Source organism: Streptomyces vastus, from assembly GCF_039532825.1.
GTDB classification, from domain to species: Bacteria; Actinomycetota; Actinomycetes; order Streptomycetales; family Streptomycetaceae; genus Streptomyces; species Streptomyces vastus.
In genome coordinates this window covers 1-56,669 of sequence record NZ_BAAASJ010000119.1, presented here as the reverse complement: position 1 = coordinate 56,669, position 56,669 = coordinate 1, and the positions used below count along the sequence as shown (strand labels likewise).

Genomic DNA, 56,669 nt, shown 5'->3' with positions numbered 1-56,669 from the left:
CGACGCCGTGGCCCAACTAGCGCCGGGCGAGGCCCGGTTGAGCGCGGACGCGGCCCGCGAGCGGCTGGTCGCCCTCGGCTACGCGGACCCGGCGTCCGCACTGCGCCACCTGGAGGCGCTGGCGTCCGGCGTCACCCGCAAGGCGGCGATCCAGCGGACGCTGCTGCCCGTGCTCCTCGGCTGGTTCGCGGACTCCGCCGACCCGGACGCGGGACTGCTCAACTTCCGCAAGGTGTCGGACGCCCTGGGCAAAACGCCCTGGTACCTACGGCTGCTCCGGGACGAGGGAGCCGCCGCCGAGAACCTGGCCCGGGTCCTGTCCGCCGGGCGGCTGGCCCCCGACCTGCTGATGCGGGCCCCGGAGGCGGTGGCGCTGCTCGGCGACGGCAACGGCGACGGGGGCGGGGGCGGCCTCGGCCCTCGCGACCGTGCCCACCTGGAGCAGGAGATCCTCTCCGCCGTGGGGCGCGCCGACGGGGGAGAGGCCGCGGTCACCGCCGCGCGCGGGGTGCGTCGGCGCGAGCTGTTCCGTACGGCCGCCGCCGACATCGTCCGTTCGTACGGCACGGAGGAGTCGCCCGCCGCCGCCGCCGATCAGGGCGCGCTCGTCGACATGGTCGGCGGCGCGGTGTCCGACCTGACGGCCGCGACGCTCGCCGGGACGCTGCGTGCCGTCGTACGGCAGGGCTGGGGGGACACGCTGCCGACCCGCTTCGCGGTGATCGGGATGGGGCGGTTCGGCGGGCACGAGCTGGGTTACGGCTCTGACGCGGACGTGTTGTTCGTGCACGAACCACGCGAGGGCGTGCCCGAGCAGGAGGCCTCGCAGGCCGCCCACGCCGTGGTCGCGGAAATGCGGCGGCTGCTGCAGATCCCGAGTTCCGACCCGCCGTTGCTGATCGACGCCGATCTGCGGCCGGAGGGGAAGTCGGGGCCGCTGGTACGGACGCTGAACTCGTACGAGGCGTACTACCGGCGCTGGTCCCTGGTCTGGGAGTCCCAGGCCCTGCTGCGAGCCGTACCCGTCGCCGGGGACGCGGACCTGGGGCAGCGGTTCATCGAATTGATCGACCCCCTGCGGTATCCCGCGGAAGGACTCGGCGACGACGCCATACGCGAGATCCGCCGCCTGAAGGCCCGTATGGAATCCGAGCGCCTGCCGCGCGCCGCCGATCCCACCCTCCACACCAAGCTCGGCCGCGGCGGACTGTCCGACGTGGAGTGGACGGTGCAGCTTCTCCAGCTCCAGCACGGCTGGGCGGAGCCGGGCCTGCGCACGACGCGTACGCGCGAGGCCCTGTCCGCCGCGTGCGCCGCCGGACTGATCTCCGCCGAGGACGCCTCGATACTGGACGAGGCGTGGGTGCTGGCCACGCGGGTGCGGAACGCGGTGATGCTGGTGCGGGGGCGGGCCGGCGACACGTTCCCGTCGGGCGGGCGCGAGCTGGCGGCGGTGGGCCGGTATCTGGGGTTCGGGCCGGGGCATGTGGGCGACATGCTGGACGCGTATCGGCGTACGACGCGGCGGGCTCGGGGCGTGGTGGAGGAGTTGTTCTACGGGGGGTAGGGGGCTTGGGGGTTGTCTCGCCCCCGCCGCCCTTACCCGTCCCATCCCGGGGCCAGGCCCCGGAGCCCGCTGGGGGCTGCGCCCCAGACCGCTTTCGGGGCTCCGCCCCTGGACCTGCTGGGGGCTTCGCCCCTGGACCTGCTGGGGGCTTCGCCCCCGGACCCCCTTCGGGGCTTCGCCCCCGGACCTGCTCGGGGCTTCGCCCCCGGACCTGCTCGGGGCTTCGCCCCCGGACCCCGGTGGGGGCTTCGCCCCCGGACCCCGCTGGGGGCTTCGCCCCCGGACCCCCTTCGGGGCTCCGCCCCTGGACCCCGCTGGGGGCTTCGCCCCCGGACCCCGCTGGGGGCTTCGCCCCGGACCCCGCTGGGGGCTTCGCCCCGGACCCCGCTGGGGGCTCCGCCCCTGGACCCGCTCGGGGCTTCGCCCCGTACCCGGTTTAGGGGGCCAGCCCCCGGACCCCCGGCTCCTCAATCGCCGGAGGGGCTGATTTTGCGCAGCCCCGGGCTGAATTCCGCAGCTGAGATTCCGTTGCCCAGGCGGAACTTTGCAGGCCACGCCCGCATCAATCAGCCCGTCTGGGGGCACCTCCCAGCGGTAGCTGGGGGAGTTTGAGGACGAGGCCGTTCAGGCCGATGGGGGTCTGGGGGCGCAGCCCTCGGCGGGGTCCAGGGGCGGAGCCCCTTGGTATGGGACGGGTAGGGGCGGCGGGGGCGAAAACCCCCGGCTCCGCCCCCTCTGCACCGGTACCAGCCGCGGCAACCCGTACGGCAGTACCCCGTACCAGACCCACGCCACCGCGAAGCCGAACCCCAGGCACAGCACACCCCCCACCGCGTCCAGCCAGAAGTGGTTGGCCGTGGCGACGATGACCACCAGCGTGGCCGTGGGGTAGAGGAGGCCGAGGACCCGGACCCAGGGGACGGAGGCGAGGGCGAAGATCGTCAGGCCGGACCAGACGGACCAGCCGATGTGCATGGAGGGCATCGCGGCGTACTGGTTCGACATGCTCTTCAGGTCACCGGACGCCATGGAGCCCCAGGTCTGGTGGACGACGACCGTGTCGACGAAGTCGCTGCCGTTCATCAGGCGGGGTGGCGCGAGCGGATACAGGTAGTAGCCGACGAGGGCGACACCCGTGGTCGCGAACAGCACCATACGGGTCGCCGCGTAGCGGCCGGGATGGCTACGGAAGAGCCATACCAGGACACCGAGCGTGACGATGAAGTGCAGTGTCGCGTAGTAGTAGTTCATGCCGACGATCAGCCACGTCACCGAGTTCACGGCGTGGTTGACGGTCTCCTCGACGGCGATCCCGAGGTGGTGCTCCACCTTCCAGATCCAGTCGGCGTTCCGCAGCGCCTCGGCCTTCTGCTCCGGAACGGCGTTGCGGATGAGCGAGTACGTCCAGTAACTCACCGCGATCAGCAGGATCTCGAACCAGAGGCGGGGACGACGGGGTGCCCGCAGCCGGCGCAGGAAGTCCTGGCCCGCGCGGTAGCGGCCGTCGACCTCGTCCGCGACGGGCGTCGGACCGGCCTGCTGACGGCCTTCCGTAGTCGTCACCGTCGTCTCACCCATAAGGAAAGAGTCTGCCAGAGAATCCGTCCCCCACCGATCATCCGTCGGTCGGGTCCTGGGCGCACGTTCTAAGCCTGAGGGACCTATAGGCGCGGCGTTTTCTACTGCCTAGGGACGATTCCGTTCCCCAGGGGACGAAGCGGTCGAACCCCGCACCACCAGCTCCGGCATGAACACGAACTCACTGTGGGGAGCCGGTGTTCCCCCGATCTCCTCCAGCAACGTGCGCACGGCCGCCTGTCCCATGGCCGGCACCGGCTTGCGGATCGTCGTGAGCGGCGGGTCGGTGAACGCTATGAGCGGGGAGTCGTCGAAGCCGACCACCGAGACGTCCCGCGGAACCTCCAGGCCACGCTGCCGAGCCGCCCGGATCGCACCGAGCGGCATCATGTCGCTCGCGCAGACGACGGCCGTGCACGCGCGGTCGATCAGAGCGGTGGCCGCGGCCTGGCCGCCTTCCAGGGTGTGGAGCGAGTGCTGCACCAGGCGCTGCTCGACGTCGTCCGTACTCAGGCCCAGCAGGTCCTGCATCGTCCGCACGAAGCCCTCGATCTTCCGCTGTACGGGCACGAACCGCTTCGGGCCGAGCGCGAGCCCGATGTTCGTATGACCCAGCGAGACGAGGTGGGTGACGGCGAGAGCCATCGCCGCGCGGTCGTCCGGCGAGATGAAAGGGGCCTGGACCTTCGGCGAGAAACCGTCCACGAGGACGTAGGGGACGCCCTGGCCGCGCAGCCGCTCGTAGCGCTGCATGTCCGCGGAGGTGTCGGCGTGCAGCCCCGAGACGAAGATGATCCCGGCGACACCCCGGTCGACGAGCATCTCCGTCAGTTCGTCCTCGGTGGAGCCGCCCGGAGTCTGCGTCGCGAGGACCGGCGTGTAGCCCTGGCGGGTCAGGGCCTGGCCGATGACCTGGGCCAGCGCCGGGAATATCGGGTTCTCCAGCTCCGGCGTGATCAGGCCGACCAGACCCTCGCTGCGCTGCCGCAGCCGTACCGGGCGTTCGTAGCCGAGGACGTCCAGTGCGGCCAGTACGGACTGGCGGGTGGTGGCGGCGACGCCCGGCTTCCCGTTCAGGACGCGGCTGACGGTCGCTTCGCTCACCCCCGCCTGGGCTGCGATGTCGGCAAGCCGTGTGGTCACAGGGGTGGACTGTACCGGCCGGGTGCCGCCTTGCACACCGATCCGGCGTGGTGGGCGACCTGGTGACCGGCCCGGTCCGGGCTGCTGGGTCATCGCGCTCCCTGATGAAAGTGGCGGCAAAGGCTTGCAGAGTCTTGCATAGGCGGCAGGGCGGCTCTACGTCCGTAAACAAGCGTCTCACGCCGGTCGCTCCTGGGTCACGTCCGGATAACATCGAAGATCACTTGCACTTTTTTGCTGCAAGCTCTTTCGTAACGCTTGCAGCGCTGTTACGTTCAGCGTCGCCCGGCGGCGGCAGCGACGCAGTCCGCGAGTCGGCGGCGAGCGGCGGACGGGGCCGCTCTCAAACCACACGGGCTTTCACCCTCAAGGAGAACTCATGCGGCGTGGCATAGCGGCCACCGCGCTGGTGGCGTCCCTCGCCCTCACGGCGACGGCCTGCGGCGGCAGTGACAGCGGCAGCGACGAGTCGGACGGCCCCCTCACCATCACCTGGTGGGACACCTCCAACGCCACCAATGAGGCACCCACGTACCAGGCCCTGGTCAAGGAATTCGAGAAGGCCAACCCTGACATCAAGGTCGACTACGTCAACGTGCCCTTCGACCAGGCGCAGAACAAGTTCGACACCGCCGCCGGAGCCAAGGGCGCCCCGGACGTCCTGCGCTCCGAGGTCGGCTGGACCCCCGCCTTCGCCAAGAAGGGCTTCTTCCTGCCGCTTGACGGCACCGAGGCCCTCGCGGACCAGGGCAAGTTCCAGTCCAGCCTGATCGAGCAGGCCAAGTACGACGGCAAGACGTACGGCGTCCCCCTGGTCACCGACACGCTCGCGCTGGTCTACAACAAGGACCTCTTCAAGCAGGCCGGCATCAGTGAGCCGCCCGCCACCTGGGACGACCTGAAGAAGGCCGCCGCCACCATCAAGGACAAGACCGGCGTCGACGGCTACTGGGGCTCCACCCAGGCCTACTACGCGCAGTCCTTCCTCTACGGCGAGGGCGCCGACACCGTCGACGCCGACGCCAAGAAGATCACCGTCAAGTCGCCCGCCGCGGTCAAGGGCTACGAGACCTGGGAGAGCCTCTTCGACGGCAAGGGCCTGCACAAGGCCGACACCACCGCCGACGCGTACGCCCATATCCAGGAGGCGTTCGTCAGCGGCAAGGTCGCCTCGATCATCCAGGGCCCCTGGGAGATCACGAACTTCTACAAGGGCTCGGCCTTCAAGGACAAGGCCAACCTCGGCATCGCCACCGTCCCGGCCGGCTCCACCGGCAAGGCGGGCGCCCCGACCGGCGGCCACAACCTCTCCGTGTACGCCGGTTCGGACCAGGCGCACCAGGAGGCCTCGCTGAAGTTCCTGAAGTTCATGTCCTCGGCGAAGTCCCAGGAGACGATCGCCCTCAAGAACTCCACGCTGCCGACCCGCGACGACGCCTACACCGCCGAGGTCAAGGCCGACCCGGGCATCGCCGGCTACCAGGACGTGCTCCCCGCCGCCCAGCCGCGTCCGGCGCTGCCCGAGTACAGCTCCCTGTGGACCCCGCTCGACACCGAACTGAACGAGGTCGCCGGCGGCAAGAAGTCCCTCGACGAGGGCCTGAGCAGCGCTCAGACCGCGATCGCCAAGCTGGTCCCGGACTTCAGCAAGTGACTCCGCGTGGCCGTCGGGTCCCCCTGATCCCGGGGGAGGGACCCGACGGCCACCGGCCTGCCGCCACCCGGCTCACCCCTGATCCGCAGATCTCCCCGAAGGTTGTCGACCATGACAGTCGCCATCGACCGCGCGACCGGCAAGCGCCGCGGTGAGCGAGCCCCGCGCCCCGGGCCGCTGAGGCGCCTCAGGCACAGCTACCAGAAGTACTGGTACGCGTACGCGATGATCACTCCCGTGGTCGTCGTGCTCGGTGTCCTCGTGCTCTACCCCCTGGGGTACGGCCTCTACCTGTCGCTCACCGACGCCAACAGCCTCAACACGGCCCGCACTATCGGCGTCAACGAGATCGAGGCGACGTACAAGTTCATCGGTCTCGACAACTACGCCGACCTCCTGTGGGGCGAGACCGCCTACGACCGCTTCTGGTCGCACTTCATCTGGACGATCGTCTGGACGGCCGCCTGCGTCGTCCTGCACTACTCCATCGGTCTCGGCCTCGCGCTGCTGCTCAACCAGAAGCTGCGCGGACGGACGCTCTACCGCCTGATCCTGGTCCTGCCGTGGGCCGTGCCCACCTTCGTCACCGTCTTCGGCTGGCGCTTCATGCTCGCCGACAGCGGCGTCATCAATGCGGCTCTCGACGCGATGCACCTGCCGACGCCGCTGTGGCTGGAGGACACCTTCTGGCAGCGGTTCGCCGCGATCATGGTCAACACCTGGTGCGGTGTGCCGTTCATGATGGTCTCGCTGCTCGGCGGACTGCAGTCGATCGACTCGGCGCTGTACGAGGCCGCCGAGATGGACGGCGCCAGCGCCTGGCAGCGGTTCCGGTACGTCACCCTGCCGGGCCTGAGGTCCGTCAGCTCCACCGTCGTACTCCTCGGCGTCATCTGGACCTTCAACCAGTTCGCCATCATCTTCCTGCTGTTCGGCAACACCGCCCCGGACGTCGACATCCTCGTGACCTGGGCGTACTACCTGGGCTTCGGCCAGCAGCCACGCGACTACGCGCAGTCGGCGGCCTACGGCATCCTGCTCCTCTCCATCCTGATCGTCTTCACCTCCGTCTACCGCCGCTGGCTGAACCGCAACGATCCGCAGCTCGCGATCTGAGGCAGGAGTCCCCATGAGCACCACGACGCTTCCGACCACCTCAGCGACGGATCAGGCCCCGGGCGCGGTCCGGCCGCGCAAGACCCGCCGCCGCGGCGAGCGCGGCCTCGGCGCCTCCCTCGCCTCACACGGCATCCTGATCGTCGCGAGCCTGATCGCGCTGTTCCCGATCGCCTGGCTGGTCTTCCTGTCCCTCGGCCCGGACAAGGACGACTACCTCCACCCCGGGCGCATCTTCGGGAAGATGACCTTCGACAACTACGTCTTCGTGCTCCAGGAGACGAAGTTCTTCGACTGGCTGACGAGCACGCTCCTCGTCTCACTCGGTACGACGCTCATCGGCGTGCTGGTCGCGGCGACGACCGGTTACGCGGTCTCGCGAATGCGCTTCCCGGGCTACAAGAAGTTCATGTGGGTGCTGCTGGTGACCCAGATGTTCCCGATCGCCGTACTGATCGTGCCCATGTACCAGATTCTGTCGGAACTCCAGCTCATCGACAGTTACCTTGGCCTGGTCCTCGTCTACTGCTCGACGGCCGTGCCGTACTGCGCCTGGCTGCTCAAGGGCTACTTCGACACGATCCCGTTCGAGATCGACGAGGCCGGGCGCGTCGACGGGCTGACCCCCTTCGGCACGTTCGCGCGGCTGATCCTGCCGCTGGCCAAACCGGGCCTGGCGGTCGCCGCGTTCTACAGCTTCATCACCGCGTTCGGCGAGGTCGCGTTCGCCTCGACGTTCATGCTGTCCGACACGAAGTACACCTTCGCGGTCGGGCTGCAGAGCTTCGTCAGCGAGCACGACGCACAACGGCATTACATGGCCGCGACGGCCGTGCTGATCGCCGTGCCGGTCTCCGCGTTCTTCTATCTTGTGCAGAAGAACCTGGTGACCGGGCTCACGGCGGGCGGCACGAAAGGCTGACGCCTGGCTGCGGCGCCGTCGTGGCTGGTCGCGCCCGCGCGGCGGAGCCGCAAGCTGAATACAGCCCCGCGCCCCTAAAGGGGCGCCCCTGGCGCCCCCGGAAGACGGAGGCGGTCGCGGTGTCCATCCGACCCCGCCGGCATCGCGGCCGCCTCACATCCGAGACCCGGCAGTTTCCGGGATTTCCGTAAAACGCCGAAAACCTGCAAGCGCCACAATCGCGTAGAGCCTGTAATTCGTAGAGTCAGCAGTTCCGTAGACCCCGAAGACCTCTGTGAACCGAACCCCGTTACGTACCAAGGACGCCATGAGCCAGCACTCCACTGACCCGGCCCCGGCCCCCGCTTCGACGTCGGCTCTCGCCACTGTCGCCAGACACCGCGACTGGTGGCGGGAAGCGGTGATCTACCAGGTCTATCCGCGCAGCTTCGCCGACAGTAACGGCGACGGCATGGGCGACCTGGAGGGCGTACGTTCCCGACTCCCGTATCTGCGAGACCTCGGTGTCGACGCCGTGTGGCTCAGCCCCTTCTACGCCTCGCCGCAGGCCGACGCCGGCTACGACGTCGCGGACTACCGGGCCGTCGACCCCATGTTCGGCAACCTGCTCGACGCGGACGCGCTGATCCGCGACGCCCATGAGCTGGGCCTGAGGATCATCGTCGACCTGGTGCCCAATCACTCCTCCGACCAGCACGAGTGGTTCAAGCGCGCACTCGCCGAAGGGCCGGGCTCCCCCCTGCGGGACCGCTACCACTTCCGCCCCGGCAAGGGCGCGAGCGGTGAACTCCCGCCCAACGACTGGGAGTCCATCTTCGGCGGGCCCGCCTGGACGCGGGTCACCGAGCCGGACGGCACACCCGGCGAGTGGTACCTGCACCTCTTCGCGCCCGAGCAGCCCGACTTCAACTGGGACCACCCGGCCGTCGGCGACGAGTTCCGCTCGATCCTGCGGTTCTGGCTGGACATGGGCGTCGACGGCTTCCGTATCGACGTCGCCCATGGACTGGTGAAGGCCGAGGGGCTGCCCGACCTGGGCTCGCACGAGCAGGTGAAGCTGCTGGGCAACGATGTCATGCCGTTCTTCGACCAGGACGGCGTGCATGCCATCTACCGGCAGTGGCGCACGGTGCTCGACGAGTACGCGGGCGCCCGCATCTTCGTCGCCGAGGCCTGGACGCCGACCATCGAGCGCACCGCCAACTACGTACGCTCCGACGAACTGCACCAGGCTTTCAACTTCCAGTATCTGAGCACCCATTGGGACGCGGCCGAGCTGCGCGCGTGCATCGACCGCACCCTCGACGCGATGCGCCCGGTGGGCGCCCCGGCCACCTGGGTGCTGTCCAACCACGACGTGACCCGGCACGCGACCCGGTTCGCCAACCCGGCCGGGCTCGGCACCCAGATCCGTACCGCCGGGGACCGCGACCTGGGCCTGCGCCGGGCGCGGGCGGCGACCCTGTTGATGCTGGCGCTGCCCGGATCGGCGTACATCTACCAGGGGGAGGAGCTGGGCCTGCCGGACGTCGTCGACCTGGCGGACGAGGTGCGCCAGGACCCCGCGTACTTCCGGGGCGAGGGCCAGGACGGCTTCCGTGACGGCTGCCGGGTGCCGATTCCCTGGACCCGTACGGGATCGTCGTACGGCTTCGGCGCCGGCGGCAGTTGGCTGCCGCAGCCCGCCGAGTGGGCCGAGCTGAGCATCGAGGCACAGACCGGGGCCGAGGGCTCCACACTGGAGCTGTACCGCTCCGCGCTCGCCGTACGGTGCGAGCAGCCCGACCTCGGGGCCGGTGACCGCGTCGAGTGGCTGAAGGCCCCCGAGGGCGTCCTCGCCTTCCGCCGCGGGGAGTTCGCCTGTACGGCGAACACCGGGAGCGACGCGGTGACCGTACCGGCGTACGGCCGAGTGCTGCTCACCAGCGGCGAGGTGACCGTCACGGACGAGGGCGAGGCGAAGCTGCCGGCGGACACGACGGTGTGGTGGACGACGGGCTGACGGTCCGCTTCGTTCGTCAAGGGCCGGCTGTTCCGGCAGCCGCCTGCAGTCGGCTTTCAGGGCCCGCCGCCCCGGTTCGGGGCGGCGGCGCCCGGCCCGGTCCGTGTGGGCTGTCAGCCGGGTTGCCGGATGCTCTCGAAGACGCGCCGGCCGGCGGGGGACGTGGTCGCCGGCAAGTGGAAATCACTGATCCTCTGGGAGTTGCACCACCACGGGACCCGCCGGTTCGCCGAACTGCGCCGCGGCCTGCCGGGCGTCAGCGAGAAGATGCTGGTTCAGCATCTGCGCGAGATGGAAGAAGACGGGCTCGTGCATCGTGAGGTGTACCGCGAGGTGCCACCGAAGGTCGAGTACTCCCTGACAGAGCACGGCATCTCCCTCAACGCCGCCCTGGCCCCCCTGGGGAGTTGGGGCACCGAACGCATCCGACGGATCGGGGCCGGCAAAGTCTCGGTCGACGACGACGCGACAGTTCGGCGGTAGGAACACGGCCTGATCACCCCGGAACCGCGCACGGGGCCCTGAGCGACTTCACCAGTGCATCGGACGGCCGAGACATGGGGGACGCACAGGTGAGCGAGGCCGTGTACGCGGAACAGTCCTGGAATCCGCTGGCGAGGACGGTCGAACTGACCGAGGGCGGGCTGAAGGTGGGGAGCAGGACGACCCAGCTGGCCGAGCTGCACGTGGTGGCCATGGCGGACGCGTACCTGCGGGGGCAGTGGCTCGGCGGTGGTGGCTCCGAGCGGCCGTTCGCGTATTTCGCCTCCGGTACTGGGATGGTGCCGGTCACGCGTATCACCGGGTCCACGAAGCCGGTGAAGGCACGCCGGGCCGCTGAATTCGCCCAGGCCCTTGGGGATATGGCGGTACGTCATGCCGGTGGCCCGGCGGCGGTCAGCGCGCTCGCCGACCGGGCGCGGGCGGAGGGTGTGCCCCTGTGGATGGCACGCCGTGTCGCCGACGGTCCGGGTGGGCCGGTCGCGGTGGCGGTGGACCGGCGGTCCGTACGCGTCGACGTCTGGTCGCAGTCCGCCCCAGCGGTACGGATCCGGGCACCGCACGGAGTGTCGGCCGACCGCAGGGATCTCAGCCGGGGGCTGCTGCTGACCGTGGGCGGGGCGCCTGCCGTGCTGGCCGTCACCTTCGCCATGCGGAAGTCGAAGCGCCGCGTGGTCGTCGAAATCTCGCAGCGCCGCTGGGAGCTGACGCGCGAGAACGCGCGGTCCTCCCGTCTGACCTGCAACGACCGTCCCGTGGCCCTCCTCACCCGCCCCCTGCCCGGCGCGGTCATGCCGGGCACGGTGCTTCTTCCTCTCGCGGACGTATGGCACGACAGCCCCGACCCGCTGGATGCAGTCATGGCCCACACCTTCGCGGTCGCCTTCGGCCTCGGCGACGCGACGGGCACGGTCCGCTTCCGCGCCCGCCGTGACCTGTCCGCCGACGAGCCCGTCTGGGACGAGCACTGGTTCACCAACCTCGGCTCCGGCAGCGACGACAACGGCTCCGGCGGCGGGTCCGGAGACGGCTGGGATGCAGGCAGTGGCGGCGACGGCGGCGGTGGGGGCGACGGCGGCGGTGGGGGCGACGGCGGCGGTGGAGGTGATGGCGGCGGGGACTGACAGTGACCGTCGAATGGCGGCCCAGTGCCGGTCATCCGTGCAGCCAGATCCGCAGCGGACCGACCGGCTCGAAGCCGTGGCGCACAGCGACCGCAAGGTCTTCGCCGTGCTCATAGCCGACCACCGGCAGAGTGGGGAACAGCCAGTGCACCGCACCCAGTACGACCGGCCAGGCCGTATCAGGGCCGCCGTCCGGCGAGAAGACGTTGGAGATTCCGACCACCTGATCGCTGCGGGTCGCCATCGCTCCGGCGACCACCCCGCCGTCTGCGGAGTACCCGGCGAGCACGAACGTGGCCGGGTCATCGAGCAGTTCGGGCCGGAAGAGGCCCGCAGTACCGTCCCTGCCGGCCCAGGCGAGCGCCCATGCGCGCAGCGTGCGCGGGTTGTCCGCCACGTCCCAGGCGAGACCTGACGCGGTAGCCGGCGCACCCGCCGGGCGGTGGATCCACTGCGCCTCGAACAGCACCTGGAAGCCGGCCTCGGTCAGCTCGAGGTCGGCGAAGCTGTCCTTGACGGAGGCGCCAGGCGCTGTGGTGTCGATCCGGGCCACGAGCACAGCCGGGTCGGCGCCCGACACCAGAGTCACCGCGGCGGGGTAGTGCAGCGGCGTGCGGACCTGGGACGTCCACGCCTCATCCCCGAACTCGCCTGCCAAACCGTGCGATCGGCTCATTGCCGCGCACCACTCGGCGTTGTTGCGCGCGGCGGCCTGGACGAGGAACTGCTTCGGCGTCGTCACGAGTGCGGATCATGGCCCGTCCCGCCCCGGCTGGTCGAACCGTTTTCCGGTGCCCGTGGTCAACCACCTTGAGCGTGAAGGGATTTCGTGCGGGTGACGAAGCCGTGACCGGAGGGTTGACCCTTGAACAAGGGCCTCGTACCGTCAGCTCCGCTGAAAGATTTCAGCTGTCTTGCAGCAAGAACCTTCAACGCCACACCCCATGGCGCCTTCGAAGAAGAAGGACCCCCACATGGCCAACAGAACCCTTTCCGGCGCCCTCACGCTCGTGGCCGCCGCCGCTCTTGTCATGACCCCGACCGCGGCCCAGGCCTCCCCGCCCGGCACCAAGGACGTCACCGCCGTCCTCTTCGAGTGGAACTTCGACTCGGTCGCCAAGGAGTGCACCAGCACGCTCGGCCCGGCCGGGTACGGCTACGTCCAGGTCTCCCCGCCTGCCGAGCACATTCAGGGGGTGCAGTGGTGGACCTCGTACCAGCCGGTCGGCTACGCGATCGCCGGACGGCTCGGCAACACCGCCGACTTCACCGACATGGTCACCGCCTGCCACAACGCGGGCGTGAAGGTCGTCGTCGACACCGTCATCAACCACATGTCGGCGGGCAACGGCACCGGCACCGGTGGCTCCTCCTACAGCAAGTACGACTACCCGGGCCTGTACTCGTCGAACGACCTCAACGACTGCACCTCGACCATCAACGACTACACCAACCGCGCCAACGTCCAGAACTGCGAACTCGTCGGACTCGCCGACCTGGACACGGGCGAGGAGTACGTCCGCTCCGCCATCGCGGGCTACATGAACAAGTTGCTCGGCTACGGCGTCGACGGCTTCCGTATCGACGCGGCCAAGCACATCCCGGCGGGCGACCTCGCCGCCATCAAGTCGCGGCTGAGCAATCCGGACGCGTACTGGAAGCAGGAGGTCATCTACGGCTCCGGCGAGGCCGTCCAGCCCACCGAGTACACGGGCAACGGGGACGTCCAGGAGTTCCGGTACGCGTACGACCTCAAGCGGGTCTTCAACAGCGAGAACCTCGCCTACCTCAAGAACTACGGCGAGGGCTGGGGCTATATGAGCAGTGGCGTCTCCGGCGTCTTCGTGGACAACCACGACACCGAGCGCAACGGCTCCACCTTGAACTACAAGCAGGGCGCCAACTACACCCTGGCCAACGTCTTCATGTTGGCCTGGCCCTACGGTGCCCCGGACATCAACTCCGGCTACGAGTTCACCGACACGGACGCGGGACCGCCCAACGACGGCCAGGTCAGCGCCTGTTGGCAGGACGGCTGGAAGTGCCAGCACAACTGGCCCGAGATCAAGTCCATGGTCGCATTCCGCAACGCCACCCGCGGTGAGTCCGTCACCAACTGGTGGGACAACGGGGGCGACGCGATCGCCTTCGGGCGCGGCGGCAAGGGCTACGTCGCCATCAACCACGAGTCGAGCGCCCTGACCCGCACCTACCAGACCTCGCTGTCTGCGGGCACGTACTGCGACGTGCAGAGCAACACGACCGTCACCGTGAACAGTTCGGGACAGTTCACGGCGGCCCTCGGCTCGAATACGGCCCTGGCGATCCACGCGCGCAAGTCCAGCTGCTGAAGACCAAGTTGGGGAGCGGCCGACGCCGGCCGTCCCTCCCGGGCCCGTGGGGTGCGGTGCCAGGGCCGCTCCCCACGGGCTGCTGGGGGGTGCCGCCTACGGGGCAGTGATGCGGTCGACGGCCCGTCGCGTCAGTGCGCGGTCGTGGGGCGAGCCGGCCAGGGCGCGGTGCAGGGTCAGACCCTCGATCAGCGCGTCCAGTTGGCGGGCTGTGTCCGCGTCGAAATGCTGTTCCAGCAGGTGGCGGCTGCGGTCCATCCACTCCTGGGTCAGCTGACGGTATTCCGGCCGGCGGGCGGCAAGGGTGTAGAGCTCGTGGGCGAGGACGAGATCGCGGCGAGGTACCTCGGAGAGCGTGTGGATGAGGTCGATGACGGCTTCCCTGGCCTGTTCGGGGCTGCCTGCTCGGCTGAGGTGTTGCTCGAAGACGGCCGCGATCTGGTCGGCGAAGCGTGTGAAGGCCTGGCGCAGCAGGTCGTCGATGCCGGTGAAGTGGTAGGTCATCGACCCGAGGGGCACCTGCGACCGGGTGGCGATCTTGCGGTGGGAGACGCCGGCGACTCCCTCGTCGGCGATCAGGTCGAGGGTGGCGGCGAGGATCCGTTCGCGCCGCTGTGGATCGGTGTGTCCGGTGGCCATGAGGGATGTGCGGTCAGAAGTTGCGGACAGGGCGGGCGGGGTTGCCGACGGCGACGACGTTGGCGGGTATGTCCCTGGTGACGACTGCGCCGGCGCCGATGACGGCGTTGTCGCCGATGGTCACTCCCGGGCACACGATGGCTCCACCACCGAGCCATACGTTGTCACCGATGGTGATGGGGCGCGCGGCTTCGAGCTTGTCGCGCCGGGGTTCCGGCTCCACCGGGTGGGTGGGAGTCAGGAGTTGGACGTTCGGTCCGATCTGGCAGTCCTCGCCGATGGTGATCCGTGCTACGTCCAGAGCCGTCAGGTTGTAGTTGACGAAGGTGCGGGCCCCGATGGTGATGTTGCTGCCGTAATCGACGTACAGCGGCGGCCGTACGTCGACGCCCTCGCCCACCGACCCGAGCAGCTCTGCCAGGAGGGGCCTGGCACCGTCGGCGTCCTCGATGTAGGCGTCCTGGTAGCGGGCGGCCAGTCGCATCGCGCGCTGCTGTCGCCGTGCGATCTCCGGGTCGTCAGCGATGTAGGGGTCGCCCGCGAGCATGCGTTCCAGGTTCGTGCGCGGGTCGTCAGCGAAGTAGTCCGTCGACATGCGTACGATCGTACACTCCGGAATGTACGGACGTACACTCCGCTGTTGAAAGTTCTTGCTCCGACTTTCAAGGCTCTTGCTGTAAGGCTTTCGTCAGCGATACGGTCGCGCCGGCGCCCGGCGCCCGGGCCGTGCCGCGGCGCATCAAGGGCTCCGAGGTCGACTACAACGGAGCACCCGCCGGTTACGCGGACGCGCCCGGCGATGCCCTCGCCTACGCCGACGCGCACGACAACGAGTCGCTGTTCGACGCCCTCGCCTTCAAGCTGCCGTCCTCGACGAGTGCGGCCGACCGCGCCCGTATGCAGGTCCTCGCCATGGCCACGGCGACTCTCTCGCAGGGCCCGGCGCTCTCCCAGGCCGGCACCGACCTGCTGCGCTCCAAGTCCCTCGACCGTAACTCCTACGACAGCGGCGACTGGTTCAACGCCATCCACTGGAACTGCGCCGACGGCAACGGCTTCGGGCGCGGGCTGCCGATGGCGGCCGACAACGCGTCCAAGTGGCCGTACGCCAAGCCCCCGCTCGGCAGCGTCAAGGTCGGCTGCGAGCAGATCGAAGGCGCCTCGGCGGCGTACCGGGACCTGCTCAGGATCCGTACGACGGAGAGTGCCTTCTCCCTCGACACGGCGGACCAGGTCCAGTCGAAGCTGTCCTTCCCGCTGTCCGGGAAGGAGGAGACGCCCGGTGTGATCACCATGCGGCTCGGCGAGCTGGTCGTCGTCTTCAACGCGACGCCCGACTGGCAGACACAGCGGGTCGCGGCGCTCACGGGGAGGGCATACGCGCTGCATCCGGTGCAGGCCGCGGGCGCGGACCCGGTCGTCAGGGCTTCGTCGTACGAGCCGGAGTCGGGCACCTTCGCTGTTCCAGGACGCAGCGTCGCGGTCTTCTCGCAGGCCACCGGCTAGGCTGGCCGCAAGAGCCGTAGAACAGGAGTGCCCATGCCGCAGATCACCGTCGACTACTCGGTGCCGCTTGGCGACGCCTTCGACCGGAAGGGCTTCGCGCTCGCGCTGCACACGATGGTGGTGGAGACGGCCGCCGCGAAGCCCGAGGCGTGCAAGACGCGGTTCCGGCCGACCGAGGATCTTGTGATCGGCGCGGAGGCGGACGGGCACGCTCTGGTGCATGTCGCGGTCGCGTTGCTGCCCGGCCGTACGGAGGAGACGAAGGCGGCGCTGACCGAGCGGACGCTGGAGCTGCTGCGGGCCCATGTGAAGCCCGCCGGCGGGATCACGCTGCACGCCTCCGCGGAGGTGCGGGACCTCGACGCCTCGTACAACAAGTTCGAGGAATAAGGCCAGAGACCTACGACGCGAGGGCGATCAGCCGGCCGACGAGGTCCGTGAACGGGCCCTCGGCCGGCTCGTCCTTGAGCATGCGGCGCAGCAACGTGGCCATTTCGTCGTCGTACGCCGCGCTCACCGCCGTCAGCGCCGCGAAGTCGTGGACGAGCTGCGCTTCCAGTTCGGCACGGGGGATACGGCGGCCGTCCAGCCAGATCAGGGCCGTCGACTCGGCGAGTGAGATCCAGGAGCGGACGACCAGTTCCAGCCGGGCGGGCGGCCGGTCGATGTCCAGATGCGCCAGTATCTGGATGTATGCGGCCTGCCGTACGCCGTCCACGAGGGCGTTGGTGGCGGAGGAGCCCACCGCCGGGCCGCCCCGCATCAACGCCGAGAATCCGGGCCCGTGCTCGTCGACGAAGTCGAAGTACCGCCGCATCACCCGCAGCAGCCGCGCGCCCAGCGGACCTTCCTGCGGCTCCACCAACCGGGAGGCCAGATCGTCCGCCGCCCGCTTCAACGCCGCCTCGTACAGGCTGAGTTTGCCGGGAAAGTAGTGGTAGACCAGGGGCCGGGAGATACCGGCGGCCGACGCTATCTCGTCGATGGAGACCTCATCGGGCGAGCGTCGGCTGAACAGTTCGAGCGCGACACCGATCAACTGCTGCCGCCGCTCCTCGACACCCATTCTGCGGCGTACCTGTACCCCGGTTGTCATGCGAACACCTTACCGATCGGATCCGGCCTCCAACGGGACGGTGCCGCAAGGGTGTTCACATGTCCAGCGTCTCACTCCGTGAGTCTGTGGGCGTCTGGTGGGCGGCCGGTGCGTCTCTGTGGGTGATGTCCGGCGGGGCCCGGTGTGTGGTTCGGTAGGAGCGCGATTGAGTGTGGGACCTGTGGGAGCCGTATCGAGGGGTAGGGCCCTGCCGGGGCTCTCTGCGGCGTGGAGTTCATGTCGCCGGAAGGGAGTGGAGGAACAGATGAGGTTGACAAGGGCGGCTCTCACGCTGACCGGCGCGGTGGCGGTACTGGCCCTGACGGGCTGCGGATCCGGTGAGGGCGAAGCGCAGGCTGTACCGAAGGAGGCCACCGGCAGCCTCGAACACCTGGCCGCCCAGGTGAAGTGCAAGCCGAACCTGCAGATCGACGCCGACACCATCCGTCAGGCCATCTGCAAGGACGGCACAAAGAAGTACATCCTCGCCACCTTCGCCACCGACCGCGGCCACCGCGAGTGGATCAACATGGCCAAGCACCACGGCGGTCACTACGTCGTCGGCCGCAAGTGGGTCTGCGTCGGCCACAAGGACGTGGTGGAGGAACTGCAGGGCACGCTCGGCGGGACGCTGGAGGTGGGGGGCCACGGCTCCGGCGGCCACTGAGTGGTCACCGAGCATCGGGCGGGCATACGAGGAAGCCGGCGGTGGGATTCCCACCGCCGGCTTCCTCTTGGGGACACCCCCTATCGGGTCACTGGCATTCCTGCCCGGTGTTGATGCAGTCGACCACCTGGTTCATCAGGTTCTCGTCCATGACGTTGATGAAGTCGTTGTGGTCGGTGATCGCCTTGTGCAGCTCCGACTGGAAACCGTCCACCGCGATCGGGTTCTGAATCTGTCCGTTCTCGATGACCGGGGCCGGGGCGTCGTACACCAGCCGGATCTGCAGCTGGGGGATCGCCTGGAAACCGTTTTCGCAGCTGCCGTCCGCCTGGACGAAGTCCACGTGGTCACGGTGGTTGGCGCTGTCGATGTTCTGACCGTCCCAGCAGCTCTGGAAGTTGGCCGTACGGACCACCTGGCTGCCCTCGGGGCAGATCGGGTACTTGTCCGTCAGCTGCCTGTCCTCGAAGCCGGTGCAGCTCAGTGAGGCGTTGGCGTTCGCGTCGCCGTTGCTCAGGGCCTTCGCGTCACCGGTGATGATGCGCAGGAACTTCGGCATCGCGACGACGTCGCTCTGCTTGTTGCCGACGAACTTGATCTCGGCCTGCTGGGCCTCCAGGATCGTGCCGACGTTGCCCTGGGCGCCACCACCCTGCTCGTTGGCGTCGAACTCGTCGTTGCCGTCCTGGAGCCGGAGCACCGGCCAGTAGTAGGTGGACTTGTCACCCTGGTTCTGGCACGTGGTGTCCGCGTTGTCCAGGTCCTCGTCGCTGGCGAAGGCGTCGTTGCCCTGGTTGCCGACGTAGTCGTGCGTGTGCTCCGCGCCGTTGTCGACACCGGGCGCCACGATCAGGTTGTCGGTGTTGAACAGGTTGTTCGCGTTGGTACCGCACTCCGTGGTGAAGGTGCCGGTCGAACCGCTGTCACCGTTCGCCTTCAGCCCGTTGCCGTTCGGCGGGGGAGTGTTGGGCTGGACCTGGGTGATGTCGACGAAGTCGTCGGCCACCGGGCCGTTGGCACCGTTGCCGTTGTCGCCGACCTGCTCCTGGCCGCCCTGGTCCTGGCCTTCGCCACCCTGGTCCTGGCCTTCGCCACCCTGGTCCTGGCCGTCGCCCTGGTCCTGACCGTCGTTGTTCTGGTCCTGACCTTCACCGGCGTTCGGTTGTTCGACCTGCATGCCCTGGCATTGGGCGAGCTGGTCGAGGTTCGGAGCCTCACCGCCCGCGCGCCGGATGTTGATCCCGATCCGGTCGATGGTCGCGGTCCGCTTGGCCTTCAGCGGCCCGAGAATCGCGTTGTCGACGTAGCTCGAGTCGCCCGCCTGCGCCTGGCGCGTAGAAGCGAGCCGGGTGTACGCCTCGCTGACCTGCTTGTTGAGATTCGCCAGCTCCTCTGCGACACCAGCGCGCGCACCGTCCGGCACGTCTTTCAGCTGGTTACCGACGTCCGGGCACTGGATGGTGGCCGTCTGGCCGGCTGTCGTCTGCGCGTTCTGCTGTGAGTTCTCCTCACCCGCCGATGCGTAGATATTCGCCGCCAGCAAGCCGCCGCCACCCAGCGCGAGAGCCGCCGATGCGGCTATCGCCCGGTTGGCGAGCGTGGAGCGGCGTTTTCGGTTCGTGCGTCCCATGGAACTCCTCTGGCTTCCTTGCGGGGCATTGAGGCGCCCGACAGGAGGTGAAGCGGCGCCGTTCAGTACGCAAGGGGCTCATGGGGTGTTCAGCGGCATCAGAAATTGGTGAGAGATTGGTGGAGCAATTCCGGCTCAAGGGGCCCAGAACCCCCTGTTTCAACGGCAGTTGAGGGGGGAACGCTGACTCTGATTCAGTGAATCTTCGGTGCGGGCCAATTCTTATACCGGGTCGCTATGTCAGTCTTGTGCCGGTCCTCCGCAGGCCCTCCGTGAGCCCTCTCCGGACCTCCGCCCATTCCTTTTCAGCGGCCCTGGTCCAAATAGGCGAGAACAGCCAGAACACGGCGATTGTCATCGTCCGACACCTCGAGGTCCAGCTTCGCGAAGATGTTGGAGGTGTGCTTCGCTATGGCCCGTTCTGTCACCACCAGCCGCTCCGCGATCGCCGCGTTCGAGCGGCCCTGTGCCATCAGCTCCAGCACCTCCCGCTCGCGCGGCGTCAGCCGCCCCAGCGGCCGGCTCTCCGCCTGACGCCGCGACAACAGCTACTGGATCACTTGCGGATCCATCGCGGTGCCGCCCGCGGCGACCCTGCGTACGGCGTCGATGAACTGCTCGGCGTCGAAGACCCGGTCCTTCAGCAGATAGCCGACCCCGCCGGTCCCGTCGGCGAGCAACTCCCGCGCGTACAACTGCTCCACGTGCTGCGACAGCACCAGCACCGGCAGCCCGGGTCTCGCCCGGCGCGCGTGAAGCGCGCACTGCAGGCCTTCGTCCGTGTGCGAAGGCGGCAGCCGGACGTCGACGACGGCGACGTCCGGCTTCAACTCGGCGAGCGCCCGCGTGAGTTCGGGCCCGCTCTCCACCGCCGCCGCGATCTCGAAGTCGTACGCCTCGAGCATCCGTACCAGTCCGTCGCGCAGCAGGAAGAGATCTTCGGCTAGGACAACTCGCAAGGGATCTCCATGGTCACCATGGTGGGACCGCCCGCGGGGCTGCTGACGGCCAGGACGCCGTCGAATGTACCCAGTCGCCTCTCGACTCCGGAGAGTCCCGAACCCGCCCCGGTCACGGCACCGCCCTTGCCGTTGTCGGTGACGGTGATCCGCAGCATCCCGTCGGGTTCGCGGATGTGGTGCACATCGATCCAGATCCGGTCGGCCACCGCGTGCTTCACCGCATTGGTGAGGACCTCGCTGACGGCGAAGTACGCGGCCGACTCGACCGGAGCGTCCACACGTCCCCGGAGGTCCACGTCCACCTCGGTTCCGACGGGCAGCCGCAGCGCCAACGCCCGTACGGCGTCGCCCAGTCCACGCTCGGCGAGTACGGGCGGGTGGATGCCCCGGACGAGGTCGCGCAGCTCGGTGAGCGCGTCGGCGGAGGACTTACGGGCCTGTGCGAGGAGGTGCTTTGCTTTCTCTCGTCTCGATGGTCGTCATGGCGTCAGTCTGGCCGAGGGGGCGGTGCGCGGCACGGGGGTTGGGCGCCGGATCAGGGGGTGTTGCCAGGTACACCTCCGCCGCTCGCCAGCACCTTCGCCTCCACGTCCGGGTCGAGTCCCTTTGCCGGACGGTCGGGGCGCTGGGGCGCTGTCCCGCCGAGGGCCTGCAGCCACGCCCACGTGTCGGTCACCGTCTCCTCGACGGGGCGGCAGCGCAGCCCCGCCGCCACGGCTCGTGACACGTCCGCGCTGTGGAGCGCGCCGTGCAGTTCGCTCTCCGGGGGCACCCAGACCGGCAGTTGAGTCCAGGGCTCGATGCCGGCATCGAGGATCAACTTGGGGTCGGTCCAGCGGAGTTCGGCGTTGCTGCCGGTGACCTGGACGCAGGCGTCGAGGAGTGCCCCCATCGTCGTATGCCCCTGTGGGCTGATGAGGTTGTACGGTCCGCTCAACTCCCGCTCCGCCGCCCCGAGTACCCACTCGGCGAGGTCGCGGACGTCGACGTACTGGAGCGGCAGCTCCCGGGGGCCGGGTGCGAGGACGGGGCCGCCGCGGGCGATGCGGGTCAGCCACCACGGCAGGCGCCCGACGTTCTCGTACGGGCCGAGGATCAGCCCTGCCCGTACGAGCACGGAGCGCTCCTCGCCGAAGGCGTCGACGGCGGCGAGCTCACCGCCGCGCTTGTCCTGCGCGTAGTCGGTCTGCTCCGCGTCCGCCGAGGCGCCCTCCACCAGGGGCGCGTCCTCGGTGTAACCGGCGGCCGGCGGCCACGCGTACACGGAGCAGCTGGACACATAGACGTACCGGCCGGCCCGGTCCTTGAGCAGCCGCGCCGCGTCCCGTACCGCACGCGGCGCATCCGACCAGGTGTCGACGACGACATCCCAGTCATCCTCCGCCCCGGCGAGCGCCGCGAGCCCGTCGGGCGCGGTGCGGTCGCCCTGCAGCGACCGCACCCCGGCGGGAGGCTCGTGACGTCCCCGGTTGAGGACGGTCACGTCCCAGCCGCGGGCGAGCGCGGCCTCGACGACGGCCCGCCCCGCGAACTCCGTTCCACCCAGCGTCAGAAGTCTCATGTCTTCGACTCTGCACGGTCGCCGCCCGCCGCGGAACGGCATTCTGCTGACAGAAGAGTGGTCGGCCGGAACGCTCAACGCCCGTTCGGCGGCACGTACTTGTACCCCACGCGCCGTACCGTCCGGATCACCCCTCGGTGCTCGGCACCGAGCTTGCGCCGCAGCCGGGCGATGTGGACGTCCACGGTCCGGCCGTCGCCCACATGCCCGTAGCCCCAGACCGTGGACACCAACTGGTCGCGGGTGTGCACCCGGTGCGGATGCGTCACGAGATGCGCGAGCAACTCGAACTCCAGGTAGGTGAGATCGAGCGGACGCCCGTCGACCTCGGCGGTACGCCGCGCGGTGTCGACGCGTACGAGAGAGGCGTCGCCCTCGGGTCCTTCATGGTGCTCCCGGTCCGCGTCCAGCGCGTCGGGGGTGTCCGGGGCGGTGAACGGTGGCGGGGCGGGCTGCTGGTCGGCCGGTACGAGCACCAGGTAGCCGACCATGGGCGGCCGGCCCGGCAGCTTGGGCAGGGTGTGCGGGGGAGCGGGCAGCAGGGTGGTGCCCGGCGGCAGGAGGTCCGTGACATCCGCAGACGGGAAGTAACGAGTGTTTGCCATGAGAAGTCAGCTCTTTCGCGCGAGAGGTCGTCGATGCGTCGATGGACGTACGTCATGCGCGCCGGCCGAAGGCCGAGGAGTGTACGGCTTCGGGGTGTACGGCTTTAGAGGGCCGGCGCGTTCGTCGCGCGACAACACACCCGGTCGAAGACGTGGTGCTGACGGGAGGGCCAGAAGGGCTCGAGGTCATGGCGACCTGTCGCGGGGTGCTTCTGGGGGCTGGCCATGGGCCCATTGAAGCAGACGAAGCGGACAACGGTGAGGGGGCGTCCACCGTTTGTGATGGACGCCCCCTCACGGAGTCGTACGGAGCTGCGTTGTACGGGTACGGGTCAGACCTGGCCGGCCTTGTCCAGGGCCGTGCAGCAGGTGTCGACGATCAGGCGCGTCACGACGTACGGGTCGACGTTCGCGTTCGGGCGGCGGTCCTCGATGTAGCCCTTGCCGTCCTTCTCGACCTGCCACGGGATACGGACCGAGGCGCCACGGTTGGAGACGCCGTAGCTGTACTCGTTCCACGGGGCCGTCTCGTGCAGACCGGTCAGACGGTCGTCGATGCCGGCGCCGTAGTTCTTGACGTGGTCGAGCGGCTTCGAGCCCTCGCCCAGCGACTCGCACGCGGTGATGATCGCGTCGTAGCCCTCGCGCATCGCCTTCGTGGAGAAGTTGGTGTGCGCACCGGCGCCGTTCCAGTCGCCCTTCACCGGCTTCGGGTCCAGCGTCGCGGAGACGCCGAAGTCCTCGGCGGTTCGGTAGAGCAGCCAGCGGGCCAGCCACAGCTGGTCGGCGACCTCCAGCGGGGAGAGCGGGCCGACCTGGAACTCCCACTGGCCCGGCATGACCTCGGCGTTGATGCCGGAGATGCCCAGACCCGCCTTGAGGCAGTTCTCGAGGTGCGCCTCGACGATGTCACGGCCGAAGATCTCGTCCGAGCCGACGCCGCAGTAGTAGCCACCCTGCGCGGCCGGGAAGCCGCCCTCGGGGAAGCCGAGCGGGCGCGAGCCCTTGAAGAAGGTGTACTCCTGCTCGATGCCGAAGATCGGCTCCTGAGCGGCGAACTTCTCCGCGACCTCGGTGAGCGCGGCACGGGTGTTGGACTCGTGCGGCGTCATGTCGATGTTGAGGACCTCGCACATGACGAGCACGTCGTCGCCGCCGCGGATCGGGTCCGGGAAGGTCGCGACCGGCTTCAGAACGCGGTCGGAGGCGTGGCCCTCGGCCTGGTTCGTGGAGGACCCGTCGAAGCCCCAGATCGGCAGCGCTTCGCCCTTGGCGTCATCGGCCAGGATCTTCGTCTTGGATCGCAGCTTGGCCGTCGGCTCGGTGCCGTCGATCCAGATGTACTCAGCCTTGAAGGTCACGGGCCACATCCTTCGGGGTGGGTCTTCTTGCGCTCGGTCGTCACGGGCGCGCGGCGCTGCGGCACTGGGGCGCCGCGGGGTGCGGCACAGGGGTGCCGCGGGGATGACTGCAGCCTGTCAACAGGGCATTTCCCGATCATTGCCTGGCTGTGAAGGCCGTGTTACCGGGACTCTTGCAGATAGCCCCCGGCGTTCACGCCGGGGAATGATCTCAGGACTGCTCTGACCCTGAACTCTAGATCGGGCGTTTTTGCTGTTCGATGTACTGACGGACGATCGCCAACGGTGCTCCGCCGCAGGATGCCGAGAAGTATGAAGGCGACCACAGGTTCCCGTGCATGATGGTGCGGTTGATGCCGCCGGTGAACTCCTGGCGTATCCGGTGGGCGGAGACACCCTTGAGGCTGTTGACCAGCTTGGAGACGGCCACCTTGGGCGGGTAGTTGATCAGCGTCCTCTCAGGTCTGCTCTGCCTGCGGATTCCGGGACGGCCCAAAACCCCTGCACGTCCGGCAGTGGACATGCGGCGTGTGCGGCACCGTGCACGACCGCGACCACAACGCAGCACGCAACGTCTTCTTCGAAGGACGCCGTATCGTCGCCGCCGGACGGGCGGAGACGCTAAACGCCTCGTGGAGCGCCGGTAAGACCAGGCCGAAAGCGGCACAGCGCGTTGAAGCAGGAAGCCCCCGGAAGGGTCAGCCGACCCAGGCCGGAATCCCTGGACTCTAGGCCAGATCCCTGGACTCTAGGCCAGGGAGCGCGTCAACTGGTGCTTGTGGGCTGGGCGGGCGCCCGCCTTGAGAGCGGGTGGGCTCCGCCGTATACAAGGGGCTTTTGCGTACGGGGCAAAGCGAAGGCGGTGCGAGGACGTCACTCGCTCCCGGCCGCGGCCTCCCGTACCCCCTCCAGGAAGCCCCGGATCGCTTCCCGCTCCCGCTCGTCACAGCCTTGGAGAAACTCCACCGCCTTCCCGATGAGCGGCCCGAAGAAGGACCACCCCAGTTCGACGGCCCGCTCGTCCACCTCGACGACCACTATGCGCCGGTCCTGTCGGCCCCGCACCCGTCGCACATACCCGGCCCGCTCCAGCCGATCGAGCAACGAGGTGGTCCCGGCCGAATTGAGCCCGAGCGCGGCACCGAGCCGCCCGGCCGTCATTTCCCCGTCGGCCCGGGAGGCATCCATGAGTTCGATCAGGGCGCGTACGTCCGTCGGGTGCATGCCGTTGTGGTTCGCGAACCGGGCGCTGTGCAGGCCGAGTTCGACCGTCACCGCTCGCAGGAGATGGACGATCTCCATCTCGGGGCCCTGGTTCCGCATGTGCCGCCTCCGGCTATCATCTCGCTCGTCGAATATCTCGCTCGGCGAGATAATACGGGAGGGCTACATGAGCACGTACGACAGCGACGCCTTTCAGTCGGCCTACGACAAGGTCATGGCCAAGTGGCCCGCGGAACGGGAGGCGGTCCGCGTCCCGACGCCGTTCGATACGACGTACGTCAACGCCTGCGGGCCGCGTGACGCGCCCCCGCTCCTCCTCCTGCCGGGCGGCGGAGGAGCGACCTCTGCCTCCTGGTACGCCCAGGCCGCCGACCTCGCCCGCACCCACCGCGTCCTCGCCGTCGACCTGATCGGCGCCCCCGGCCGCAGCGAACCGGCCGGCGACCGTCACCCCCGTACGGTCGCCGACCTGTCCGCCTGGCTGGACGCGCTCCTGGATGGCCTCGGTGTGGAGACGGCGGACATGGGCGGGCACTCGTATGGCGGCTGGATCGCCCTGCAGTACGCGCTGATGGCCCCTGCCCGGGTGCGCCGCCTGTTCCTCCTGGACCCGACCCAGTGCTTCGCCGGGTATAAGGCGGCGTACCTGCTGCATGCCCTGCCGGGGTTGCTGCGCCCCGCGCCCCACCGCGTCCGCGCCTTCCTGGAGTGGGAGACCGGGGGAGTTCCCCTCGACCCCGACTGGCTCCATCTCCAGGGGGCGGCCGCCGGCTTCCCCTCCGCGAAGCCGGTGACCGGGCCCCGCCCCACGCCGGAGGCGCTGCGGGGCTTGGAGGTGCCGGTCCTGCTGTGCCTGGCCGGGAACAACAGGACTCATGACGCGCGCGCCGTGGCGGCGCGGGCAGACGGGCTGTTGCCGCGCGTGGAGACGGACGTACTGCCCGGCGTCTCGCATCACGCGTTGCCGCAGGCCGCACCCGCCGAACTGGGCCGCCGCCTCACCGATTTCCTCGGTGGCTGACTCCTCGGCGGCCTGGCCTCAGCCCACCTTCTCGATCAGCGCCCGACGGATCAGGAACTTGCCGGGCTCGCGGACCTGCTCGAAAGCCGCGTTGTTGAGGAGGGCGCAACTGCCGGAGGTTGAGGTGACCTCCACTGTCGTGGACTTGTTGTTGTCCAGGTTCGTGACCTTCAGTTGCGTACCGGGCGGAAACTGGTTGCTGGACGCGGCCGGGGCGCCCTCCTCGCCGGAGAGTGTGACGGTCGAACCCGCGCAGACCTGCTCACCTCCGGAGACCCCCGTCGCATCGCCGGAGGTGTCTGCGGGAGCCGATGCCGGCTGCTCGGCCGGGGTGTCCTGAGCCGACTCCCCGGGCGTGCAGCCGGAGGCTTCCTGCTTGCGCTCGATCTCCGCGATGACCGCTTCCCGGTTGGCGATCCGGGCCTCGGACTGCGCGTCGGGATTGGCGCGTTGCCCCTCGATGAACTTCTCGTTGTTCCCGAGCGCCGTGGCCAGACCCTCGCAGACCGTGGAGGACTGCGCCTGACCGGTCGGTGCGGCGTTCGAGGTGGCCGCCAGAGCGAAGGCCCCGCCTCCGGCGACCGCCGCGGCGCTCACCAACAACGCGAGCTTCTTCTTGGGGCTGATCGTTCTCCTGCGGGACGTACGCGGCACAGCGGGCCTCCTGTCTCCGGCCGCCCTGGCGGCGACCTGTTGTGAGCGGGGAGTACGCCGCTAGGTACGAGATGTCGAACAGAGTTACTCGACAGCTCACACGAGTCACCCAAGTGGCTTAGATCACAAAGGAAGTTGAGTAATTCCTCGCCTGGCCGAGCGTGGTCCGGGCGAGGGGCGCCGCCTGGGTGCCGCCCTCCGGGCGTGCGCCCGCCGATGGCCTTGTTCGAATTTGATGCCGCCTCATTCACACCTCGCGGACCTAGGGTGACGTCACGTCAATTCCCTATCTCACCTGGCCTTTTTGTGGACTTGACGGACTGTCTCGATGTCAGTGGTGGGCGGTAAACTATGAGTAGTGTTCGAGGGCGCCGACGGACGGCTCCCTGACCGCGACAGGAGGATGCCCGTGCCCGCTGCCGCACTCTTCCCGCTGCCCACGCAGTCCACAGCCAAGAGGCCGGTTCCGCTGGACCTGCCGTACGAGCCCGTCGAAAAGCGGCCGCTCCCGCCGGGGCGTCCGCGCGACTGGTACATCACGCACAACCGGCGCCTCAAGGCGATGCGGCTCGCCATCGCCTTGCTGGACTCCGGCGTCTACATGCCCAACCAGGCCCGTAACGAGAAGATCCGCAGCACGGCCGAACTCATCGGCGTCCACCCGCCGTCGGACACGACATGCCACATGGTGCGGGCGTACATGCGCTACTCGCGCTGAGCTGCCTGACCTGAGCGCCGGGTGCCCTTCTTCGGGGTGCCCGGCGCTCGTGTTTGCCGTCACCCGCACCAGCCACCGTCTCTCAGGCGTACCGCTCCAGCAGGCCCACCACATACGCCTCCAACTGCCCGCCCAGCACCTCCGGCGTCAGATCGGTCCGGCCCAGCTCCCGCCACGGGCCCGCCAGCTTCGCCGCGTCGGGGAGCCGCTCCTTGCTGCCGTTGCCCGCGCCGTGCAGCAGTACGGCGGTCGCCTTGGCCGGCTCACCCGGCTCGGTGCCGCTGGACAGCCCGCTGAGTCGTTCACCGCCGACGGTATGTGTGAAGGGGATCAGCTCACTCATGCGGCCATTCACTCACGCGGCCGGGCCTCGTGACGGGCGATCACGCAGGGGCGATCACAGACCCGGCGCTCCCCACACCGGGAACCAGCGGTTCAGATCCTGCTCCAGCCGCAAGTCGTTCACGAGTACGGCCCTGATCTGCAACTCCAAGGCGTTGTCGCGCCGTTCCCCGCCTCCGGGGAGCGGCGCGAACGGGTAGAAAGCAGCGCGCTTGTAGAGGTACACGAGCCCGAGCGGCCGCCGCTCATCACCACCGCCACGAAAGCCGACGACGGAGCACAGCAACTGCGGCCCGAACCCGCTGCCTTCCAGCGCACTGTTCACCGCGTGCAGATCAGCGACGAGCGCGGGCAGGTCCTCCGGCGACCGCCGCGAGACCAGCCACGTGTACCCGTACGAGTCCCGGCTCACCTCCACCGGCGGCCCAGTCCGCTCGGCATCCGCGTCCAACAGCGCCCGCACTTCCTGTCGTACGTCGTCGAAGGCCGCCCCTTCGACCGTCGCGAAGCACACCGAGCCGTGGCCGGTCGGCGTGAACCCGGCCGCCGCCTCCAGGGTGACCGCGGCCGACGGCAGTGCGAAGAGCTGGTCGAGGTCGGGGGCCACCGGCTTGCTGCGGCCCAGCAGGATGTCCAGGAGCCCCATACTCGTCAGCCTGCCTCTCCGGAGGCCGGCGACTCGCCCAGCTCGCCGGAGATCCGGCCCAGTTGATCGAGCCGTTCCTCCAGGCTCGGGTGGGTCGAGAAGAGCCGCTGGATGCCCGGGGTCCTGCCGAGCGCGGGCGTGAAGTAGAACGCGTTGAACGCCTGCGCGGTCCGTAGATCACGGGTGGGGATCTTGGCGATGTCGCCGGTGAGCTTGGTCAGCGCGGAGGCGAGTGCCGAGGGGCGGCCGGTGAGCATGGCTCCGGCGCGGTCGGCGGCCAGTTCCCGGTACCGGCACAGCGCCCGGATGAGCAGGAAACTGAGCGCGTAGACGGCCGCGGACACACCCATCACCGTCATGAACACGACGGCTGTGTTCTGGTCCCTCCGTCCCCCGCCGAACAACTGCGAGTAGAACACGAACCGCACGATCAGCCCCGCGAGCACCCCGAGGAACGAGGCCACCGTGATCACCGCGACATCGCGGTGCGCCACATGCGACAGCTCGTGCGCGAGCACACCCTCCAGCTCGGCGGGCTCGAGCCGCCGCAGCAGCCCGGTCGTCACGCACACGACGGCGTGATCGGCGTTGCGCCCGGTGGCGAAGGCGTTCGGCATCTCCATGCCGGACACGGCGACGGCGGGCTTCGGCATGTCCGCGGTGGCGCACAGCCGGTCGATCACGCCGTGCAGCTGCGGATACTCCTCGCGCTCCACGATCCGCCCGCGCATCGCGAACAGCGCGATCCGGTCCGAGAACCAGTACTGCGCACCGAGCAGCGCCGCCGCGATCACCACGACCAGCACCCACGACTTCAGCAGCACGATCAGGGCGGCGACGAACGCCACGTACAGCAGCCCCAGCAGGAACAGCGTGACCCCCATCCGCGTGTTCAGCCGCCGGTCGGGCTGGAATCGGCTCCGCATCACGATCACCCCACACATCGGGCACTCGTCCCGATTCCAGTGTGCATCGGGCATCTCCATGACCGGATCCCGATCTTCCCCCTACGGGGCAAAGGAACGGCGCGGTCAAGGCAAAGGGCTCAGGGGCTCCGGGAAAGAACGAACGACGGAGCCCCGCCACCGGGGCAGTGACGGGGCTCTGAAGCCGCAGGCCTACGCGTCGATCACACGTCGAAGTAGAGCTCGAACTCGTGCGGGTGCGGACGCAGCTGGAGCGGAGCGATCTCGTTCGTGCGCTTGTAGTCGATCCACGTCTCGATCAGGTCGGACGTGAAGACGTCGCCCTGGAGGAGGAACTCGTGGTCGGACTCGAGGGAGTCGAGGACGGCCGGGAGCGAGGTCGGGACCTGCGCGACGTTCGCGTGCTCCTCGGGAGCCAGCTCGTAGAGGTCCTTGTCGATCGGCTCGGCCGGCTCGACCTTGTTCTTGATGCCGTCCAGGCCGGCCAGCATCAGGGCCGCGAAGGTGAGGTACGGGTTGCCGGAGGAGTCCGGCGCCCGGAACTCGACGCGCTTGGCCTTCGGGTTCGAGCCCGTGATCGGGATACGCATGGCCGCGGAGCGGTTGCGCTGCGAGTAGACCAGGTTGATCGGGGCCTCGAAGCCGGGGACCAGGCGGTGGTACGAGTTCACCGTCGGGTTGGTGAAGGCCAGCAGCGACGGGGCGTGCTTGAGGATGCCGCCGATGTAGTAGCGGGCGGTGTCCGACAGGCCCGCGTAACCGGCCTCGTCGTAGAACAGCGGGTCGCCGTTGGCCCACAGCGACTGGTGGACGTGCATGCCCGAGCCGTTGTCGCCGAAGATCGGCTTCGGCATGAAGGTGGCCGTCTTGCCGTTGCGCCAGGCGACGTTCTTCACGATGTACTTGAAGAGCTGCAGGTCGTCGGCCGCGGCGAGCAGCGTGTTGAACTTGTAGTTGATCTCGGCCTGGCCGGCGGTGCCCACCTCGTGGTGCTGGCGCTCGACCTGGAGGCCGGCCTTGTTCAGCTCCAGGGAGATCTCGGCACGCAGGTCGGCGAAGTGGTCGACCGGCGGGGTCGGGAAGTAACCGCCCTTGTAGCGGACCTTGTAGCCGCGGTTGTCCTCCAGCGCACCGGTGTTCCAGGCGCCCGCCTCGGAGTCGATGTGGTAGAAGGCCTCGTTCGACTTGGTCTCGAAGCGGACACTGTCGAAGATGTAGAACTCGGCCTCGGGGCCGAAGTACGCGGTGTCGGCGATACCGGTCGAGGCGAGGTACGCCTCCGCCTTCTTGGCCACGTTGCGCGGGTCACGGGAGTACTGCTCGCCCGTGATCGGGTCGTGGATGAAGAAGTTGATGTTGACCGTCTTGTCGCGGCGGAAGGGGTCCACGCGCGCGGTGGACAGGTCGGCCCGAAGCGCCATGTCCGACTCGTGGATGGCCTGGAAGCCGCGGATCGAGGAGCCGTCGAAGGCCAGTTCCTCGCTCGGGTCGAAGGCCTCTGCCGGCACCGTGAAGTGCTGCATCACGCCAGGCAGGTCGCAGAAGCGGACGTCGATGAACTTGACGTCCTCGTCCGCGATGAACTTCTTGGCCTCGTCGGCGTTCTGGAACATCCAGCTCCTCCTACTCCCGACCGTCCGTGCCGGGGTGGTAGTTCGTTCGTGCGGCCAGTGCGGTGGCACACGCTGAGACCCGACAATAGGGACGGGTGATTTCTCAAGCGTGACCCATTTGTTTCGCCCAAGTTAACCGACCCCGGCCCGGCTGACCCCACCTGTCCGCATATCAAAACCGGCGCAGTACCTTGGACGCGTGGACAACAGGCAAGCAATCGGATCGTGGCTCTCCGGACCGCGCGCGGCCGCGGAGGAAGCCGGTGCCGACTTCGGATACCGGGGCGAGCAGCTCGGCCTGCCGGAGTCGGGCCCCGGCTCGATCGCCCGCCCCGGACGACGTCTCGGCGCCCTCGCGGTCGACTGGGGGCTGTGCCTCCTGATCGCATACGGGCTGCTCACCGACGGCTACAACCAGGCGACGGGCAACTGGGCGCTGCTGATCTTCTTCGTCATGAGCGTCCTGACGGTCGGCACGATCGGCTTCACCCCCGGCAAGCGCCTGTTCGGCCTGCGAGTCCTCACCCTGGAAACCGGCACGGTCAACCCCCTGCGCGCCCTCCTGCGCACGGCCCTGCTGTGCGTAGCCATCCCCGCCCTGATCTGGGACCGCGACGGCAGGGGCCTGCACGACCGCTTGGCCCGCACGGTCGAGGTACGGAATTGAGAACGCGCCGCTGACCGCTCCTTCGGAGGCGGCTCAATCCGGGGCTCGGGGAGGCGCAGTCTTTCAGGGGCGCGGGCTGTGCCGATATGCGGCTCCGCCGCGCTGGAGGTCCCCCCGCTCATGGGGGTCCCCGCTCATGGGCCACGAACCCATTCGCGCGAACCCAGCGGAGCGCCCCCGTGCGCCCGTGCCCTGCCCATGCGCGACTCCCGCGGAGCGGCCGGCGCCCTACCTTCGTCGAGGAACACCGGAATTCCGGAAGCGTGTCGGGGGCATGACGTCCCCAGGAGCCGCGCGACCTCGAGGAGGGGCACGTGCTTGAGCCCGCTTATCAGGCGGACGTCGTCATCGTGGGGGCCGGAGTCGCGGGACTCTCGGCTGCCCACCGGCTGACCAGCGCAGGAGTAAGGACCGTAGTCCTGGAGGCCGCCCCTTACGTCGGCGGCCGTATGTCGACCGAGAAGGTCGACGGTTTCCGGCTCGACCGGAGCGGCCGGCTGTTGTCCACCGCGTACCCGGAATTACGCCTCACTCCGGGTCTCGACGCCCTGACCCTGCGCCCGTTCGCACCGGGCGTCCTCGTCCACGCCGACGGACGTACGCACCGGGCGGGCGAACCCGGGAGCGCGGCGAGCGCCGGGGGCGCAAGGGGCGCACTCGGCGCGGCACGCGCCTTTGTGGCCGCCCCCCGGAGGCCACGCGCCGCCCGGCGGGCAGGACCGTCGCCCGACGGAGCCGTGGCCCGGGCGGCGCCACCGGCCGCCGTTCCTCCCCTGCCGCGGACGTTCCCGCCGCTCGGCGGTGCCGTCGACCAGGCACGGCTCGCCGCCGCGCTCGGCCGGATCGCCGCCGCCCCGGTGGAGCGCCTGCTGGCGCGACCCGACCGGCCGGCCGGTCACGCGCTGGCGGCGCGCGGCATGCCCGCTCGTACCGTCGAGGGTTTCCTGCGGCCGTTGCTGGCCGCGCTGCTCTGCGACCCGGACCTGACGACGTCCAGCCGGTGCGCGGACCTTGCGCTGCGCGCCTTCGCCGCCGGCCGGCTGTGCGTGCCGGAGGGCGGCGCCGACACCCTGCCGGAGCTGCTCGCCGGTGCCCTGCCGCCCGGCACGGTCCGCACCGGCGTGCATGTCACGTCCGTGTCCACGACGTCCGTACGCACCGCGGAACACGGCGAACTCCGTTGCCGGGCCGTCCTGGTGGCGACCGGCGCCCGCGCCGCCGCCGAGTTGCTGCCCGGACTGCGGGTGCCGCCGTTCCACTCGGTGACGGTGGTGCACCACACGCCCGACGAGGTGCCCCCTGCCGGAGCGGGGCTGCTCCTCGACGCGGACCGTCGCGGCCCGGTGGCCCACACCACGGTGCTCAGCGAGGTCGACCCGTCCCGCGCCCCCGCGGGCCGCGCCCTGGTCTCGTCCACGATCCTCGGTGCACCGCCTCCGGACGCCGACCGGGTCGTACGAGCCCACCTCGCCGACCTCTACGGCACGTCCACGCACCGCTGGGAACTCCTCGCCGTCCACCACACCCCGGACGCCGTTCCTGCGATGCCGCCCCCGCACGACCTGCGCCGCCCCGTCCGCCTCCTCGACGGCCTGTACGTCTGCGGCGACCACCGGGACACCAGCACGGTCCAGGGCGCCCTGCACTCGGGCCACCGCGCGGCAACGGCCCTGCTGACGGACTTCGGCGCGGACTCGGCACACACGGCGGCCCCGTTACCCAGGGCCGCGTGACCAGGCAGGGGGGAGGCTCGTCGCGGGGCGGGACCTCCCCCCTTCTTCCCACAGCACTTCCGCGCCCTCTCAAGGGCGCGGAAGTGCTGTGGGATTTGCGGCTCCGCCGCGATGGGGGGCCCTGCTCATGGGCCCCGCTCGTTGCCGCGGACCGGGCGGTCAGCGGAGTGTCGCGACCTTGTCGCGATAGCCCCGCACGGGCCCCGCGTCCCGGTACGGCTCCAGCCGCCGCTCGAAGTCCCGTACGTACTCCACCGCCCGCACCGAGCGCATCTCGGCCGCCTGGGCGGCCGCCTCCGCGCCCAGCTGGCAGGCCTGGTCGAGTTCGCCGAGGCCGAGGCGGGCGGTGGCGAGGACGACCCGGCAGAAGAGGCGGCTGCGGGCATAGCCGGGAGCCCTCAGCTGAAGGGACCGTTCGGCGTGCTGGGCGGCGGCCCGGTACTGCTGGAGGTCCCGGTGACAGTGCCCGAACTCGTCCGCGAGCTGCGCCTCGTCGAAGAAGCGCGCCCAGTACGGGACGTCGTCGGTGGGCCGCGCCGCCTCCAGCGCCCGCTCGGCGCGAACGAGGGACGCCGTGCAGGCCCGTACCTCGCCGAGCACCCCGTGCCCGCGCGCCTCGGCCGCGTGCAGCAGCGCCTGCACGACGGGCGGCCCGGACGAGCCCACGCCCTGCTGGGCGACCCGCGCCAGCTGCACGGCCTCCCGGCCGTGGCCCAGGTACACGGCCTGCCGGCTCATCGTCACGAGGACGTACGACCCGTACGCCCGGTCCCCCGCCGCCTGCGCAAGCCGCAGCGCCTGCACGAAGTACCGCTGGGCGAGTCCGTGCGCGGCGATGTCGTACGAGGTCCAGCCGGCGAGCCGGGTGAGATCGGCCGCGGCGGCGAACAGATGGCGCCCCGTCTGCTCCCCGTACGTGCCGCGCAGCATCGGCTCCGCCTCGTGCTCCAGGTAGCGCACGAGGGCCTGCCGGGCGTGGCCGCCGCCGTAGGCGTGGTCCAGCGCCCGGAACAGCTCCCCGACCTTCCGCAGTGCCGCGATGTCGCCGGCGGTCACCCGCTGCCCGGCCTCGCGCTCGGTCTGCGCACGCTGCCGGGGCAGGGCGCCCGGGCGGCCCTGCGCGGGCACCCGTACGACCGTGGGGTCCCCGGTGCGGGCCACCCGGTCGTCGGGCCGCCCGATCAGCCAGTCCCGGCTCGGCACGACGAGCCCCGCCGGGGTGAACGCGATCTTGCGCAGTTCCGCGTGGCTCCCGGAGTCCTTGCGCCACAGTCCGCTGACGATGTCGACGGCCTCCTCCGGCGTGGCCGCGAACTCGAGCCCCGCGTACACGGGGGCGCAGGCGTCGAGGCCCAGGTCCTGCGCCGTGAGCCGGCGCCCGAGCCGGCGTGTGAACACCTCGGCGATCAGTGCGGGGGTAGTGCCGCGCGGCTGCTGGCCGCGTAGCCAGCGGGTCACCGACGTCTTGTCGTATCTCAGATCAAGCCCGTGCTCGAGACCGAGCTGGTCCACGCGACGGGCTAGTCCCGCGTTGGAAAACCCCGCTTCTGCGATCAGTGCGGCGAGCTGACGGTTGGGGGTGCGCTGCGCGGGTCGTTCCGTCATCTGCGGTGCGAACTCCTGCCTTCCAGGCCTCGGGGGAATGGCCTCGTGAACGGCGTGAATGTAGCGGTCTGTAAGCGCACGGTTGCAGGCTTCGATGCGTATTCATCCGATCGTGTGAGGATTGACCATGGGTTGCCTCCGGCGCGGAGCGGCGCCGGGCGGGACAGGGCCGGACAGGGCGGGATCGTGGCCGGACGTACAGTGGCGTGGGGCGCGTACGCGCCTTACGGGTTTTTCCAGGGAGGCGTTTGCCGTGGGTGAGTTGCGGTTCGTCCGGATGGGTTTCGGAGCGGACTCCGTCGAGTACCAGCAGGCCTGGGACGAGCAGCGCCGCGTGCACGCCGCCCGCTTCCAGGACGAGATCCCCGACACCTGTCTGCTTCTGGAGCATCCGCCGGTCTACACGGCAGGCCGGCGCACCGCCCCCGAGGAGCGCCCTCTCGACGGCACCCCGGTCGTGGACGTGGACCGCGGAGGCAAGATCACCTGGCACGGCCCCGGCCAGCTCGTCGGCTACCCGATCCAGAAGCTGCCGCGGCCCGTCGACGTCGTCGCCCATCTGCGCCGCCTCGAGGACGCGATGATCCGCGTATGCGCCGACTTCGGCCTCGAGACCTCGCGGGTCGAGGGCCGCGCGGGCGTGTGGGTGCTCGGTGACCCGGTGGAACAGCGCCCCGCCCTCGGAGGGCTCTCCCTGGACTTCGACCCGCGCCTCACGGACGACGAGTTCGACCCGCGGCTCAACGGTCCCGAGTACGCCCCCTCGAACGCCGGTCAGCGCCGCGAGGACCGCAAGATCTGCGCGATGGGCATCCGCGTGGCCAAGGGCGTCACGATGCACGGCTTCGCCCTGAACGTGAACCCGGACACCTCCAGCTTCGACAAGATCATCCCGTGCGGCATCCGTGACGCGGGCGTCACGTCACTGGCGTACGAGCTGCGGCGCGAGGTCACGATCGCCGAGGTCCTGCCCGTGGCCGAGAAGCATTTGCGGGACGTACTGGAGGACGCGGACCTGAAGCCGCGGGAGATCGAGAAGGCGACCGCCTGACGCAAGGAATGGACCCTGGGGCCCACAGGTTGGCCTCACGGAAGGGCCCATCAAACACGGGCGTACGCTGGTGTGCGCCGAGGAATCGAATGCACAGGGAGCCGGTCGTGTCCGCAGTCACCCCCGACGGACGCAAGATGCTGCGCCTGGAGGTCCGCAACAGCCAGACCCCCATCGAGCGCAAGCCCGAGTGGATCAAGACCCGGGCGAAAATGGGCCCCGAGTACACCAAGATGCAGAACCTCGTGAAGAGCGAGGGCCTGCACACGGTCTGCCAGGAGGCGGGCTGCCCCAACATCTACGAGTGCTGGGAGGACCGCGAGGCCACCTTCCTCATCGGTGGCGACCAGTGCACCAGGCGCTGCGACTTCTGCCAGATCGACACGGGCAAGCCGGAAGCGCTGGACCGCGACGAGCCCCGGCGCGTGGGCGAGTCCGTGGTCACGATGGACCTCAACTACGCCACGATCACCGGCGTCGCCCGCGACGACCTGGAGGACGGCGGCGCCTGGCTGTACGCCGAGACCGTGCGCCAGATCCACGCCCAGACCGCGAACCGCGAGGCGGGCCGCACCAAGGTCGAGCTGCTGGCTCCCGACTTCAACGCCGAGCCGGCCCAGCTCGCCGAGGTCTTCTCCTCCCGCCCGGAGGTCTTCGCGCACAACGTCGAGACGGTCCCGCGCATCTTCAAGCGCATCCGTCCCGGCTTCCGCTACGAGCGCTCCCTGAAGGTCATCACCGAGGCCCGCGACTACGGCCTGGTCACCAAGTCGAACCTCATCCTCGGCATGGGTGAGACCCGCGAGGAGATCAGCGAGGCGCTCAAGCAGCTGCACGACGCCGGCTGCGAGCTGGTCACCATCACGCAGTACCTGCGCCCGACCGTGCGCCACCACCCCGTGGAGCGCTGGGTCAAGCCGCAGGAGTTCGTGGAGCTGAAGGAGGAAGCCGACCAGATCGGCTTCTCGGGCGTGATGTCCGGACCGCTGGTGCGCTCCTCGTACCGTGCCGGACGCCTGTACCAGATGGCCGTGGAGAAGCGGGGCTCGTACGTCGCCTCGCAAGCCGTCTGAGATCTCGTACGACCTGCGCCATGGCACGGAGTGCCACCCAAGCGTGTGAATCTGCACACAAGACATTACTCGCGAGTAGTGTCCGATACGACGCGGTTCTGACCGTTCCCGCAGATGGGAGCCACCGTCAGGGCCGCGTCGGCGTTTTCGGGCCTCGCATCAAGCCTTCATTGGCGTTTGACCGCCCGGTCACGCCCTGGTAACACCAATCAGTGACTCTGTTCTCACGCCACGTACAGACTCATCCCAGAGCCGTCATCCGAGGGGGGACCTCCACTATGCAGGCCGCGCCCGTACGCGCCACAGCGATTCCGTCTTTCACCGATGCACTCCGTGCCGTCGAGTCGATCCTCATGAGCAGCGGACAGCGCACCGCGCGCCGCAACGCATGGACCTCTGTCCTGGAGGACCGCCGCAGGGCCAAGGACAGGGTCGAGGCGCAGCGCGTCCTGGAAGCGTCGTTCGCACCTCGCCCGTGACCGCCCGGCGACGCGGCACCGCCGTCGTCGGCACTTCCCACGGCACGTAGACTTCACGGCATGGCGAGGAAGGACAACGCAGCGGACGCTGCGAACCCCGGGCGACTCAAGCAGATCGCTCTGACCTACAAGATGACTCGCAAGGCCGACTCCAAGATCGGTCTTGTGCTCGCGGCAGTAGGAATCGGCACCCTCGGTGTCTTCCTCGCGATCGGTTTCCTGATCGGTCACCCGGTCTATCTCGGCATTCTCGGCTTCCTCCTCGCCTTCCTCGCGATGGCGATCGTCTTCGGACGGCGGGCGGAGCGTGCCGCCTTCGGGCAGATGGAGGGACAGCCGGGAGCGGCGGCCGCGGTGCTGGACAACATGAAGCGCGGCTGGACGACGACCCCGGCGGTGGCGATGAACCGCCAGCAGGACGTGGTGCACCGGGCCGTCGGCAAGGCCGGCATCGTGCTGGTCGCCGAGGGCAACCCGAACCGGGTGAAGGGCCTGCTGGCCGCCGAGAAGAAGCGTATGGCGCGCATCGTCGCGGACGTACCCGTGCACGACATCCTCGTCGGGACCGGCGAGGGCCAGGTCGAGCTCAAGAAGCTCCGCACGACGATGCTGAAGCTGCCGCGTGTCCTGAGCGGGCCTCAGGTCACCGCGACGAACGACCGGCTGCGCGCCCTGGGCGACATCATGTCGAACCTCCCCATGCCGAAGGGCCCGATGCCCAAGGGGATGCGGATGCCCCGCGGCGGCCCCAAGACGCGCTGATTTGTTTTGTTCCGATGCTCCCCGTCATCCGCATGACGGGGAGCATCTCTGTTTGATGAAATCAGCCCCGGGCCGCCGCTCGAATCGCGTCCTCGATCCCGGGGAACGCGAAGGAGAAACCCGACTCCAACAGCCGGGTCGGGAGCACCCGTTGGCTGCCCAGTACGTCCCCGGCCATCTCGCCGAGTACGAGCCGCAGTGCGGGCGCGGGCACCGCGAAGAGGGTGGGCCGGTGCAGGACGCGGCCCATCGCCGCCGTGATCTCCCGGTTGGTGAGCGGCTGCGGAGCCGTCAGGTTGAAGGGCCCCGACAACGACTCCGTGTCGAGCAGATGCCGAAGCGCCGCCACCTCGTCGTGCAGCGCGATATACGACCAGTACTGCCGCCCGTCGCCCAGCCGCCCCCCGAGCCCCGCCTTGAACAGCGGGAACAGCCGCCCCCAGGCCCCGCCCTTGACGGACACCACCAGACCGGTGCGCGCGAAGACGGTCCGTACGCCCGCCTCCTCGGCCGGAGCCGCCGCCTCCTCCCACTCCACGCACAGCGAGGGCAGAAACCCGTCCCCGGGCGCCGCGTTCTCGTCCACGGCCCGCTCGCCCGTCTCTCCGTAGAAGCCGATCGCGCTGCCGTTAACAAAGACCCGCGGCAACGGGGAGAGGGAGGCGGCCGCCTCCGCGAGCGCCGCCGTGCCGAGCACCCGGCTGTCACGGATCTTCCGCTTGTACGCGTCCGTCCAGCGCTGGTCACCTACCCCGGCCCCGGCGAGGTTCACCACGGCGTCGCACCCGCTGAGGCCGACCGCGTCGACGTACTGCCGCTCGGGATCCCACTCGACCTCGTCCTTCGCCCGAGGTGTACGGCGCACCAGCCGCACCACCTCGTGCCCGTCCGCGGTCAGCGACCGCACCAATGCCGCACCGATGAGACCGGAGGCCCCGGCGACGGCGATTCGGGAAGCTTCCATGCCCCCATCCTCCGCCCACGGCCTTCGGGGCACCGTGCCGAGGGGTGGCCGAAGCGTGCCGAAACACCGGACGAGGGCTCGCACGCCCGCCGTACAGTGACCTCCATGCCCGTCCTGCACATACGCCCCGCCCTGTTCGAAGACGAGGACGCGCTGGGCCGTCTCGACCGTGCGACCTGGTCGTATCTGCATGCGGTCAGGCCCCGGGAAGAGCCGCCGTACGAGCCGTTCTTCGGTGACCGCTACGGGCCCCGCGACCATCTCGTCGCGGAGCTGGACGGACGCCTCGTCGGCTATGTGCGCCTCGGTTTCCCCACCCCGCTCGTCTCCAACGCACACGTACGGCAGATCCAGGGCCTCGCCGTCGCCGAGGAGGCGCGCGGCCTCGGCGTGGGCCGGGCGCTGATCCGTGCGGTGATCGCGGAAGCCCGCCGCCAGGGCGCCCTGCGCATCTCGCTGCGCGTCCTCGGCCACAACACTCCGGCCCGCAGGCTGTACGAGTCGGAGGGCTTCGTCGTGGAGGGCGTCCAGCCGGGGGAGTTCTACCTCGACGGGAAGTACGTCGACGATGTGCTGATGGGGCGCAGCCTCTGAGCCTCCGTAAGGGCACCGTCCCTGCCCCTTTTGGCGCTCAGGACGTGACCAGGTCGCCCGTGTCCACCGGAGTCGACGACCTCGCCGCCTGTCGCGCGTCGTCGGCGACCTCGTCGGCGGTCAGGACGTAACCCGTCTCGTCGTCGCTCGTGGACCGGGCGAAGACGACCCCGTACACCTTGCCGTCCGTGGTCAGCAGGGGGCCGCCGGAGTTGCCGGGCAGGACTGTGGAGCGGATGGAGTAGATCTCGCGGGTGACGATGTCGGAGCCGTAGATGTTCTGGCCCCTGGCCTGGATCTTGTTCGCGACGGTGGCCGCCTGGAGGTCCAGGCCGCCGTCCTGCGGGTAGCCCGCGACCACGGCCGAGTCGCCGCGGGTCGCGCTGTTGTCGAAGGGCAGTACGGGGGCCTCGAGGCCCGGTACGTGGAGGACGGCGACGTCCTTGTCGGGATCGAAGAGGACGACCCTCGCCTCGTACGCCCGCCCCGTGCCGCCCACGCGTACGGTCGGCTCGTCGATGCCCGCCACCACGTGGGCGTTGGTCATCACATGCTCGGACGCGTACACGAAGCCGCTGCCCTCGCGGCCCTGGCCGCCCGCGACGCCCTCGACCTTCACCGAGGAACGCGTCGCCGCCCGGTTGGCCGCCGCCGTGACGCTGTCCCCGGAGGGCTTGGCGACGCTCGTCGCCGGCTCGCTCTCGAACGGGTTGAAGACCTGCGGGAAGCCCGCCTCCGTGAGCGCCGAGGTGGCGCGGGAGAACCACGCCGGGGTCGTCTCCGGCATGACGTCCTGGACCGTGCCGAGCAGCGAGGAGCCGCGGATGGCCTGGCTGAGGACGGGAGAGGCGGAGGCGGCGAGCACGCTCGCGGCGACCCATGACACCACCAGGACGGCCACGGTGTTGGCCACGGCTCCGCCGACTCCGTCGGCGATACGCAGGGGGCCCCGGTCCAGCTCGCGGCGCAGCCGCAGGGCGAGGCGCCCCGCCAGCTCGTGCCCGACCACGGCCGGCAGGAGCACGGTGAACACCGCCGTGAGCGTCGCCGTCGTGGTGCCCGCCGTCACCAGGTCCATCATCCAGGGCAGCACCCATACGCCGATGACCGCGCCGCCCACGAAGCCGGCCAGCGACACGCAGCCCGCCACGAGCCCGCGCCGGTAGCCGGACGCCGCATGCACGAGGATCACCAGCAACAGCAGGATGTCGAGCAGGTCCACGGAGCACCCTTTCTCTTGGGCCCCTCAGTACGTGCGCCGCGAGCCCAGTGATCAGGCACGCGCGCGTGGAGCCCACAAACCGGCCACGCGCGCGTGGAACCTGCTGTGTCTTCCCGGGGGACGCCCCCCCCGGACCCCCAGCCGGGATCTGCACACGTGCGTGGAACCTAAGAAACGTGCCGAGCCCGGGCGTTGGTTCCACCAGGTGGCACAGCACACATCGCGGACGGCACGGGTGTCCCGGAGAGTGGGCCTCATGCGTGTCTTCCGTGCACCGCTGTCGCGACTGCCGCGTGCGGTGCGGGTGGCCCTGGTCTGTCTGCCCGGCCTCGTGGCCGTCACCGCGCTTGTCCTGTGGGCCATGGGTGCCGACCGGACGCCGACGGGTGCCGGACGGCCCGCCACGGCGCGGACCCCCGCGGGGCACCGCGCCGAACGGCCCGCCATCGTGCCCAGGGAGCGCTGGCTCGGCGGCGCCGCCTACACGCGCCCGCCCGCCCGGTACGCCGACCGCGTCCTGGCCGTGTTCGTGCACCACACCGACTCGCCGAACGACTACGACTGCGCCGACGCGCCCCGCATCATCCGGGACATGTACGTCGGGCAGGCCGGCGGCCGGCAGTGGGACGACATCGGCTACAACTTCCTCGTCGACCGCTGCGGCACCGTCTACGAGGGCCGGGCGGGAGGAATCGACCGGCCCGTCGTCGGGGCGCACACCCAGGGCTTCAACGTCGGTACGACGGGGATCGCCGCGATCGGCACCTTCACCGCCGGAGTGCCGGTCCCACGGGCCATGACCGACGCCATCGCGGCCGTCGCCGCCTGGAAGCTGGGCCTGAGTGACATCGACCCGCGCTCCCCGGTGCGCCTGGTCTCCACGAACAGCATGAGCAGGTACCGAGCAGGCACCCCCGGAACCTTCGCGGCCATCGCCGGCCACGCCGACGGCTACTACACCGCCTGTCCCGGCGCGGCCCTGACGGCCCGTCTTCCCGCGATCCGGGAACGGGCGGCCCACCTCCAGGGCAGGCGATAGCTCACAGCCACGCCCCAGCCGGCTCACCGATCACCCAGAGCCGCGCCTTCTAGCGTCGAGGCACGCACTGACCGGAGGTGGGGATCATGAACAGTCACCAGCACGACAGGCATCAGCTGCCCCGGCGGACGTCCCTGTGGGCACGGGCCGTACGGAGCCCGTGGACCGTGGCCTGTGTAGTGGCCGCCGTAGTGGTGGGGCCCTCCGCCGCCACCGCGTCCGCACTCGACCGCGCCAACGCGGCGCCTCCGCACAACGCGCCGAGGACGGGCTCGTACGCCCCGGACGCTCCCCGGCACGTACCCGTCCAGAGCCGGTAGCGCTCAGTCCGCGAACCGCTCCCACAGCCGTGGGAAACGTTCCGCCAGCACCTTCTGGTTCTCGAAGTCGATCGGCGTGCCCGTCGGCTCCGGGGGCGCGGCCGGGATGCCGAGGTCCGGGGCGACGGCGCCGGTGAGCTGTTCGTACGCCTCGTCCGCCGCGTATCCGAGCTCCTCCCCGTCTCCGTCGACCTCGTCGTCGAAGTCGGGCAGCAGCTCGGCGAGCTGGTCGGGATCGTGTACGGCATGCTCGTACACCTCGCGCCCCTGGCCGATCAGCCAGCAGCGGAAGAAGTCGAAGGCGTCGTCGCTGGCGCCGTCGAGGAGGATCCAGGCTGCGCCCCAAAGGTCCCAGGTGTAGGCGCGGTTGTAGCGCGCCTCGAAGTGACGGGCGAAGTCCAACACTGAGTCCGGGTCCAGCCCCAGAAGCCGTTCGACGAGCAGGTCGGCCTGCTCCTCGGGGTCGCCCTCGGCGGCCTCGCGGGTTGTGTCCACCAGCTCCCAGAACTCCGTCTCGTCCATCACGTGCACCAGCATCGGGCCTGTACCCGGCCTGCGCACCCGGGGACGGACAGATCGTTATGCGTGCACATGCCGAAGGAAAGGCCACGGACAGCCGACCGGACAGTCCACCGGACAGCCGACTGGAAAGCCGGACAGCGGATGTCGGCTTTCGGCGGGATGCTCTGCGTATGGAGAACGCACAGGCACTCAAGGGAAAGATCGCCCTGGTCGCGGGCGCAACGCGCGGCGCCGGGCGGGCCATGGCCGTGGAACTGGGACGCGCCGGAGCCACCGTGTACGTCACGGGACGTACGACCCGTGACCACGTCAGCGAGGTCGGCCGGTCCACCGAGACCATCGAGGAGACCGCCGAACTGGTCGACGCGGCGGCCGGCACCGAAGGCCGGGGCATCGCCGTGCCGACCGACCACCTGGAGCCGGAGCAGGTACGGGCCCTCGTCGCCCGCATCGACCGGGAGCAGGGCCGTCTCGACCTCCTCGTCAACGATCTCTGGGGCGGCGACGTCCTCCTCGACATGGGGTCGCGTGAGCAGCCGAAGCTGTGGGAGATGGACCTCGACAAGGGACTGCGGGTCATGCGCCTCGGCATCGAGTCGCACATCGTCACCAGCCACTGCGCCTTGCCGCTCCTGGTCCGCAACCCCGGCGGTCTGCTCGTCGAAGTAACCGACGGCACCGAGGAGTACAACCGCACCACCTACCGCAAGCCGTTCTTCTACGACCTCGCCAAGACGACCCCGATCCGCATGGCGTACGGCCTCGGCGAGGAGCTGAAGGAGTTCGGCTGTACGGCCGTCTGTCTCACGCCGGGCTGGCTGCGCTCCGAGGCGATGCTCGACAGCGCCTTCCACGTCACCGAGGAGAACTGGCGGGACGCCTGCGAGCAGGCTCCGCACTTCGCGATCTCCGAGTCGCCCACGTACATCGGACGGGCTCTGGCCGCGCTCGCCGCCGATCCCGATGTGGCGCGCTGGAACGGGCAGTCGCTCTCCAGCGGAGGCCTGGCCCGGGAGTACGGCTTCACGGACGCCGACGGGTCCGCGCCCGACGCCTGGCGCTATATCGCCGAGGTCGATCAGGCGAGCGCGTCCGCGGACGTCACGGGCTATCGGTGACCTGCGCGTCGTAGTACGCCGCCGTCCGGGCCGCCGCCTGCGCGAAGCGCTGCCGCAGTCCGGACGGCTGAAGGACCTCCACCTCCGGTCCGAGGGCGAGGAGTTGGGTGTACGCCACGTCGTGCGACTCGACGGGCAGCGTGAGCGTCACCCGGCCCTCGCCGTCGGGCGGCCCCGCCTGGGCCAGCGCCTCCTGTGCGGAGAGCGGATCGACGGCGTACCGCAGCTGCCGGCTGCCCGCCTCCGACAGCCGGATCACCACCGTCGCCCGCAGGATGGACCGCGCGAACTGCACCGCGCGTTCCGCCCAGAAGCCGGGCAGATCGAATGCCTCATCGCGTACGAAGCGCTCGTCGCCGCTCTCGACCGCCGTGAACCGGTCGATGCGGTAGACGCGGAAGGAGCCCGGGTTCGGAACGCGGGCGCACACGTACCAGACGCCCGCCTTCAGCACGAGCCCGTACGGCTCCAACTCCCGCTCCACCTCGGCCTCCTGCCGCCGGTAACGGGCGGTGATCCGGCGGTCGTCCCACACCGCCTCCGCGACGAGGGGCAGCAGCTCGGGCGTCTTGGGCTCGGTGAACCAGGCGGGCGCGTCCAGATGAAACCGTTGCGCCGCGCTGTGGGGGGCGTCGCGCAGGGAGGGCAGCAACGCCGCCGACACCTTCAGCCGCGCAGCCGAGGCGGCATCCTCGAGCCCCATCTCGCGCAGCGCCCCCGGCACCCCGCTCAGAAACAACGCCTCGGCCTCACTCCGCGCAAGCCCGGTGAGCCGCGTCCGGTACCCACCGATGAGCCGATACCCACCGGTCCGCCCCCGGTCGGCGTACACCGGCACACCGGCCTCCGACAGCGCCTGCGCGTCCCTCGTGATGGTCCGCTCGGAGACCTCCAGCTCGTGGGCGAGTTCGGCGGCGGTCATGGAGGGGCGGGACTGGAGGAGCAGCACCATCTTGATGAGGCGGGCAGCGCGCATGGCTTCATGATGCCGGGTGGTGTGGTGATGGGTGTCGCCCCCGCCGCCCCTACCCGTCCCATCCTGGGGCCGGCCCCAGTCCCCGCCAAGGGGCTCCGCGTCCCTGGACCCCTGCTGGGGGCTGCGCCCCCAGACCCCCCTTCGGCCTGAACGGCCTCGTCCTCAATCGCCGGACGGGCTGATCGATGCCGGCCTCGGCTGCAAAGACTCAGCCCCGCGGCGAAAACCAGCCCCGCCCGCGAAAACCAGCCCGGCCGCGAAAACCAGCCCGGCCGCGAAAACTAGCCCGGCTGTGAAAGCCAGCCCCGCCCGCGAAAGCCAGCCCCGCCCGCGAAAGCCAGCCCGGCCGCGAAAGCCAGCCCGGCCGGGGGCAAATCAGCACCGGCAACGAATCAGCCCGTCCGGCAACAAATCAGCCCGTCCGGCGTTTGAGGACCGGGGGTCCGGGGGCTGGCCCCCGAATGGGGTCCGGGGCGGAGCCCCGAAGGGGGTCTGGGGGCGTAGCCCCCAGCGGGGTCCGGGGCGGGCCCCGGGATGGGACGGGTAGGGGCGGCGGGGGCGAGACACCCCCGGCCTCTACAGGCCGTACCGCTCCCTGGCCTCCTTCACGGCCGAAGCCTTGACCTCCCCCCGGCGGGCAAGCTGGGCCAGGGCCGCGACCACGATCGACTCGGCGTCGACCCCGAAGTGGCGGCGAGCCGCCTCGCGGGTGTCGGACAGACCGAAGCCGTCCGCGCCGAGTGAGGAGTAGTCCTGTTCCACCCACTGCGCGATCTGGTCCGGAACCTGGCGCATGTAGTCCGAGACCGCGAGGACCGGACCCTCGGCGCCGTGCAGCACCTGACGGACGTACGGCACCCGCTCCTCACCCCGCAGCAGCGCCGCGTCCGCCTCCAGGGCGTCCCGCCGCAGCTCAGTCCACGACGTCGCCGACCACACATCCGAAGCCACGCCCCACTCCTCCGCAAGCAGCTTCTGGGCCCGGAGCGTCCAGTGGATCGCCGTGCCGGAGCCCAGCAGTTGGATGCGCGGCGCGTTGGCGGCCACGTCCAGCCCCGTCGACTCGGCCGTGTTGAAGCGGTAGAGGCCCTTGATGATGCCCTCGTCCACGCCGGGGGCGGCGGGCTTCGCGGGCTGGGGCAGGGGCTCGTTGTAGACGGTGAGGTAGTAGAAGACGTTCGGGTCCTCGCCGGGAGCCGCCTCGCCGTACATGCGGCGCAGACCGTCCCGTACGATCGCCGCCACCTCGTACGCGAACGCCGGGTCGTACGTCAGCGCCGCCGGGTTCGTCGCCGCGATCACCGGCGAGTGGCCGTCCGCGTGCTGCAGGCCCTCGCCCGTCAGCGTCGTACGGCCGGCCGTCGCGCCGATCAGGAAGCCACGGCCGAGCTGGTCGCCGAGCTGCCACATCTGGTCGGCCGTGCGCTGCCAGCCGAACATCGAGTAGAAGATGTAGAACGGGATCATCGCTTCGCCGTGCGTGGAGTATGCGGTGGACGCGGCGATGAAGTCGGCCATCGAACCGGCCTCGGTGATCCCCTCGTTGAGGATCTGGCCGTCCTTGGCCTCCTTGTAGTACATCAGCTGGTCGCGGTCGACCGGCTCGTACGTCTGCCCCTTCGGCGAGTAGATGCCGAGGGAGGGGAAGAGGCTCTCCATGCCGAAGGTGCGCGCCTCGTCGGGGACGATCGGCACCCAGCGCTTACCGGACTGCTTGTCGCGGACCAGGTCCTTGACCAGGCGTACGAAGGCCATGGTCGTCGCCACGTTCTGTGAGCCGGAGCCCTTGTCGAACGACGCGAAGGTCTTGTCGGCGGGTGCCGGGAGGGGTGCCAGCGCGTGCGTACGGCGGGCGGGGGCCGGGCCGCCGAGGGCCGCGCGGCGCTCCTGGAGGTAGCGGACCTCGGGGGAGTCGGTGCCGGGGTGGCCGTACGGGACGACCCCGTCCACGAACTGCGCGTCGGAGATGGGCAGTTCGAGCAGGTCGCGCATCTGCTTGAACTCGTCCGTCGTCAGCTTCTTCATCTGGTGGTTGGCGTTCTTGGACGCGAAACCCTGCCCGAGCGTGAAGCCCTTCACCGTCTGAGCGAGGATGACGGTCGGCGTGCCCTTGTGCTCGACCGCCGCCTTGTACGCGGCGTACACCTTGCGCGCCTCATGACCACCGCGGGACAGGTGGAAGCACTCGAGGATCTTGTCGTCGCTCAGCAGCTTCGCCATCTCGGCGAGCGCCGGGTCGGCGCCGAAGAAGTCCTGGCGGATGTAGGCGGCGTCGCGGGTCTGGTACGTCTGCACCTGCGCGTCCGGTACCTCGCGGAGGCGGCGTACGAGTGCGCCCGTGGTGTCGAGCTGGAACAGCTCGTCCCAGGCGCTGCCCCACAGGGACTTGATGACGTTCCAGCCCGCGCCGCGGAACTGGGCCTCCAGCTCCTGCACGATCTTGAAGTTCGCGCGGACCGGGCCGTCGAGGCGCTGGAGGTTGCAGTTGATGACGAAGGTGAGGTTGTCGAGGCCCTCGCGGGAGGCGAGCGCGAGTGCCGCGGTCGACTCGGGCTCGTCCATCTCGCCGTCGCCGAGGAACGCCCATACGTGGGACTGCGAGACGTCCTTGATGCCGCGGCTGGTGAGGTAGCGGTTGAAGCGCGCCTGGTAGATGGCGGAGAGCGGGCCGAGGCCCATCGAGACCGTCGGGAACTCCCACAGCCAGGGGAGGCGGCGCGGGTGCGGGTAGGAGGGGAGGCCGTTGCCGCCCGCCTCCTGGCGGAAGTTGTCGAGGTGCGTCTCGTTCAGGCGGCCGTCGAGGAAGGCACGGGCGTAGATGCCGGGGGAGGCGTGGCCCTGGATGTAGAGCTGGTCGCCCGAGCCGTCGCCCTCCTTGCCCCTGAAGAAGTGGTTGAAGCCCGTCTCGTAGAGCCAGGCCGCGGAGGCGAAGGTGGCGATGTGGCCGCCGACGCCGTGTTTCGAACCCCGGGTCACCATCGCGGCCGCGTTCCAGCGGTTCCACGCGGTGATCCGGGCCTCCATCGCCTCGTCGCCGTCCACGGCGGGCTCGGCGGCGGTGGGGATGGTGTTGACGTAGTCGGTCTCAAGGAGCTTGGGCAGCGCGAGACCGCCCGCCTCCGCGCGCTCCAGTGTGCGGCGCATCAGATATGCGGCGCGGTGCGGCCCGGCCGCCTTGGTGACGGCGTCCAGAGAGGCCCGCCACTCGGCGGTCTCCTCGGGGTCGCGGTCCGGGAGCTGGTCGAGCTCGCTCGGCTGGATAGCGGTGGGGTCGGTCATTGCGCCGCCTTCCGGATACGGAGGGGCACGTGAAGGGGGTTCCTTCGACGGTCTCCCTCAGCGGTAAGGGGTTGGGATGTGCCCTTTGTCTTTGGCAGGACAGGGCGGCGGGCTGTGTGGCAGCCCGTCGGCGACTGTAACTCCCTGATCGATGATCGATCAAAGGGTTGAAGCCCTAAATCTGCCGATGTCGAGAAATTGGCATGCGGTGCCGCCGGTTGAGGCACCGGGTGCCGCGTTTTCCCTGCTCAGCTGAGCGCGAGCCCGGAAGGGCTCAGTTGGAGGGCGGTTCGAGGCTGCCGGTCCGTTGTGGCTGGTCGTGCCTCACGCGGCGGAGCCGCGAATTGATACAGCCCCGCGCCCCTCAAGGGGCGCGGGGCACGTCAGCGTCATCAGGTCGCCGTCTGCCTCTCGGCCTCCTGCCTCTCGGCCTCCGGCTGATCTGCGGCGGAGGAAGTCTGCCTGCGCTCCTCGCGTTCGGTGCGTTCCCGCTCGATGCGTTCGTGTTCCTCGCGTTGGCGTGCGGCCTGCTCCCGGGTGACCACTTCGGTGGCGGCGCCGACCGCTACCGCCACCGGCCAGCCGATGGCCCCGGCCGCGGTCATGCCGCCGAGGACGCCGTAGAAGGCCAGCTTGCGGGGGGAGGGGAGCAGTGAAGTGGCCGCGGACGTCGCGGTGGTGGCCACGGACGTGGCTGCGGAGGTGGCCGTACGGATGTTGGGGAGCCGGAGCTTGGAGAAGGCGTCGCCCGGAGTTACGTACGGGATGGGGACGTTGGCGTGCGCGGTGTGGAGGTGCACCACCTTGCCGCCGAGGGGCCGCTTTTCCTGGTCCTGCGCTTCTTGTGCGCGGGTCTCCTCGGCCTGCGGCTGGGCCGGTTGCTGTTCCTTCTGGGGCTGTGCCTGGGACTCTGGCTCGACGTGTGGGGGAATCATCTCCGCCCTCCCTTGCTGGAAAGCGTGAGTCGACGGTCTCCCGGGATCGCCTTCCATGCATACGGGCTGATAAACCCCTCAAACGGACAAACTTGCCCAGGGGAGCAGGAGGTTCAGATCCACGCGGGGGTCAGGCAGCGGCGGCCACCGGACGCCCGCTCGCGGCGAACGACTTCCAGAGCTGCATGATCAGGCGTACCAGAACGGCCTCGATCAGGGCGATCGCCACCTGCGTCAGGATCGTGCTGAGGATGTGCGGCACGGCGAGCCGCCTTTCATGTGGACGTGCGGGGTTACGGTTCCTTTGTGCGCCCCGACGCCATCCGGCGGGCTGCCCCAAGGTGACCTGCGCGTGAATATCCCCTTGCGGGTCAGGTCAGGTCAAGCCCTGCCGCCAGCCGGCCGCCCCATCCGCGTGACGGCACCGGCACCGCCCTGCACCACGGCGGGGACCAGTACCGAGCCCACCGCCGACGCCACCGCGATCGTCCAGCCCACGGGGCCCACGGGCCGGCTGCCGAAGAAGTGGCTGAGCCCGGGCACGCTCACCACCACGCCCAGCACGACCAAGGACCCCACCACGGCCGCGGCGACCACCGGATCGCGGCCCGCGTCCTGCAGCGTCTGGAGCAACTGGGATCCCACCAGGGCGACCAGGGAGACCGTGTCGGCGTGCGCCCGGGTGCCGGTCGCGCGGGCGGCGATCCAGGCGACGGCGGCCGCCGCGGTGGTGACGGCGGCCCGCAGCCGGATGTGCTGGATCAGGGCCTTGCCGAGGGAGACCTCCGGGCCCTCCGCGAGCAGCCGGTCGGTCTGGCCGGCGGGCGGGCGGGCGGCGATGGCCATGGCGGGCAGCATGTCGGTGAGCAGGTTGACCAGCAGGAGCTGCCGCGCGTTCAGCGCGCTGCGTCCGGTGAGCAGGGTGGTCGCCAGGACGAAAGCGATCTCCCCCAGGTTGCCGCCGAGCAGGATGCCCAGTGCCTTGCGCACCGAGGCCCACATGGCCCGGCCCTCGACGAAGGCGTCGACGATGGTCTCGATGCGGTCGTCGGTGACCACCACGTCGGCGGCGGCACGGGCCGCCGGAGTGGCCCGGGAGCCCAGCGCGATGCCGACGTCGGCGATCCTGATGGCGGGCGCGTCATTGGCGCCGTCGCCGGTGACGGCGACGATCCGGCCGGCCGCGCGCAGCGCGGTGACGATGCGGACCTTGTGCCCCGGGGTGACCCGGGCGAACACCGTGATCTCCGGCAGCGTCCTGGCGAGCGCCGCGTCGTCCATGGAGTCCAGCTCCGCCCCGGTCATCAGCCGTGGCTCCTCCTCGGGCCGCAGCTCCCGGGCGATCGCGGCGGCGGTGCTGGGATGATCGCCGGTGAGCATGACGATACGTACCCCTGCCCGGGACAGCCGGTCCACGCTCTCGGCCGCTGTGGACCGCACCGGGTCCGCAAGGCCGAGCAGACCCAGCAGACTCAGCTCGCCGACGTCCTCGTCATCGAGCGACTCCGGCGACTCGGGGGCACCCGCACCTGTGGGCAGCACGCGTTCGGCGACCGCGAGGACCCGCAGACCGCGCCGGGCCAGCCGGTCGGTCTCCGCTTCGATCTCCTCCCGCACCCGGTCGTCGAAGGGCTCGGGGGAGTCGTCCCGGCGGACGCTGACACAGCGGGCCAGTACGACCTCGGGTGCGCCCTTGACGACGATCCGCGCCTCGGAATCGGAGCGCCCCAGCACGGCGTGGTAACCGCGCCCCGGCTCGAACGGCAGCTCCGCCAGGCCCTCCCAGAAGTCCGCGCCGAGCCCGGCGGCCCGGGCAGGAGGAGTACCGAGCAGTTCGGCGCCGGCCGCGATGGCACGGTCGGTGGGGTGGGCGAGCGTCGCCGCCTGCCCCGGTGGGCCCGCCAGGGCGGCCGTGGCGACGATCCGGCGAAGCGGCGGGGTGAGCCGGTCGGGCGGACGCTCCTCCAGGGCGTCGGAGACCTGCTGGAGACTGATCCGGCCCTCGGTGAGCGTGCCCGTCTTGTCGAAGCACAGCACATCGGTGCGCCCCAGTGCCTCGATGGTGGAGGCGCTGCGTACGAGGGTGTCGCGGGTGGACAGCCGACGGGCCGCGGCCAGTTCCGCGACCGTGGCGACGAACGGCAGCCCCTCGGGCACGGCCGCCACGCACAAGCTGACCGCGGAACCCAGGGCGGCGCCCAGAGGCCGCCTGCGCAACACGTCGACGGCGAAGAGGACGACGCCCGCGGCGACGGACAGCGGCAGGAACCAGCGGCCCAGCCCCTTCAGACGCCGCTCCACACCGCTCTCCGGTGGCCCGCCCTCGGGGCCCGCCTCAGCAGCGCTGCCCGCCTCGGTGGCCGTACCGACGGCGACGACCGCGGCCAGCGCCTCGCCGGCCGCCACCGTCGTCCCCTGGTAGAGCATGGACGTACGGTCCGCGACAGCCCGGGCCGCGGTCGGCGCGGCGCTCTTCACGACGGGCAGCGACTCGCCGGTGAGACTGGACTCGTCGACCTCCAGGCCCTGCGCCCGCACCACCCGGCAGTCCGCCGGGACCGCGTCGCCTGCCCGCAGCTCGATCACATCGCCGCGCACCAGGTGCTCACCGGCCGCTTCCACCGCCTCGCTCCGGCCGGGCCGACGTACCTTCACCCGCGCCGAGGTGGCCTCGACCAGCCGTTCCGCGGCCTGGTCCGCCTGCTGCCGCTGCACCCCGCCGACCAGCGCGTCGACGCCGAGTACGCCGCCGATGAGCACGGCGTCCAGCACGGAGCCGAGCGCGGCCGAGATGCCGCCGCCGATCGCCAGGATGGGCGTGAGCGGATTGGCCAGCTCCTCGGCGACCCTGCCGACCAGGGTGACGGCCCCGTCGTGCCGGTCACGGCCCGCGAACTGCCGGCGCCGCGCCGCCTCGGCCTCGTCCAGGCCCCGGGACGAGGTGCCGAGCCGGGTCATCACCTGACGTACCGCCATGGCATGCCAGGGCGTACGCTCGGCCGCCGTCGGCGTCGGACGCCCGTGCAGCCGCCAGCCCGCCCAGAAGCCCGTCGCGATCCCGGCGATGGTCACCGCGTCGGTCACCAGGCGGGCCCGCGCCCAGGCCCGCGGCCGGGGCACCAGCAGAGCGAGACCCGAACCCGCCACGGCGCCGGCAGCCTCAAGCCGGGTGCACAGCCGGCTGATCCGCCGGGCCTCCGGCAGGGCCGTCAGCAGCAGGTGGACGACATCGGGCGGGGCGGCCACATCGGCGTCCCACGGCACGTGCCGCCCACCGGTGATCACCCCGATGCCCAGATCCGCGCGGACGAGGGCGCGCCGGGTCCGTGCCGAGACCACGGCGACACCGTGGCCCTGCGACTGGAGGGAGCGGACCAGGGCGGCCGTACGCCGGTGCCCTGTACGCGCGGCCTCGCGCAGTCCGAACCGGCGGTGCAGCCCCGGCGGGCCGCCCACCAGCCGCACCCGGCCGCACTCCCGCGCCGCGCGCACCAAATGGTGGGCGAGCGGATGCAGTTGGGGAGCCAAGGCGGCCACGGCCACCGGCCTGCCCTCCCGCAGGACGAGCACGACCCGCGCACCCTCCTCGGCCCACTGCCGGGCGAGCGCGGCAGGCTCCGCGGGTACGTCGGCGGCCGGGGCGGCGTCCACGCCGGTGAACGGGCGCAGCTCCCAGTCCCCCTGCCGCCGCTGTGGCGTCAAGGGGCCGGCACCGGGCGGCCGGGCGCGCCTCGGAGGACCATCCGGCTCCATCAACTCGTGGATCCGCGCGTGCAGTTCGTCGTCGTCCGGACCGTCCGGTTGCTCCTGCGCCTGCTCGGCAGCGCTCTGCGGGCCGCCGTTCAGGGGCGCCACGCCCTCGACCGTCCAGCCGCCGGTTGCCAGCACCCGGGCGTCGAGGACCACCGTGTCGATCCGGTCCAGGCGGCGCAGCGTTTCCGGCCGCAGCGCGAGGGCCCCGCGGTCGGAGACCGCGCGGGCCACCGAGGACGCGAACGCCTCCCGGCCGAACCGCGGGCCCCGCGGCGTCCCCGCGATCAGCAGCGCCAGGCCCCGGTCATGGCTGAGTGCACGGATCGCCGTCAGCCCGTACGCAGCCAGGGACACCGGAGCCGCCACGTTCGCGTACCGGTCACCCGGCCCCGGCGGCAGCTTGGCCGGCCGCTCATACCCCGGCACCGCGTCATGCCGGTACGTCCCCTCGTGCACGGCCAGCCTGCTCGCCCAGTCCACCCACGCCCTGCGCCGGGCCTGCACCTCCACGTACCGGGCTGCGGCCATGGTGGCGGCCACCGCGGCGCCCAGCGGCCGGAACGTCAGCGTCGTCAGCAGCAGGTTCGTCATGGCGAAGCCGCGCTCTGTGGCCTTCTCGCCGATCCGGCGGGCGATGCCGTCGCGCAGCGGCGGCGCGGACTCCACGAGCTGGAACGCCGACATCACCACCGGCGGCAGGCCCTGCAACCGGAGCCTGTCGCCCACCGTCGCCACACCCACCGCCACCAAACCCGCGCCGAGCCGGACGGCCGCCCCGACCGCGGCGCCCGGATCACCCGGGAAGCCGACCTGGCTCCGCTCCGGCCCGGCGTCCGCACCCTTCGCCTCCTGGGCGGCGGCGTCCGCGGTGGCGACGAGTCCGGTGACACGCTCCAGGTCGGTCGCCGGCCCACAGCCGACGTACACGCAGCCCAGCGTGCCGTTCACCTCGGCACGGCTCACCCCCGGAACCCGCCGCAGCGCGGCCTCCACCTCACGTGCCGCGGCTGCCGTGCCGGGCCGCCCCAGGCGCCGGACCTCGATCTGCACGCCTCCGGGGGTCCGCCAGCGCCGGGGCGCAGAGGTCATGGACCGCAGCAGCGCCGTCGGTACGGTGGTCAGCAGCCCCGCGCCGGAGCGGACCGTGGAGTACATGGCCGAAGGCAGGCGCGCGGACTTGGCGAGCACTGGCAGGATCATGCGGACTCCACCATCGGCCGGCTACGGGCGTGGGCGGCGCCCCGGAGGACGACACGACTTACACCAGTATGTGCACGCATGGGTGCCTTGCGCCCTGGGCGTGCCGCCGGATGGGCCCAGGGGAGGAGGGGAGCCGGGCGGGCTGAGGGGTGTCCGGTTGCAGTGCGGCGCCCCGAGGGAGGCGGCAGGCCTCTCAGGGGCGCGGGGCTGTATTAGCGTGCGGCTCCGCCGCGGGGCGCGACCAGCCACGACGGTGCCGCAGCCGAATCACTGCACCCCCAGCGGAGCGCTTACGCGTCAGCGCGTGGAGCGCAGCCCAGCACATGCTCCTTCACCAGCCGGCCGATGTCGGGATCCCGCCGCTTGAATGCCGCGACCAGCGCCTCGTGCTCCTCCGCGTACGACTGCTGCCGGGTGCCGAGCCAGCGAATCGACAAGGCCGTGAACACCTCGATGCCCAGCCCCTCCCAGGTGTGCAGCAGCACGCTGTTCCCGGCCGCCCGCACTATCTCGCGGTGGAAGGCCACGGTGTGCCGCACCTGGGCCTCGCCGTCGGCCGCGCGGTCCGCCTCGTACAGCGCCGCGACCTCGGGCTCCAGCGCCGAGGTGTCCTCGGCCAGCCGCTGCGCCGCCAGCTCGGCGGCTATCTGCTCCAGACCGGCCCGTACCGGATAGATCTCCTCCAGGTCCGCCGCCGTCAGGCTCCTGACCCGCACGCCCTTGTTCGGCGCCGACTCGATCAGCCGCAGCGCCTCCAGTTCCCGCAGGGCCTCCCGTACGGGCGTCTGGCTGACCTCCAGCTCCACGGCGATCCGCCGCTCCACGATCCGCTCGCCCGGCTTCCAGCGCCCGCTCACGATGCCGTCCACGATGTGCTCGCGGATCTGTTCGCGCAGCGAGTGGACGACGGGCGCGGTCATGAGGGGCTCCTTTGAAGGGGGCGTACGAGAGCCCCGGGGCGTTGACGTCTAGACAATAAGGCCGGTTTCCCGTCCGAGAGGGGCGCGAGGGCGTGCTTCAGCGCAGGTGAGACAAGCCTTACATGGTGCCAGGGGGCCGCCCGACGCAAAGAGCCGTGCGAGTGACCGTACGGATACCCCGTGCGGATACGACGACGCCCCCGTCCTCCGAAGAGGACGAGGGCGCGTATGTACGAACCGGGTTACAGGCCGAGCTCGACCTCGAACTCGCCGGCCTCCAGGATCGCCTTGACCGCCGTCAGGTAGCGGGCGGCGTCGGCGCCGTCCACCAGGCGGTGGTCGTAGGAGAGCGTCAGGTACGTCATGTCGCGTACGCCGATGACGGCGCCCTCGTCGGTCTCGATGACCGCCGGACGCTTGACCGTGGCACCGATGCCCAGGATCGCGACCTGACCCGGCGGCACGATGATCGTGTCGAACAGCGCGCCGCGCGAACCGGTGTTGCTGATGGTGAAGGTCGCGCCGGACAGCTCGTCCGGAGTGATCTTGTTGGCCCGGACCTTGCCCGCCAGGTCGGCGGTGGCCTTGGCGATACCGGCGAGGTTCAGGTTGCCGGCGCCCTTGATGACCGGGGTCATCAGGCCCTTCTCCGAGTCCACCGCGATACCGATGTTCTCGGTGTCGAAGTAGGTGATCGTGCCCTCTTCGACGTTGATCCGGGCGTTGACGGGCGCGTGGGCCTTCAGCGCCTGGGCCGCGGCCTTCACGAAGAACGGCATCGGGGAGAGCTTGACGCCCTCGCGCGCCGCGAACGCGTCCTTGGCCCGGCCGCGCAGCTTCATCAGCCGGGTGACGTCGACCTCGACGACCGAGGACAGCTGGGCCTGCTCGTGCAGGGCCTTGACCATGTTGTCGCCGATGACCTTGCGGATCCGCGGCATCTTGATGGTCTGGCCACGCAGTGGGGAGGCCTCGAGAACCGGGGCCTTCTTCGCGGCGGTGGCGGCAGGGCCCCCGGCAGTCACAGCGGCGGGAGCCGGAGCGGCGGCTGCGGCCTTCGCGGCCTCGGCGGCGGCGATGACGTCCTGCTTGCGGATACGGCCGCCGACGCCGGTGCCCTTGACGGTGGCCAGGTCGACGCCGTTCTCGGCGGCGAGCTTGCGCACCAGCGGAGTCACGTACGCGCCCTCGTCGGTGGGCTGCGCGGCGGCCGGAGCCGCCGGAGCCGGAGTGACGGGAGCGGGCGCGGCCGGCGCGGGGGCCGGAGCGGCGGGCTGAACCGGAGCGGCCGGGGCAGCGGGTGCCGCGGGGGCGGCCGGAGCAGCCGG

48 protein-coding genes and 6 pseudogenes (1 of these 54 running past the window's edge) are annotated in these 56,669 nt (G+C 70.3%); 24 read left to right on the top strand and 30 right to left on the bottom strand.

The features are described 5' to 3' along the window. On the top strand, positions 1–1,567 hold the 3' portion of the coding sequence (locus tag ABD357_RS39070) for a bifunctional [glutamine synthetase] adenylyltransferase/[glutamine synthetase]-adenylyl-L-tyrosine phosphorylase (protein WP_344396138.1). It extends 1,445 nt beyond the left edge of the window; the window shows 1,567 of its 3,012 coding nt (coding positions 1,446–3,012); the start codon falls outside the window, past its left edge; its stop codon occupies positions 1,565–1,567. A 624-nt stretch (positions 1,568–2,191) separates the two neighbouring features. Here the strand turns inward: ABD357_RS39070 and ABD357_RS39065 are convergent. Both ABD357_RS39065 and ABD357_RS39060 read right to left on the bottom strand, forming a co-directional pair. Continuing rightward, positions 2,192–3,145, bottom strand: coding sequence for a phosphatase PAP2 family protein (locus ABD357_RS39065; protein ID WP_344396137.1), 954 nt, complete (start codon positions 3,143–3,145; stop codon positions 2,192–2,194). Positions 3,146–3,253: 108 nt separating this feature from the next. Continuing rightward, the gene (locus tag ABD357_RS39060; RefSeq protein ID WP_344396135.1) at positions 3,254–4,288 is read right to left on the bottom strand and encodes a LacI family DNA-binding transcriptional regulator; all 1,035 of its coding nucleotides are present in this window, start codon (positions 4,286–4,288) and stop codon (positions 3,254–3,256) included. Between the two features lie 379 nt (positions 4,289–4,667). Here ABD357_RS39060 and ABD357_RS39055 point away from each other — a divergent pair, with 379 nt between their 5' ends. The 6 genes from ABD357_RS39055 (at position 4,668) to ABD357_RS39030 (ending at position 11,607) form a co-directional block, all read left to right on the top strand. Continuing rightward, positions 4,668–5,942, top strand: coding sequence for an extracellular solute-binding protein (locus ABD357_RS39055; protein WP_344396134.1), 1,275 nt, complete (start codon positions 4,668–4,670; stop codon positions 5,940–5,942). Between the two features lie 111 nt (positions 5,943–6,053). After that, positions 6,054–7,058: a carbohydrate ABC transporter permease gene (locus ABD357_RS39050; RefSeq protein WP_344396133.1), complete on the top strand. Its 1,005-nt coding sequence runs from the start codon at positions 6,054–6,056 to the stop codon at positions 7,056–7,058. 13 nt (positions 7,059–7,071) lie between these two features. Next, positions 7,072–7,980: a sugar ABC transporter permease gene (locus tag ABD357_RS39045; protein WP_344396131.1), complete on the top strand. Its 909-nt coding sequence runs from the start codon at positions 7,072–7,074 to the stop codon at positions 7,978–7,980. Positions 7,981–8,287: 307 nt separating this feature from the next. Next, complete coding sequence (locus tag ABD357_RS39040) at positions 8,288–9,982, top strand: glycoside hydrolase family 13 protein (protein WP_344396130.1); 1,695 nt, start codon at positions 8,288–8,290, stop codon at positions 9,980–9,982. A 129-nt stretch (positions 9,983–10,111) separates the two neighbouring features. Beyond that, positions 10,112–10,465: a winged helix-turn-helix transcriptional regulator gene (locus ABD357_RS39035; protein WP_344396129.1), complete on the top strand. Its 354-nt coding sequence runs from the start codon at positions 10,112–10,114 to the stop codon at positions 10,463–10,465. Positions 10,466–10,539: 74 nt separating this feature from the next. Next, positions 10,540–11,607 carry a hypothetical protein gene (locus ABD357_RS39030; RefSeq protein WP_344396127.1) on the top strand — a complete coding sequence of 356 codons (1,068 nt, stop codon included), beginning with the start codon at positions 10,540–10,542 and terminating at the stop codon, positions 11,605–11,607. Positions 11,608–11,638: 31 nt separating this feature from the next. Here the strand turns inward: ABD357_RS39030 and ABD357_RS39025 are convergent, their stop codons facing one another. Further along, positions 11,639–12,349, bottom strand: a complete 711-nt coding sequence (locus tag ABD357_RS39025) for a hypothetical protein (RefSeq protein ID WP_344396126.1) — start codon at positions 12,347–12,349, stop codon at positions 11,639–11,641. Between the two features lie 232 nt (positions 12,350–12,581). On the opposite strand from ABD357_RS39025, the gene ABD357_RS39020 reads away from it, so the two are divergent. Continuing rightward, positions 12,582–13,958: an alpha-amylase gene (locus ABD357_RS39020; RefSeq protein ID WP_344396125.1), complete on the top strand. Its 1,377-nt coding sequence runs from the start codon at positions 12,582–12,584 to the stop codon at positions 13,956–13,958. A gap of 96 nt (positions 13,959–14,054) precedes the next feature. On the opposite strand, the gene ABD357_RS39015 is transcribed toward ABD357_RS39020, so the two are convergent. Continuing rightward, the gene (locus ABD357_RS39015) at positions 14,055–14,597 is read right to left on the bottom strand and encodes a TetR/AcrR family transcriptional regulator (RefSeq protein WP_344396123.1); all 543 of its coding nucleotides are present in this window, start codon (positions 14,595–14,597) and stop codon (positions 14,055–14,057) included. Between the two features lie 13 nt (positions 14,598–14,610). Continuing rightward, positions 14,611–15,192 (bottom strand): sugar O-acetyltransferase, encoded by a 582-nt coding sequence (locus tag ABD357_RS39010; RefSeq protein ID WP_344396121.1) that lies wholly within the window; start codon positions 15,190–15,192, stop codon positions 14,611–14,613. A 137-nt stretch (positions 15,193–15,329) separates the two neighbouring features. Here ABD357_RS39010 and ABD357_RS39005 point away from each other — a divergent pair. Together ABD357_RS39005 and ABD357_RS39000 are read left to right on the top strand one after the other, a co-directional pair. After that, positions 15,330–16,103: pseudogene (locus tag ABD357_RS39005) on the top strand (alpha-1,6-glucosidase domain-containing protein); the annotation flags it as partial. Positions 16,104–16,136: 33 nt separating this feature from the next. Continuing rightward, positions 16,137–16,493 carry a 5-carboxymethyl-2-hydroxymuconate Delta-isomerase gene (locus ABD357_RS39000; RefSeq protein ID WP_344396120.1) on the top strand — a complete coding sequence of 119 codons (357 nt, stop codon included), beginning with the start codon at positions 16,137–16,139 and terminating at the stop codon, positions 16,491–16,493. Between the two features lie 10 nt (positions 16,494–16,503). Here ABD357_RS39000 and ABD357_RS38995 read toward each other — a convergent pair whose 3' ends face one another. Next, positions 16,504–17,199: a TetR/AcrR family transcriptional regulator gene (locus ABD357_RS38995; protein WP_344396119.1), complete on the bottom strand. Its 696-nt coding sequence runs from the start codon at positions 17,197–17,199 to the stop codon at positions 16,504–16,506. A 265-nt stretch (positions 17,200–17,464) separates the two neighbouring features. On the opposite strand from ABD357_RS38995, the gene ABD357_RS38990 reads away from it, so the two are divergent. Continuing rightward, positions 17,465–17,866 carry a hypothetical protein gene (locus tag ABD357_RS38990; protein ID WP_344396118.1) on the top strand — a complete coding sequence of 134 codons (402 nt, stop codon included), beginning with the start codon at positions 17,465–17,467 and terminating at the stop codon, positions 17,864–17,866. 88 nt (positions 17,867–17,954) lie between these two features. Here ABD357_RS38990 and ABD357_RS38985 read toward each other — a convergent pair whose 3' ends face one another. From ABD357_RS38985 to tnpA, 7 genes and pseudogenes are all read right to left on the bottom strand, one after another. Continuing rightward, positions 17,955–19,496, bottom strand: a complete 1,542-nt coding sequence (locus ABD357_RS38985) for a DUF1996 domain-containing protein (RefSeq protein WP_344396117.1) — start codon at positions 19,494–19,496, stop codon at positions 17,955–17,957. 305 nt (positions 19,497–19,801) lie between these two features. Beyond that, a pseudogene (locus ABD357_RS38980) lies at positions 19,802–20,455 on the bottom strand (LuxR C-terminal-related transcriptional regulator). Next, positions 20,440–20,919 (bottom strand): annotated as a pseudogene (locus ABD357_RS38975) (sensor histidine kinase); the annotation flags it as partial. The pseudogenes ABD357_RS38975 and ABD357_RS38980, both read right to left, overlap by 16 nt. A gap of 74 nt (positions 20,920–20,993) precedes the next feature. Further along, positions 20,994–22,019 (bottom strand): SDR family oxidoreductase, encoded by a 1,026-nt coding sequence (locus ABD357_RS38970; RefSeq protein WP_344396116.1) that lies wholly within the window; start codon positions 22,017–22,019, stop codon positions 20,994–20,996. Between the two features lie 74 nt (positions 22,020–22,093). Then, positions 22,094–22,624: a winged helix-turn-helix domain-containing protein gene (locus ABD357_RS38965; RefSeq protein WP_344396115.1), complete on the bottom strand. Its 531-nt coding sequence runs from the start codon at positions 22,622–22,624 to the stop codon at positions 22,094–22,096. 332 nt (positions 22,625–22,956) lie between these two features. After that, entirely contained in the window at positions 22,957–23,985 is a 1,029-nt protein-coding gene (gene glnII, locus ABD357_RS38960) for a glutamine synthetase (RefSeq protein WP_344396113.1), read from the bottom strand. A gap of 235 nt (positions 23,986–24,220) precedes the next feature. Then, positions 24,221–24,436: pseudogene (gene tnpA / locus ABD357_RS38955) on the bottom strand (IS200/IS605 family transposase); the annotation flags it as partial. A gap of 2 nt (positions 24,437–24,438) precedes the next feature. On the opposite strand from tnpA, the pseudogene ABD357_RS38950 reads away from it, so the two are divergent. Beyond that, positions 24,439–24,717, top strand: a pseudogene (locus ABD357_RS38950) (zinc ribbon domain-containing protein); the annotation flags it as partial. Between the two features lie 141 nt (positions 24,718–24,858). Here the strand turns inward: ABD357_RS38950 and ABD357_RS38945 are convergent. Then, complete coding sequence (locus ABD357_RS38945) at positions 24,859–25,308, bottom strand: MarR family winged helix-turn-helix transcriptional regulator (RefSeq protein WP_344396112.1); 450 nt, start codon at positions 25,306–25,308, stop codon at positions 24,859–24,861. A gap of 67 nt (positions 25,309–25,375) precedes the next feature. On the opposite strand from ABD357_RS38945, the gene ABD357_RS38940 reads away from it, so the two are divergent. Then, the gene (locus ABD357_RS38940; protein WP_344396111.1) at positions 25,376–26,230 is read left to right on the top strand and encodes an alpha/beta fold hydrolase; all 855 of its coding nucleotides are present in this window, start codon (positions 25,376–25,378) and stop codon (positions 26,228–26,230) included. 18 nt (positions 26,231–26,248) lie between these two features. On the opposite strand, the gene ABD357_RS38935 is transcribed toward ABD357_RS38940, so the two are convergent. Next, positions 26,249–26,884 carry an RlpA-like double-psi beta-barrel domain-containing protein gene (locus ABD357_RS38935; RefSeq protein ID WP_344396110.1) on the bottom strand — a complete coding sequence of 212 codons (636 nt, stop codon included), beginning with the start codon at positions 26,882–26,884 and terminating at the stop codon, positions 26,249–26,251. 409 nt (positions 26,885–27,293) lie between these two features. On the opposite strand from ABD357_RS38935, the gene ABD357_RS38930 reads away from it, so the two are divergent. Next, the gene (locus tag ABD357_RS38930; RefSeq protein ID WP_344396109.1) at positions 27,294–27,602 is read left to right on the top strand and encodes a hypothetical protein; all 309 of its coding nucleotides are present in this window, start codon (positions 27,294–27,296) and stop codon (positions 27,600–27,602) included. An 82-nt stretch (positions 27,603–27,684) separates the two neighbouring features. Here ABD357_RS38930 and ABD357_RS38925 read toward each other — a convergent pair. The 4 genes and pseudogenes from ABD357_RS38925 to glnA form a co-directional block, all read right to left on the bottom strand. Continuing rightward, positions 27,685–27,804 (bottom strand): annotated as a pseudogene (locus ABD357_RS38925) (aminoglycoside phosphotransferase family protein); the annotation flags it as partial. A gap of 195 nt (positions 27,805–27,999) precedes the next feature. Further along, positions 28,000–28,590, bottom strand: coding sequence for a PspA-associated protein PspAB (gene pspAB, locus ABD357_RS38920; RefSeq protein WP_344396108.1), 591 nt, complete (start codon positions 28,588–28,590; stop codon positions 28,000–28,002). A gap of 5 nt (positions 28,591–28,595) precedes the next feature. Further along, a complete protein-coding gene (gene htpX, locus ABD357_RS38915; protein WP_344396107.1) occupies positions 28,596–29,516 on the bottom strand; it encodes a zinc metalloprotease HtpX in 921 nt (306 codons plus the stop codon). A 203-nt stretch (positions 29,517–29,719) separates the two neighbouring features. Further along, complete coding sequence (gene glnA, locus ABD357_RS38910; RefSeq protein ID WP_344396106.1) at positions 29,720–31,129, bottom strand: type I glutamate--ammonia ligase; 1,410 nt, start codon at positions 31,127–31,129, stop codon at positions 29,720–29,722. 199 nt (positions 31,130–31,328) lie between these two features. Here glnA and ABD357_RS38905 point away from each other — a divergent pair, with 199 nt between their 5' ends. Both ABD357_RS38905 and ABD357_RS38900 read left to right on the top strand, forming a co-directional pair. Further along, a complete protein-coding gene (locus ABD357_RS38905; protein WP_344396105.1) occupies positions 31,329–31,796 on the top strand; it encodes an RDD family protein in 468 nt (155 codons plus the stop codon). A gap of 314 nt (positions 31,797–32,110) precedes the next feature. Continuing rightward, positions 32,111–33,529 carry an NAD(P)/FAD-dependent oxidoreductase gene (locus tag ABD357_RS38900; protein ID WP_344396103.1) on the top strand — a complete coding sequence of 473 codons (1,419 nt, stop codon included), beginning with the start codon at positions 32,111–32,113 and terminating at the stop codon, positions 33,527–33,529. A gap of 159 nt (positions 33,530–33,688) precedes the next feature. Here ABD357_RS38900 and ABD357_RS38895 read toward each other — a convergent pair whose 3' ends face one another. After that, on the bottom strand, positions 33,689–35,134 hold the full coding sequence (locus ABD357_RS38895; protein WP_344396102.1) for an NsdA family TPR-like regulatory protein: 1,446 nt from the start codon (positions 35,132–35,134) through the stop codon (positions 33,689–33,691). A gap of 253 nt (positions 35,135–35,387) precedes the next feature. On the opposite strand from ABD357_RS38895, the gene lipB reads away from it, so the two are divergent. The 4 genes from lipB (at position 35,388) to ABD357_RS38875 (ending at position 38,499) form a co-directional block, all read left to right on the top strand. Next, positions 35,388–36,185 (top strand): lipoyl(octanoyl) transferase LipB, encoded by a 798-nt coding sequence (gene lipB, locus ABD357_RS38890; RefSeq protein WP_344396100.1) that lies wholly within the window; start codon positions 35,388–35,390, stop codon positions 36,183–36,185. 107 nt (positions 36,186–36,292) lie between these two features. Further along, positions 36,293–37,258 (top strand): lipoyl synthase, encoded by a 966-nt coding sequence (gene lipA / locus ABD357_RS38885; protein WP_344396099.1) that lies wholly within the window; start codon positions 36,293–36,295, stop codon positions 37,256–37,258. A 278-nt stretch (positions 37,259–37,536) separates the two neighbouring features. Continuing rightward, positions 37,537–37,737 (top strand): SCO2195 family GlnR-regulated protein, encoded by a 201-nt coding sequence (locus tag ABD357_RS38880; RefSeq protein WP_344396098.1) that lies wholly within the window; start codon positions 37,537–37,539, stop codon positions 37,735–37,737. Between the two features lie 60 nt (positions 37,738–37,797). Continuing rightward, positions 37,798–38,499, top strand: coding sequence for a DUF4191 domain-containing protein (locus tag ABD357_RS38875; protein WP_344396097.1), 702 nt, complete (start codon positions 37,798–37,800; stop codon positions 38,497–38,499). Between the two features lie 61 nt (positions 38,500–38,560). On the opposite strand, the gene ABD357_RS38870 is transcribed toward ABD357_RS38875, so the two are convergent. After that, positions 38,561–39,463 (bottom strand): TIGR01777 family oxidoreductase, encoded by a 903-nt coding sequence (locus ABD357_RS38870; RefSeq protein WP_344396096.1) that lies wholly within the window; start codon positions 39,461–39,463, stop codon positions 38,561–38,563. A gap of 105 nt (positions 39,464–39,568) precedes the next feature. Here ABD357_RS38870 and ABD357_RS38865 point away from each other — a divergent pair, with 105 nt between their 5' ends. Then, the gene (locus ABD357_RS38865; protein WP_344396095.1) at positions 39,569–40,057 is read left to right on the top strand and encodes a GNAT family N-acetyltransferase; all 489 of its coding nucleotides are present in this window, start codon (positions 39,569–39,571) and stop codon (positions 40,055–40,057) included. 37 nt (positions 40,058–40,094) lie between these two features. Here ABD357_RS38865 and ABD357_RS38860 read toward each other — a convergent pair whose 3' ends face one another. Further along, positions 40,095–41,279, bottom strand: coding sequence for a MarP family serine protease (locus tag ABD357_RS38860; protein ID WP_344396094.1), 1,185 nt, complete (start codon positions 41,277–41,279; stop codon positions 40,095–40,097). Positions 41,280–41,535: 256 nt separating this feature from the next. On the opposite strand from ABD357_RS38860, the gene ABD357_RS38855 reads away from it, so the two are divergent. Further along, on the top strand, positions 41,536–42,318 hold the full coding sequence (locus ABD357_RS38855; RefSeq protein WP_344396093.1) for a peptidoglycan recognition protein family protein: 783 nt from the start codon (positions 41,536–41,538) through the stop codon (positions 42,316–42,318). A gap of 86 nt (positions 42,319–42,404) precedes the next feature. Further along, positions 42,405–42,638 (top strand): hypothetical protein, encoded by a 234-nt coding sequence (locus ABD357_RS38850; RefSeq protein WP_344396092.1) that lies wholly within the window; start codon positions 42,405–42,407, stop codon positions 42,636–42,638. Between the two features lie 3 nt (positions 42,639–42,641). Here ABD357_RS38850 and ABD357_RS38845 read toward each other — a convergent pair whose 3' ends face one another. Continuing rightward, entirely contained in the window at positions 42,642–43,160 is a 519-nt protein-coding gene (locus ABD357_RS38845) for a DUF4240 domain-containing protein (RefSeq protein WP_344396269.1), read from the bottom strand. A 170-nt stretch (positions 43,161–43,330) separates the two neighbouring features. Here ABD357_RS38845 and ABD357_RS38840 point away from each other — a divergent pair, with 170 nt between their 5' ends. Further along, on the top strand, positions 43,331–44,278 hold the full coding sequence (locus ABD357_RS38840; protein WP_344396091.1) for an SDR family oxidoreductase: 948 nt from the start codon (positions 43,331–43,333) through the stop codon (positions 44,276–44,278). On the opposite strand, the gene ABD357_RS38835 is transcribed toward ABD357_RS38840, so the two are convergent. The 7 genes from ABD357_RS38835 to sucB all read right to left on the bottom strand — a co-directional run. Continuing rightward, the gene (locus ABD357_RS38835; protein WP_344396090.1) at positions 44,262–45,254 is read right to left on the bottom strand and encodes a helix-turn-helix transcriptional regulator; all 993 of its coding nucleotides are present in this window, start codon (positions 45,252–45,254) and stop codon (positions 44,262–44,264) included. The genes ABD357_RS38840 and ABD357_RS38835 overlap by 17 nt on opposite strands. Before the next feature lie 576 nt (positions 45,255–45,830). Continuing rightward, a complete protein-coding gene (gene aceE, locus ABD357_RS38830) occupies positions 45,831–48,533 on the bottom strand; it encodes a pyruvate dehydrogenase (acetyl-transferring), homodimeric type (RefSeq protein ID WP_344396089.1) in 2,703 nt (900 codons plus the stop codon). Positions 48,534–48,925: 392 nt separating this feature from the next. Further along, on the bottom strand, positions 48,926–49,468 hold the full coding sequence (locus tag ABD357_RS38825; protein ID WP_344396088.1) for a hypothetical protein: 543 nt from the start codon (positions 49,466–49,468) through the stop codon (positions 48,926–48,928). A 130-nt stretch (positions 49,469–49,598) separates the two neighbouring features. Then, complete coding sequence (locus ABD357_RS38820) at positions 49,599–49,730, bottom strand: hypothetical protein (protein WP_344396087.1); 132 nt, start codon at positions 49,728–49,730, stop codon at positions 49,599–49,601. Positions 49,731–49,849: 119 nt separating this feature from the next. Next, positions 49,850–54,421 (bottom strand): cation-translocating P-type ATPase, encoded by a 4,572-nt coding sequence (locus ABD357_RS38815; RefSeq protein WP_344396086.1) that lies wholly within the window; start codon positions 54,419–54,421, stop codon positions 49,850–49,852. A gap of 290 nt (positions 54,422–54,711) precedes the next feature. Continuing rightward, positions 54,712–55,341, bottom strand: a complete 630-nt coding sequence (locus tag ABD357_RS38810; protein ID WP_344396085.1) for a GntR family transcriptional regulator — start codon at positions 55,339–55,341, stop codon at positions 54,712–54,714. A gap of 242 nt (positions 55,342–55,583) precedes the next feature. Beyond that, on the bottom strand, positions 55,584–56,669 hold a 1,086-nt coding region (gene sucB, locus ABD357_RS38805), incomplete at its 5' end, for a 2-oxoglutarate dehydrogenase, E2 component, dihydrolipoamide succinyltransferase (protein WP_344396084.1).

Bases quoted from the DNA above. Each gene is read 5' to 3' on its own strand.
- ABD357_RS39065 (WP_344396137.1), bottom strand. From the start codon at position 3,145: ATGGGTGAGACGACGGTGACGACTACGGAAGGCCGTCAGCAGGCCGGT.
- ABD357_RS39055 (WP_344396134.1), top strand. From the start codon at position 4,668: ATGCGGCGTGGCATAGCGGCCACCGCGCTGGTGGCGTCCCTCGCCCTC.
- ABD357_RS39050 (WP_344396133.1), top strand. From the start codon at position 6,054: ATGACAGTCGCCATCGACCGCGCGACCGGCAAGCGCCGCGGTGAGCGA.
- ABD357_RS39045 (WP_344396131.1), top strand. From the start codon at position 7,072: ATGAGCACCACGACGCTTCCGACCACCTCAGCGACGGATCAGGCCCCG.
- ABD357_RS39040 (WP_344396130.1), top strand. From the start codon at position 8,288: ATGAGCCAGCACTCCACTGACCCGGCCCCGGCCCCCGCTTCGACGTCG.
- ABD357_RS39035 (WP_344396129.1), top strand. From the start codon at position 10,112: ATGCTCTCGAAGACGCGCCGGCCGGCGGGGGACGTGGTCGCCGGCAAG.
- ABD357_RS39030 (WP_344396127.1), top strand. From the start codon at position 10,540: ATGGGGGACGCACAGGTGAGCGAGGCCGTGTACGCGGAACAGTCCTGG.
- ABD357_RS39020 (WP_344396125.1), top strand. From the start codon at position 12,582: ATGGCCAACAGAACCCTTTCCGGCGCCCTCACGCTCGTGGCCGCCGCC.
- ABD357_RS39015 (WP_344396123.1), bottom strand. From the start codon at position 14,597: ATGGCCACCGGACACACCGATCCACAGCGGCGCGAACGGATCCTCGCC.
- ABD357_RS39010 (WP_344396121.1), bottom strand. From the start codon at position 15,192: ATGTCGACGGACTACTTCGCTGACGACCCGCGCACGAACCTGGAACGC.
- ABD357_RS39000 (WP_344396120.1), top strand. From the start codon at position 16,137: ATGCCGCAGATCACCGTCGACTACTCGGTGCCGCTTGGCGACGCCTTC.
- ABD357_RS38995 (WP_344396119.1), bottom strand. From the start codon at position 17,199: ATGACAACCGGGGTACAGGTACGCCGCAGAATGGGTGTCGAGGAGCGG.
- ABD357_RS38990 (WP_344396118.1), top strand. From the start codon at position 17,465: ATGAGGTTGACAAGGGCGGCTCTCACGCTGACCGGCGCGGTGGCGGTA.
- ABD357_RS38985 (WP_344396117.1), bottom strand. From the start codon at position 19,496: ATGGGACGCACGAACCGAAAACGCCGCTCCACGCTCGCCAACCGGGCG.
- ABD357_RS38970 (WP_344396116.1), bottom strand. From the start codon at position 22,019: ATGAGACTTCTGACGCTGGGTGGAACGGAGTTCGCGGGGCGGGCCGTC.
- ABD357_RS38965 (WP_344396115.1), bottom strand. From the start codon at position 22,624: ATGGCAAACACTCGTTACTTCCCGTCTGCGGATGTCACGGACCTCCTG.
- ABD357_RS38945 (WP_344396112.1), bottom strand. From the start codon at position 25,308: ATGCGGAACCAGGGCCCCGAGATGGAGATCGTCCATCTCCTGCGAGCG.
- ABD357_RS38940 (WP_344396111.1), top strand. From the start codon at position 25,376: ATGAGCACGTACGACAGCGACGCCTTTCAGTCGGCCTACGACAAGGTC.
- pspAB (WP_344396108.1), bottom strand. From the start codon at position 28,590: ATGGGGCTCCTGGACATCCTGCTGGGCCGCAGCAAGCCGGTGGCCCCC.
- htpX (WP_344396107.1), bottom strand. From the start codon at position 29,516: ATGCGGAGCCGATTCCAGCCCGACCGGCGGCTGAACACGCGGATGGGG.
- glnA (WP_344396106.1), bottom strand. From the start codon at position 31,129: ATGTTCCAGAACGCCGACGAGGCCAAGAAGTTCATCGCGGACGAGGAC.
- ABD357_RS38895 (WP_344396102.1), bottom strand. From the start codon at position 35,134: ATGACGGAACGACCCGCGCAGCGCACCCCCAACCGTCAGCTCGCCGCA.
- ABD357_RS38880 (WP_344396098.1), top strand. From the start codon at position 37,537: ATGCAGGCCGCGCCCGTACGCGCCACAGCGATTCCGTCTTTCACCGAT.
- ABD357_RS38875 (WP_344396097.1), top strand. From the start codon at position 37,798: ATGGCGAGGAAGGACAACGCAGCGGACGCTGCGAACCCCGGGCGACTC.
- ABD357_RS38870 (WP_344396096.1), bottom strand. From the start codon at position 39,463: ATGGAAGCTTCCCGAATCGCCGTCGCCGGGGCCTCCGGTCTCATCGGT.
- ABD357_RS38865 (WP_344396095.1), top strand. From the start codon at position 39,569: ATGCCCGTCCTGCACATACGCCCCGCCCTGTTCGAAGACGAGGACGCG.
- ABD357_RS38855 (WP_344396093.1), top strand. From the start codon at position 41,536: ATGCGTGTCTTCCGTGCACCGCTGTCGCGACTGCCGCGTGCGGTGCGG.
- ABD357_RS38850 (WP_344396092.1), top strand. From the start codon at position 42,405: ATGAACAGTCACCAGCACGACAGGCATCAGCTGCCCCGGCGGACGTCC.
- ABD357_RS38845 (WP_344396269.1), bottom strand. From the start codon at position 43,160: ATGGACGAGACGGAGTTCTGGGAGCTGGTGGACACAACCCGCGAGGCC.
- ABD357_RS38840 (WP_344396091.1), top strand. From the start codon at position 43,331: ATGGAGAACGCACAGGCACTCAAGGGAAAGATCGCCCTGGTCGCGGGC.
- ABD357_RS38835 (WP_344396090.1), bottom strand. From the start codon at position 45,254: ATGCGCGCTGCCCGCCTCATCAAGATGGTGCTGCTCCTCCAGTCCCGC.
- aceE (WP_344396089.1), bottom strand. From the start codon at position 48,533: ATGACCGACCCCACCGCTATCCAGCCGAGCGAGCTCGACCAGCTCCCG.
- ABD357_RS38825 (WP_344396088.1), bottom strand. From the start codon at position 49,468: ATGATTCCCCCACACGTCGAGCCAGAGTCCCAGGCACAGCCCCAGAAG.
- ABD357_RS38815 (WP_344396086.1), bottom strand. From the start codon at position 54,421: ATGATCCTGCCAGTGCTCGCCAAGTCCGCGCGCCTGCCTTCGGCCATG.
- ABD357_RS38810 (WP_344396085.1), bottom strand. From the start codon at position 55,341: ATGACCGCGCCCGTCGTCCACTCGCTGCGCGAACAGATCCGCGAGCAC.